This is a genomic window from Streptomyces sp. NPDC008086 (assembly GCF_042957325.1).
Taxonomy (GTDB): domain Bacteria; phylum Actinomycetota; class Actinomycetes; order Streptomycetales; family Streptomycetaceae; genus Streptomyces.
Window position 1 is genome coordinate 113,427 of the sequence record NZ_JBIBIA010000008.1, and the last position, 57,671, is coordinate 171,097.

Sequence of the window (57,671 nt, forward strand, 5' to 3'; positions counted from 1 at the left end):
CGCTTCTGACTCACTGCGATCCCCGGAACTCCGGCCCCTCCACGATCAGCCCGGCCACCAGCGCGCCCGACATACCGGCGTGCGGAAGGCCGCCACCGGGGTGGGACCAGCCGCCGACAGCGAACAGGCCGGGTATGGCTGTGCTGTTCGACGGATGCAGCAGACGTCCCTCGCCCGCGGCCAGCGTCGGCGCCGGCACCGCTCCGCCCTCCGCCCCGGTCGCTTCCGCGATGTCGGCCGGAGTGGACACCTCGTGCCACAGAAGGCGGTCGCGCAGGCCCGGCACGGCACGCTCTGCGACCGCGATCAACTGCTCGGCGTGCAGATCGAAGACCTCCCGCTGCGCCCAGTCCCCTTCGGCCTGAGCGGGCACCACCGCGCTGAGTGTGATCGCCTCATGACCGGGGTCCGGAACCAGGTCGGGGTCGTCGGGTCGCAGCACCGTGACCGTGGGGTGCGCGGCCATGCCCGGAGCGGCGCCGAACAGGGTGTCCAACTCGGTCTCGCGATCCGCCGCATGCACCACCGTGCGGTGCGCCGTGCCCTCCGGGCGGGCGCCGCGCAGCGCCAGCAGCACCGTCAGACGGCTCGCCGCCCGGCGCTGGGGCGCGACCTCGTCCGCGCCCCTGACCGACGTCTCCCGGACGAGGCGGTCCAGCACCCCGGGAGCGACCCCGGCGACCACGAAGTCCGCCTCCGCCGTCGACCCGTCGCCCAGCTCCAGCCCGGCCGCACGGCCGTCCTTCTCCAGCACCCCGACGACCTCGGCACCGAAACGGAACTCGACCTTGCGGGCCACGCACCGCTCGTACACGGCACGCGCCAACTCCCGTAGGCCGCCCCGCACATACCAGGTCCCGAACGCGTGCTCCAGGTACGGCAGCACCGCCGCGCTCGCGGGGGCCACGCGCGGGTCCAGGCCGTGGGCGAGGGCGTAGCTCTCCAGCAGGGCGACGAGCCGGGGGTCGCGCAGCTCCCAGGCGCCGACCTCGGCGAGGGTGCCGGCCCGGCGAGTGCGCAAAAGTCGCTTGTGGGGGACCGCCGGATAGGGCTCGCGGTCGGCCAGCACCTGCCAGTTCGGCCACAGGGGCTCCTCCAGCAGGGGCCTGCGCGTGCGGTCCCAGGCCTCGCGGGCGCGGACCAGGAAGTCGCCCCAGCGGCCGCCGGTTCCGGCGCCCAGCGCCTCGTCGAGGGCGGCCACGACACCCGCGCGCGAGGCGTTCGGCAGAAAGAGCCCGGTGCCGTCCGCGAAGACGTGCCGCGCGGACGGGTCGACCTGGACCAGCTCGACGCAGTCCTCCAGCGGCTCCTTGCCCGTCTTGAGGAACAGGTCGCGGTACACGGCCGGGAGCGGGAGCAGCCCGGGGCCCGTGTCGAACCCGAAGCCGTCGCGCTCGAAGCGGCGCACCGCTCCGCCGTACGTCTCCGTACGCTCGTACACCGCCACCCGGTGGCCCGCGACGGCCAGCCGGGCAGCGGCCGCCATCGCGCCCATCCCGGCGCCGATCACCGCAATCCGTGCCATGCGTGGGACTTTATCGGCCGGCACTGACAACAGCCCAATGACCTCGAAGGACGGCTCAGCCGGACCGTTGGGTCACCGTCTGCCCGAGCCGTTTCTCGGCCCGCCGCTCGGCCCTGCGGCGCAGGAAGCGACGGATCCGCGAGACCAGGAAGAGAAGCAGGAGCAGCCCGGCGAGCAGCAGGGTGCCCGCGATGACCGCGGCGGCGACGGGGTAGAAGATCGCGAGGGTGATGAGGGCGCCGACCCCGAGATCCTCGGCGATGCTCACCACGATGTTGCTGAACGGCTCCGGCGAGGTGTTGACCGCCATCCGTGTCCCGGCCTTGACCAGGTGGCTGACCAGCGCCGTCGAACCGCCGACCGCGCCCGCCGCCAGCTCCGGCAGCGACCCGTTCTGCCCGGCGAGCAGCGCCGCGACGACCGCGCCCGCCACCGGCCGGACCACGGTGTGCACCGAGTCCCACGCCGAGTCCACGTACGGGATCTTGTCGGCGACGGCCTCGCACAGGAACAGCACGCCGGCCGCGATCAGCACGTCGGGCCGCTGCAGCGCCTCGGGCACCTCGTCGCTCAGCCCGGTCGCGCCGAACACGCCCAGCAGCAGGACCACGGCGTAGGAGTTGATGCCGCTGGCCCAGGCGCTGGTGAAGATCAAGGGAAGTATGGACACGGACGCGATCGTAGCCAGTCGGCGACACAGGGGCCTGGGGATGAGCACGCAGGCCTGAGTACGCGTACCTAGCCGATGAGATGAGTACGCGCGCGGATGGGGGCCGACCTGCGTGAACGAGAGAGTGGAGGCACGGAGAAGGGGTTCGGCTCCGGCACCGGCGACACGGGGCGCCGGAACGGAGCTGCCCCGGATCCGCTCCTTCCGCCGGCCAGGCGTCGGCGGGAGCGAGACCGGGGGACCCGGGGGAACGACCGAACGGGGGTCCGGCGGGGGGACACGGGGGAGTACGGGGGAAACGGGGAACGGGGGAGCACGAGAAGGCGCCGGTTCGAGAGTGGCCCGCGGGGGACGCGGCCACTTCCGGACCGGCGCTTTCGTCTGCGCGGCGCCCTGAAGGGGCGCGAGGACGGAGCGCTCAGCGGCGCCCGCTCACCCGGCCCTGCAACAGCCGCGACAGCGCCGCGTGCACGTCGTCCAAGGAGCGCTCCGGCTGGAACGACTTCCAGTCGAGCGCGGCCACCAGGACCATGCCGACCAGCGCGGAGGCGGTGAGCGCGACGTCGATCTCCTCGCTGAACTCGCCGTTCTCCACGCCCTCGCGCAGGACACCCTCGACGACCGCCACGGCCTGCTGCCGGACCACCATCAGCGTGGACTGCCAGGTCCGGTTCGTCCGCCACAGCTCGGCGACGTAGAGCTGGGTGAAGGACGGGTAGCGGTCGATGAAGACGAGGCCCGCGCGGACCATCGCGTCCAGGGCGTCCACCTTGGTGCCGCTGTCCCGGGCGGTCTGCTCGGCCGCCTCCCTGAGGGAGGCGGTGAGGAGTTCCACTCCGTGGCGCAGCAGCTCCTCGAAGAGGACCGACTTGCTCGCGAAGTTGTAGTAGACCGTGCCCTTCGCCACCCCGGCCCGCTCGGCGATCTCGTCGACGGTGGTGGCGGAGAAGCCCTGTTCGGCGATGAGCGTGACGGCCGCCTCGTAGAGCTTCTGCCGGGTGGCCTCACGGCGCGTGCTGCCGCCCGACGCGGCGTTGCTGCTTTCCATGGCCCTGATTGTCCCGCGCGCGCTCACAGGGTCAGCTCCGGGTGCAGCCGGTCGAGCGTCCAGACCTGCCGGCGCCGGGCCGACAGCGCGGTCAGCGCGACGGCGCCCGCGGTGAAGGCGACGAGCACCACGCACGCGTGCCACACCGGTCCGAGACCGCCGCCCGTGATGAGCCTTCGGAGCGCCTCCACGACGTAGCTCATCGGCAGGAAGGGGTGCAGCGCGTTGAAGAAGCCCGGGCTGGTCTGTACGGGGTACGTGCCGCCCGCTGACGTCAACTGGAGCATCAGCAGGGCCAGGACGAGGATCCGGCCCGCCGCGCCGAAGCGCGCGTTCAGCCACTGCACGATCGCCGAGAAGCACGCCGTCACCAGGAACAGGAAGCCCACCGTGCCGGCCGCCCGCGCCATCTGAAGGCCGATCGCCCAGTGCAGCACCGACATCAGCGCCACGGTCTGGAGCACCCCGATCGCCACCACGGGCAGCCAGCCGGCCAGTGCGATCCGCCAGGCGGAGGCTCCCGCGGCGAGCGCGCGCCGGTTCATCGGCGAGATGAGCATGTACGCCACCATCGCGCCCACCCACAGGGACAGCGGGATGAAGTACGGGGCGAACCCGGTGCCGTAGTTGGCCGCCTTGTGCATGTCCCGGGAGACGAGCTGGACCGGGTCGGACATGACCTCGGTGCGCTGGTCGCGGGCTTTCTCGTCGTAGTCGGGGATCTGCTCGGCGCCGTCGTGCAGCCCGTCCGAGAGCTTCCCGGAGCCGTCGACGAGCTTGTACATGCCGCCGTTCAGGTCCACCGCGCCGGTCTTGAGCTCGCCCACGCCGGTGTCCAGGTCGGCCGCGCCGGACTTGGCGCCGCCGAGGCCGGAATGCAGCTTCTCGGCACCCGCGGCGACCTTGGCGGCGCCCTGGTTCAGCTTGTTGATCCGGGTGACGGCGTCGTCGAGGTCCTCGGAGAGGCGCGGCGCGCGGTCGGCGAGCGCCTGCGACTGCTTCTGGAGGGTGGCGAGGTTCCGGTCGAGCTTCTTCAGGTCGCCGTCGTGGTCGGCGATCAGCGTGTTGAGGTCGTCGGCGATCGTCGCCACGTCGGCGGCCGAGCTCTTGGCCTTCTTGAGGTCGGCGCAGGCCGGGTCGGGCAGGACCGCGTTCTCGCAACGCGCCTCGTAGACGCCGTCCAGCACGTCGGAGGCCGCGTGGGCGCCCTTGGCGGCGCCCGGGGCGTGCTCCACCAGGTCGTCGAGGTTGTTGCGGATCGCCCCGGAGGTGTCGGCGACCAGCTTGGCGGTGTCCCCGATGGTCTTCTCGTTGTCCTGGAAGAACGGGCCGATCTTCTTGTCGACCCCGTTGACCCGGTCGGCGAGCGTCCGGGTGCCCTCCGCGACCTGCCGGGAGCCGGTCTCCAGGTCGCCCGCGCCCTTGTTGAGCTTCTTCAGGCCCGTGGACAGCTTGCCGCTGCCCTTCTTGGCCTCCTTCAGCCCGTCGGCGAGGTCCTTGGAGCCCTTCTCCGCCTTCCCGATGCCGCCTTCGAGCCGGTCGGCGCCGGACGCGGCCTTGACCGTCGCGCCGTGGATGTCGGAGAACGAGACGAAGATCCGGTCCAGGAAGGACCGCGACGCCTTCGTGGACGCGGCCTCGCGCACCTCGCTGAAGACCGTCCGCGAGATCTGCCCGACGATGTAGTTGTTCGCGTCGTTCGTACGCACCTGAAGGGCGCCGGTCTCCGGCGAGTCGCCCGCGCTGGACGCGATCCGCTCGCTGAAGTCGGCCGGCATGGTCAGCGACAGGTAGTAGGTGCCGTCCTCGACGCCCTTCTCGGCCTCGGCGGCACTCACCTCCCGCCAGTCGAAGACGTCGCTCTCGTGCAGCCCCTTGGCGATGTCGTCGCCGGCGGCGAGCTCCTTGTCGCCGACCTTCGCCCCCTTGTCGTCGTTCACGAGGGCCACGGGGATGCGGTCGAGACGGCCGTACGGGTCCCAGAACGACCACAGGTACAGGGCGCCGTACAGCAGGGGCAGCACCAGCAGCGCGACCAGGGCGGCGCGCGGCAGCTTCCCCCGGCCGAAGCGCCTCAGCTCAAGCGCGGCCAGCCTCGGCGAGCGCATCGGCGGCCTCCTTTCCGTCGGATTGCGGGTCACCGGTCTTCGGGGCGGCGGCCTCAGGGGCGGTGGACACCCTGACGGTGCCGTCGGGGGCCTCGCTGCACACCGCCAGGACCGTCGTCCCGGCCTCGGCGATCGACTTCAACAGCGCCCAGGCCTCGGCCCGTTCGGCCTCCGAGAGCTTGAGGTCGGTGTCGTCGACGCCCAGCACGCGCGGGTCGGCGATCAGGGCCAGCGCGATCGACAGCCGCAGCGCCTCCAGCCGCTCCAGATCCCGTACGGCCGTACGGGAGCCCTTGGGCAGGGACTCCAGGTCCAGGCCCGCCGCGGTCAGCGCCGCGTCGATCCGCCGCCGCTCCTCGCCCCCGCGCTCGCCCCGCCGGCGCAGCAGCCCGCGCACCGAGTCGCCGAACCGCCGCTGAAGCAGCGCCCGTTCGCGCAGGTGCTCGGCGACGGTCAGGGCCGGGTCCAGGTCGGTCACACCCGGAACGTGGGCCAGGGCGCTGACCCGCCGCACCGCCGCCATGCGCCTGGGCAGCCCGGCGTCGCCGACGGCGGCGGAGCCCTCCGTCGGCTTCATCCGCCCCGTGAGCGCGAGCAGCAGACATGTACGGCCCGTACCGGACGGCCCCTCGATCGTGATCAGCGAACCTGCCTCCGCCTCGAAGGAGACCCCGCGGAACGCCCATCCGCGGGGCCCTTCGAGCCCGAGGCCGCGGGCCGTGACACCGGTCGCGGCCACGGTTTCCCCCATCCCTGCCCCCTTATTTAAACTGACTGGTCAGTGCAAAAACTAGCCCGAACGCTCGATCGATGCAAAGGCCCAGGTCAGAACGGATTGTCAGTGCCATACCCCACGATGGGCACATACGGCATCCCGTAGCGGGCATGCCGTCACACAGACGACAGGAGGTTCGTCATGGCCAGCTATCACGCAGCAGCCGCCCGTCGGCGCGGCGCCACCGGCCCTGCCCCCTCACTGACCGGCCCGGCGAGCGACGTGCACCCCGTGCTCCGCCGGGCCACGGCCCCGCCCGCCGCCCTCGACCTGCTCGCCCAGGCCCGTGCCGGACTGGACGAGGCCGCCGTCCTGGAGACACCGAACGAGCGCTATGCCACGGCCCACCTCTCCGCCCTGCGCACAGCCGCCGCCGTACTCGCCGCACGCGGGCGCCCCGAACCCACGCCCAGGCGCCGGGCCCGGATCCGGAGCGCGTGGGAAGTGCTCCCCGAGATCGCGCCCGAACTCGCCGAGTGGAGCGCGCTGTTCGCCTCCGGGGCCCGGCGCCGCGCCCGGGCCGAGGCGGGTATCCAGGGCGCGGCCAGCCGCCGGGACGCCGACGACCTGATACGCGACGCTGCGATGTTCCTGCGCCTCGTCGAGCGGATGCTGGTGCTCCAGCCGGTCCTGCCACAGCCGCGAACCGACGCGGACGGGGAGGAGGGCGGCGACTCGCGTCACGCGCGCGACGACATGCCGGACGCCGGCTGACGGCGAAGCGGGCGGATCGAGGCCCGTCCGTCGGAGGGTGCGGGCGGCGTCGCGCGGCACCGCGATGGCCGGTCGGGCCACCGCAGGCAATAGGGTGGAGGGCGCCTGAAGCCTTCCCACCTCCGTGACCCGGGCCGGGGAGGCAGCCCGTTCGCTCCGCCGTGCAAGTGGCGGTGCCGCGCCGAGGAGTCAACTGCCGTGTCGGACCCTATGCGGCCCCGCGCCGCCCTCCGTACCGCCGTGGTCTGGGAGGTCCTCCAGGACGCCCTGGACCGCCGTGTGAAGGCCACGGGTCGCCAGGCGCTCGACGTCCTCGACACCGGGGGCGGCAGCGGCAACTTCGCGGTGCCCCTCGCCCGCCTCGGTCACCGCGTCACCGTGGTCGACCCCAGCCCGAACGCGCTGTTCGCCCTGGAGCGGCGCGCCGCCGAGGCCGAGGTCGCCGACCGGGTGAAGGGCGTCCAGGGCGACGCCCACGGCCTCTTCGACGTGGTCGAGCGCGCCGGGTACGACGTCGTGCTCTGCCACGGCGTCCTGGAATACGTCGACGACCCCGCCGAGGGCGTACGCAACGCGGTGGCCGCACTGCGCGCAGAGGGCGTCCTCAGCCTGCTCGCCGCCGGACTCGGGGGAGCGGTGCTGGCGCGGGCCCTCGCCGGTCACTTCAAGGAGGCCAAGCAGGCCCTTCAGGACCCGGACGGCCGCTGGGGCCAGGGCGACCCGGTGCCGCGCCGTTTCACCGCCGAGCAGCTCACCGCGCTGGTAGAGGGCGCCGGCCTCGCCGTCGGCGCCGTGCACGGCGTCCGCGTCTTCGCCGACCTCGTCCCCGGGGTCCTCGTCGACACCGAGCCCGGCGCTCTGGAGGCGCTGCTGAAGCTGGAAGAGGCCGCCGCAGAGCTGCCCGCCTTCCACTCGGTCGCCACCCAGCTGCACGTGCTCGGCGAGACGGGGGAGACCACCGGGGCCTGAGCCGCCCGCCGTGCCTTCCATGGGCCGACCTCGGGAGCGCGCCGTTGATCAGGGGCTTGGCTGCACATGGAGTACGCCACAGGCCCCCCGATCGGACGCTCAGCGCCGTATGATCGAGGGAGACCGTTCCGGCATGACGGGTCGGCCGCTGGGGAATGCAGATCTCAGCGAGCCGGGACGTCCATGGCGGAGCCCGGTTGGCCAATTGGCGTAGAGGGGCGGGTTTCACGGGGGCGATTCCCTGCCTATCCTGAAGGGACCCCCCGGGTCGCCCCGGCGACTGCACGATGAGGAGGACTCCGTGCCGCTCTCGGAGCACGAGCAGCGCATGCTCGAGCAGATGGAGCGAGCGCTGTACGCCGAAGATCCCAAGTTCGCGACAGCGCTTGAGGGAAGCGGGCTGCGTACGTACACCCGGCGACGGGTCTACCAGGCGGTCGCGGGCTTCCTCGTAGGTATCGCGCTCCTCATGGCTGGAATGGTCGCCAAGCAGGTCTGGCTCAGCGTGGTGGGCTTCCTCGTCATGCTGGGCTGTGCGGTACTCGCCGTGACCGGCTGGCGCAAGGCCCCCAAGCCGGGCGAGCAGCCCGCCGGCGGTCAGCAGGCCCGCCGCCAGCCACGCCAGAAGCGCTCCATGATGGACCGCATCGAAGAGCGCTGGCAGCGCCGCCGCGATGAACAGGGCGGCCATTAGCTCGACGAGCAGCTCCCATACAGACGCAGGGGGTGACCACCGGTGGGTGGTCACCCCCTGACGTATGCCTGGACGTATGCCTGCTGCCCTGTTCGTGGGCTGACGCAGGATCGTGCCTGAGCAGTGCAGTGCAGGGCTACGGGGGAGGGCTACGGGGGCGGGAGGGGCCGAGCCCCGTCCACGCCCCCTCGGCCCGCTGTCACCCCCGCTGACCCGGAGTGGACGGCCTGCGCAGCGTCGGTCGGGCCGCGGCGGCCCGCCGCTTGACGGTGATCCACCAGTCCGACAGCGCCCACACCACCCGCACGCTGGAACGGGGGGCCAGCACAGCACGCAGCCTGGTCGTCCGGTCGGCCCTGGAGCCGAGCTCGGACACGACGCCGCGGACATCCTCCGCGAGGCCGGCCACCGGACGTGGACTGGGCGCGTACAGAACCTGTTCCACCGCGTCCGCCACCCGGTGCACCGAGGCCGCGGCCGCCGGGTCGAGGTGGCCCAGCCGCACGATACGGGCGGCCGTCTTGCGGGGTGTCTGGGAGTCGTCCGGGGGAATCCCGAAGTCCCAGGCCGTGTCCGTCAGTTCCTGCCAGACCGCCAACGCGTGCAGCGACACGTCGGCCTGGGTGCGGCCATGCGCTCCCAGCCGTCTCGCTCTGGTCCGCTGCCGCCACAGCATCGGCGCCAACGGCACCAGCAGCGCCGCTGCTCCACCGAGCGCCCACGCCAGGACGAGGTACCACTTGGGCCCGTCGTCATCCGTGACCGGGGCGGCAGCCGGGGACTCGCTCGCGCACAGCTGCGGGTTCCGTCCCGCGCAGCTCTCGCTCGCGGAGGGCGAGGCGGAGGGGCCCGTGCTGGCCGACTGGGTGGGCCGTGCCACGTCCGGCAGTGTGGAGCCGGGCGTGTCCGACTGGGTGTACGCCGGTACCGAGCCACGGGTCGGCGTCGGCTCGAAGCGGGTCCAGCCCACGCCCTCGAAGTACAGCTCCGGCCACGCGTGGGCGTCCCTCAGCCCCACCGAGACCGAGCTGGCGCTCTGCGGGGTGCCAGGTGCGAAGCCCACCGCGACCCGGGCCGGTATGCCCAGCGAGCGGGCCATCGCCGCCATCGCGAAGGAGAAGTGAACGCAGAAGCCCTGCTTGTCCTTCAGGAAGCGCGCTATCGCCTGCCGCCCACTGCCGACCTTGACGTTGGTGTCGTACTGGAAGCCGCCCGTGATCGCGAAGTACTCCTGCAGCTTGACGGCCTGCTCGTAGTGGCTGGTCGACCCCTCGGTGACCTCGCGCGCGGTCCGGGCGACCACCGCGGGCAGCGAGTCGGGGAGCTTCGTGAACTCGCGCTTCAGGGCCGTGGGCGGCTCCGGCGCGTTCGCCAGCTGCTCCGCCGTCGGCTGTACGTCGAGGCTGCGCACGGTGTACGTCGCCCCGCGCGTGGTCTGCCGGCGGTCGCCGACGACCGTCATGCCCAGCGGTTCGTACCGCCAGTTGCCCGTGATGTCCACGCCGCTCGGGGGGTACGGCATCGGCAGCCAGTTCTGGGCGTACCAGTCCGCGGCCGAGATCGTCGTCTCGATCTGGGTGCGCCGGACGTCCGGGCCGAGGCCGAAGGGCGTCGGGAACTCGTCGGGCACGGCCTGGATGTTGCGCTTGGCCGGCTGCCAGGTGGTGCCGTCGAAGTCGTCCAGGGACACGATCCGCAGATACAGGTCCGACAGGTCGGCCGTGTCGGTCCTCAGGGTCAGGACCTCGCGGTCCTCCTCCACGTTCAGACTGTCCCGCAGCGACACCAGCGGGTTCACCGCGGAGATCGTGCCGCCGCTCCCGCTGCCGGAGCCCACCCCGGCACCCGCGGCGTCCAGCAGACCGCCGTTCATCGCGGGCAGCCCGGCCGGCACCACCAGGGCGAGGCCCAGCGCGACCGCGCCGATGCGCCGTCCCGTGCGGACCGGGGCCACCGCGCCGGCCGGCTCACCGCCCGCTCCGCGCGGGGCCCCGCCGAAGACCCGGCCCCACTGCGAGAGCCGGTCGCGGCCCTCGGCCAGGAGCAGCATGAGGTAGCCGGCGGCCGCCACCAGGAACCACAGCCAGTCCCCGGCGCCGTCGGCCAGCCCCGCCGCCACCGAGTACAGCGCCAGCAGCGGCAGCCCGGCCGGCGCCGCGCTGCGGAACGTCACCGCGAGGGTGTCCACCGCCAGGCCGATGACCAGGACCCCGCCGATGAGCATGAGCCGGATGCCGTCCGAAAGGGGCGCCGGGATCGAGTACCGGCTGACGTCGTCCGTGCCCGCCTGCAACAGGTCGCCGAAGTGACGGAAGGCCTCCGGGCCGGGGATCACCCCGATGATCGCCTGCTCGTCGGCGAAGACCAGGGTCAGCAGCATCAGGGCGACGAGGGCCTGCACCGCCACCGTCAGGGGGCGGGCCAGCGGTACGCGCCGGGCCGCCATGCCCACGCCCGTCTGGATCGCCAGCAGGAAGACCGCCTGGATCAGCCAGGTGACCGGGGAGACCAGCGGCAGGAGGGCGCAGGACGCCATCAGTGTGGCCGCCGCGGCGCACAGCGCCATCCGCGTCCGCCCGCTCATGACCGTCCCCCCTCGCCCCGCGCGCCACCGGCCGTGACCGCGTCCGTACGCGCTCGGTCCGCCTGACGCCACAGTCCGTCCAGCGAGGCGCCCCGCGGCACGCTCAGGGCCGTCCAGCCCGCCTCCCGCAGCATCCGCAGCCGCTCCCCGCTCCGGTCCAACGCGCCGGACACATCGGTCGGTTCCCGCACCCACGCCGCGCTGTCCAGCACGAAGGCCACCGCGCCGCCGCTGCGCTGGCGCATCTTGGCGGCCACCGCCGCCTGCTCCTCGTCGAGATCGCCGAAGAACGCGACCAGCAGCCCCTCGTTGCCGCCGCGCAGCACGTCGTACGCCCGCGACAGACCCGTGCCGTCCGAGTGGTCGATCACCGCGAGGGTGTCCATCATCAGCCCGGCCGCGTCCGCCGACTCCTGACTCGCGCCCGCGAACCCGTCGGCGCCCTCGCCGGGCACCGAGCTGCCGGTGTCCGTCAACAGACGGACGGAGAAGCCCCGTTCGAGCATGTGGACCAGCACGGACGCCGTGCCCGACACGGCCCACTCGAAGGCGGAGTCCGGGCCCGCGCCCTGGAAGGCCGGGCCCCGGGTGTCCAGCAGCACCGTGCAGCGGGCGCGCTGCGGCTGCTCCTCGCGGCGCACCATCAGCTCGCCGTAGCGCGCGGTGGAGCGCCAGTGCACGCGGCGCAGGTCGTCGCCGTAGCGGTACCCGCGCGGGATCACGTCGTCCTCGCCGGCCAGCGCCAGCGAGCGCTGCCGCCCGTCGCCGTACCCCTTCGCCTCGCCGCTGAAGCGCACCGGCGCGAGCGGCTCCACGCGCGGGATGACCGTCAGGGTGTCGTGCGTGGAGAAGGAGCGGGTCAGCTCGCACATGCCGAACGGGTCGCTCAGGCGCAGCTGCAACGGGCCCAGCGGATAGCGGCCGCGCAGGTCGGAGCGGACCCGGTAGGACACCTCGCGGCGGCCGCCCGCCTCCACCCGGTCCAGGACGAAGCGCGGCCGCGGCCCGAGGACGTACGGCACCCGGTCCTGGAGCATCAGCAGGCCCGTGGGCAGCCGGGAGACGTTGTCCATCCGCAGGTGCACGCGGGCCTCGCTGCCGGCGGGCACGCGCGCGGGGGAGAGCCTTCGGCTGCCCGCGACCCGGTAGCGGGTGCGGTACAGCACCGTGGCGCACACCAGCGGGAGCACCGCCAGCAGCAGGCCGACGCGCAGCAGGTCGCTCTGGCCGAGGACGTAGGCGCAGACCGCGGCCGCGATGCCGGCGGCCAGGAAGGAACGGCCACGCGTGGTCAGACCGGCCAGTGCGGTGCGGATCCCGCTCTTCTCGCCGCGGTCCGCCTCCGCCTCCCCGGTCCCACCGGAGGTCATCCGAGCCTCCGTGGCGGCTGCTGGCCGTACACCGGAGTACCGCGGCCCAGGCCGCCGAAGCCGCTCTGCTGCTGGGGCGCGGCCGGCACCGGGGTGCGCTGGAGGATCTCCTGGACGACCTGCTCGGAGGTCCGGCGGTTCAGCTGGGCCTGGGCGGTCGGCAGCAGGCGGTGGGCCAGGACGGCCACGGCGAGGGCCTGCACGTCGTCCGGCAGCGCGTACTCCCGGCCGCTCAGGGCCGCGGACGCCTTCGCCGCGCGCAGCAGATGCAGCGTCGCGCGCGGGGAGGCGCCGAGTCTGAGGTCCGGGTGGGTGCGCGTGGCGGCGACCAGCTCCACCGCGTACCGCCGCACCGGCTCGGCCACGTGGACGCCGCGGACGGCGTCGATCAGCTTCACGATGTCGTGCGCGTGCGCCACCGGCTGGAGGTCCTCCAGCGGCGAGACGCCGCCGTGCACGTCCAGCATCTGCAGTTCGGCCTCCACGCTGGGGTAGCCGACGGAGACACGGGCCATGAAGCGGTCGCGCTGGGCCTCGGGCAGCGGGTAGGTGCCCTCCATCTCGACCGGGTTCTGCGTGGCCACCACCATGAAGGGGCTCGGCAGCTCGTAGGTCTGGCCGTCGATCGTGACCTGGCGCTCCTCCATGGACTCCAGCAGCGCGGACTGCGTCTTCGGCGAGGCGCGGTTGATCTCGTCGCCGATCACGATCTGGGCGAAGATCGCGCCGGGCTTGAACTCGAAGTCCTTGCGCTGCTGGTCCCAGATGGACACGCCGGTGATGTCGGACGGCAGCAGGTCCGGCGTGAACTGGATACGCCGGACGGAACAGTCGATGGACCGCGCCAGCGTCTTGGCCAGCATCGTCTTGCCCACGCCGGGGACATCCTCGATCAGAAGATGTCCCTCGGCGAGCAGTACGGTCAGCGAAAGCCGTACGACCTCGGGCTTGCCCTCGATCACACCCTCCACCGAACTGCGGACACGCTCCACAGTGGCGGTCAGATCAGTGAGGCTCGCTCGATCGTCATAGGTCGTCACCCGGCCCTCCTCGGCCCGTTCTTTCCGGGCCGACGCGATGCGGACCGGCCCACCCCTTGAACACGGACACCACGCGGGGAATGTTCCGCGTGCTGCCACACTCGCATTCTTGCTGCCGTTACCGATTCGTGTCACTCGACTGTGGACAACTGTCCGCGTTATGTCAGGGCTTAGGGCCTTTTGTGCCCCCCGAAGCTGGAATTGACAGCGAAACGACAGGTGAGGCGGGGGGTTACGCGGGGTCGATCTCGCGCAGCAGGCCCGTCGTCACGTCGAAGACGAAGCCGCGGACGTCGTCGGTGTGCTCCAGGAACGGCGAGGTGCGCACGCGCTGCATCGACTGCCGTACGTCCTGGTCGACGTCCCGGAAGGACTCCACCGCCCAGGCGGGCCGCTGGCCGACCTCCAGCTCCAGCTCGGTGCGGAAGTCCTCGGTGAGGGACTCCAGGCCGCAGCCGGTGTGGTGGATCAGCACGATGCTGCGGGTGCCGAGCTTGCGCTGGCTGATAGTGAGCGAGCGAATCACGTCGTCGGTGACGACCCCGCCCGCGTTGCGGATGGTGTGACAGTCGCCGAGTTCCAGGCCGAGCGCGGCGTGCAGGTCGAGCCGGGCGTCCATGCAGGCGACGACGGCGACCTGGAGCACGGGGCGGGCGTCCATGCCCGGGTCGGTGAACGCGGAGGCGTAGCGCTCGTTGGCCTCGACCAGGCGGTCGGTGACCGTGCCGCGGACTATCGCACTCTCGGGACCAGTGGGAACCGATGCAGAAGTCGTCATACCCATGACGTTACTGGTCACGTCTGAAATGGTCCTGCTGTGAGAGGGGACAAAGAACGCCATTGAGCCTTGTTGTGAGCTAACCCACAGAGGTGGCGTGAGTGCCCCCATACGAGCGATTTCACGCATGGGGCGGCTGGGGCGGAACCCGAAGCGGCGACGCGCAGGCCGGTTGATTGACCGCGAGACAGCGTGGACTAAAGTGACGCGAAGCGGGAGGCGAGACTCCCTGCTGGACTGAATTCCCCGGAGACCCCGGCGATTTTCCGGAGATCTCCCCGCGTGCGCGGCGCGTACGCACGGCTCGGCCTCCTCCCGCTCCCGGTCGGCTGACGCTTCCGGCGCCGGCAGGCCTCCCCGTCACTGGGGTTCCCCAGTCTGCCGGGGCGGGCGGGGACCCGGCGGTGTGTGCGGGCCCGCCGGATCTGAGAGGGCCCCTTGAGCCAGAGTCGACATGTCCCGGTGATGCTCCAGCGGTGCCTGGACCTGTTGGCCCCCGCCCTCCAGCGGCCCGGAGCGGTGGTCGTCGACTGCACTCTCGGGCTCGGCGGCCACAGCGAGGCCCTGCTCCGGCAGTTCCCCGAGGCCCGGCTCGTCGCCCTGGACCGCGACAAGGAGGCCCTGCGTCTGTCCGGCGAGCGCCTCGCCCCGTACGGCGACCGCGCGACCCTGGTGCACGCCGTCTACGACGAGCTCCCGGACGTCCTGGAAAGGCTCGGCATCGCGCGCGTGCAGGGCGTCCTGTTCGACCTCGGCGTCTCCTCCATGCAGCTCGACGAGGCCGACCGCGGCTTCGCCTACGCCCAGGACGCCCCCCTCGACATGCGCATGGACCAGACGACCGGCGTCAGCGCCGCCGAGGTCCTCAACACCTACCCGGCCGGTGAACTCGTCCGGATCCTGCGGGCGTACGGCGAGGAGAAGCAGGCCAAGCGGATCGTGTCCGCGATCGTGCGGGAGCGCGACAAAGAGCCGTTCAGCAACAGCGCGCGGCTCGTGGAGCTCATCCGGGACGCGCTGCCGCAGGCCGCCAAGCGCACCGGCGGGAACCCGGCCAAGCGCACCTTCCAGGCGCTGCGCATCGAGGTCAACGGCGAGCTCTCGGTCCTGGAGCGGGCGATCCCGGCCGCGGTGGAGGCCCTCGCCGTGGGCGGCCGGATCGCGGTGCTGTCGTACCACTCGCTGGAGGACCGGCTGGTCAAGCAGGTGTTCGCGGCCGGCGCCGCCAACACCGCGCCGCCCGGGCTGCCGGTCGTCCCCGAGCAGTACCAGCCGCGGCTCAAGCTGCTGACGCGCGGTGCCGAACTTCCCACCGAGGAAGAGGTCGCCGAGAACCGCCGCGCCGCCCCGGCGCGTCTGCGGGGCGCCGAACGCATCAGGGAGTCCATCGAATGACGGCCGGGAGGCAGGGGCGGGTGTCCGGGTCCAGTACTCAAACCCACGAGTTGGAAAACCGGACCCGGGGGAGGGCAAGTGAGTAGGAAACCCGAACTGAGGGGGCGGGCCGCCCGGCTCGCGCGGCTCTTCCCCTCCGGGGCCCGGCAGGCCGCCCGTGCCCCCTTCGTCCTCCTCGTCGTCCTCCTCCTCGGCGGTGGCCTCATCGGGCTTCTCGTGCTGAACTCCGCCCTCAGTGAAGGCGCGTTCAGGCTCGACGACCTCCAGAAGGAGACGAAGTCCCTCACGGACGAGGAGCAATCCCTCCAGCGGGACATCGACGCCTACTCCGCCCCCGACGCCCTCCAGCGCCGCGCCCTCGAACTCGGCATGGTCCCCGGCGGCGACCCCGCCTTCCTCAACCCCGACGGCTCGGTCAGGGGCGCCCCGAGCCCCGCACCCGGGGGCCAGGGCGCCGCGTACAACCCGCTCGCCCTCGCCCCCGAGGCCCTGTTCACCGAGCCAGGACCGCCCCCGGCGACCGAGGCGACAACCACCGCGCCGGCCCCGGAGGCGACGCCCACCACGCCGACCTCCGTGGCCACCCCCACCGAGCCGCAGCCCGCGGCCACCTACGAGGTGCCCCAGTACGCGCCCTCCGTCCAGCAGTCCTCCGCTGACCCGACCCCCGGCAGGTGACGGAAGTGTCCGACAGGGAACCGCCCCGCCGCCGCGTGCCCGGCCCCGCGAAGCCCGCCCGCTCCGCCGGCGCCCAGCGACGCCCGGGCCCCGGCGCCCGCCCGGCCCGCCGGCCCAGCCGGCCCCGCCCCATGCCCACCGGCAGGATCCGGCTCGGCAGCCCCCGCCCCCGGCTGCGCATGGTCGGCCTGGCCCTGACCCTCGTCCTGGCCGTCTTCGTCGTACGACTGCTCCAGGTGCAGGGCGTCGACGCGAGCACGTACGCCGCCAAGGCCGAGAAGAACCGGTACGTGGGCTACACCCTCGCCGCCGAGCGCGGCGGCATCACCGACCGCAACGGCGTGGCGCTCGCGGCCAGCGTGGACGCGTACGACATCACCGCCGACCCCACCCTGTTCTCCCGGGAGCAGCTGAAGATCGACGACGGCCCCGAGCAGGCGGCCGCCCTTCTCGCGCCGATCCTCGGCCAGGAGCCGGAGAAGATCGTCAGGAAGCTCCGGCCGGCGAACAGGAACCTGCGCTACACCCTGCTGGCCAGCCGCCAGACCCCGCAGGTCTGGAAGCAGATCAAGGACCTCAAGAGCGCGCTCGCCACCAAGGCCGAGAGCGACAAGAGCACCGTCAACGTCCTCGCGGGCGTCCTGTCGGTCGCCAGCAGCAAGCGCGTGTACCCGAACGGCGACCTCGCCGCCGGGATACTGGGCTGGGTCAACGCCGACGGCAAGGGCGGCGGCGGTATCGAGCAGCAGCTGAACAAGCAGCTGTCCGGCAAGGACGGCGAGATCCGCTACGCCCAGTCGGGCGGGCGCCAGGTGCCCACCGTGGGCTCCACCGAGACGCCCGCCGTGCCCGGCAGCGACGTCGAGCTCACCATCGACCGCGACATCCAGTGGGCCGCGCAGAACGCCATCACCGAGCAGGTCCAGGAGTCCAGGGCGGACCGCGGCTATGTGATCGTCCAGGACACCCGCACCGGCGAGATCCTCGCCATGGCCAACTCACCCGGCTTCGACCCGAACGACCTCTCCGCGGCCAGCAGCGCCAACATGGGCAACGCGGCCGTCCAGGACGCCTTCGAGCCCGGCTCCACCGCCAAGGTCATGTCGATGGCGGCCGTACTGGAGGAGGGCGTGGCCACGCCCGGCACGCATGTCATCGTGCCCAACCGGCTGCACCGCGGCGACCGGCTGTTCAAGGACGACATCGACCACGACACCTGGTTCCTCACGCTCAACGGCGTGCTCGCCAAGTCCAGCAACATCGGCACCATCCTGGCCACCGGCCAGCTCGGCAAGACCCAGCGGGAGGCCAACAAGGTCCTCTACCGATACCTGCGCAAGTTCGGCCTCGGCAGCTACACCGGCCTCGGCTTCCCCGGCGAGACCCCGGGCATCCTCGCGACACCGGACAAGTGGTCGACGTCGCAGCAGTACACGATTCCTTTCGGCCAGGGTCTGTCCCTCAACGCGATGCAGGCGGCCTCGATCTACTCGACGATCGCCAACGGCGGCGTCCGCGTCGCACCCACGCTCGTCCGTGGCACCGAGGGACCCGACGGAAAGTTCACCGAGGCCCCGAAGCCGAAGAAGACCCGGGTCATCAGCGCCAAGACGGCGAAGTCCCTCGCCCAGATGCTGGAGTCGGTCGTGGACGACAGGGAGGGCACCGGCACCAAGGCGCGTATCCCCGGCTACCGCGTCGCGGGCAAGACGGGTACGGCGAACCGAGTGGATCCGGCCACCGGCAAGTACCGCGGCTACACGTCGTCGTTCGCCGGCTTCGCACCCGCGGACAAGCCCCGTGTCACGGTCTACTGCGCCATCCAGAACGCCACCCAGGGCAACTACTTCGGCGGCCAGATCTGCGGACCCATCTACAAGAAGGTGATGGAGTTCGCCCTGAAGACCCTCCAGGTCCCGCCGACCGGGGCCAAGGCCGCCAAGCTCCCGGTCGCCTTCAACTGACCACCGACCACTGACCGCCCTGATCAGCACCGAGCAGCCAGGAACCACCTCGTGACAACGATCACTCCCGACTCCGGGAACCAGGACGCCCCCCGCCCCTCACTTCGCTCCCGGGCGGGTGCGCCCGGTACGCTCACCGCCGTGCCACACGCTGATCAGTCCCAAACCACCCAGAAGGGGCATCCCGTGACGTATCCCGGGCCGCCCAGGCCGGTGCAGGTCTCCGCCACACCCCTCGCGGAACTCGCCGATCAGCTGGGTGCCGCCGCGCCGGACCGCGCGGACGCCGCCGTAGCTGTCACGGGCATCACCCATGACTCGCGCGCCGTCCGCCCCGGCGATCTGTACGCCGCTCTCCCGGGCGCCCGCCTGCACGGCGCCGACTTCGTCACGCAGGCCGCGGGCCTCGGCGCGGTCGCCGTGCTGACCGACCCGACCGGCGCCGACCGCGCCGCAGCGACCGGCCTGCCGGTCCTGGTCGTCGAGGACCCGCGCGGGCAGATGGGTGAACTGGCGGCCACGATCTACGGCCACCCCGGACGCGATCTCCTCCAGATCGGCATCACCGGCACCTCCGGCAAGACCACCACCGCGTATCTCGTCGAGGGTGCTCTCAAGACGGCCCGCTCGACCGGGCTGATCGGCACGGTCGAGATGCGCATCGGCGACGAGCGCATCAAGTCCGAGCGCACCACGCCCGAAGCCACCGACCTCCAGGCCCTGTTCGCCGTCATGCGCGAACGCGGAGTGGAGGCCGTCGCCATGGAGGTCTCCAGCCACGCGCTGGTCCTCGGCCGGGTCGACGCCTGCGTCTTCGACATCGCCGTGTTCACCAACCTCAGCCCGGAACACATGGAGTTCCACTCCGACATGGAGGACTACTTCCGGGCCAAGGCACAGCTGTTCACCCCGAAACGCAGCAAACTCGGCGTCGTCAACCTCGACGACGAGTACGGCCGCAGGCTGGTCAAGGAGGCCGGCGTCCCGGTCGTCACCTACTCCGCCGAGGGCCACCCCGACGCGGACTGGCGCGCCGAGGACGTGACCATCGGCCCGATGGACTCGACGTTCACCGTGATCGGACCCAAGGGCGAGCGGATCGCCGCCAGGTCGCCGATCGCCGGCCCCTTCAACGTGGCGAACACCCTCGCCGCCATCACCGCCCTGGCCGCCGCCGGCCTCGACGTACAGGCCGCCGCCGACGGCATCGCCGCCGTGCCGGGCGTGCCGGGCCGCCTTGAACGGGTGGACGCCGGGCAGCCGTATCTCGCGGTCGTGGACTACGCCCACAAGACCGACGCCGTCGAATCGGTGCTCAAGGCGCTCCGCAAGGTCACCGAGGGCAGCCTGCACGTCGTCCTCGGCTGCGGCGGCGACCGGGACGTGACCAAGCGCGAGCCGATGGGCGCGGCGGCGGCCCGGCTCGCCGACACCGCCGTACTGACCTCCGACAACCCCCGCTCCGAGGACCCCCTCGCGATCCTCGCGACCATGCTCCAGGGCGCGGCGTCCGTACCGGCACACGAGCGTGGCGAGGTCCAGGTCTTCGAGGACCGGGCCGCCGCCATCGCCGCGGCCGTCGCCCGCGCCCGGCCCGGTGACACCGTGCTGGTCGCCGGCAAGGGCCATGAGCAGGGCCAGGACATCGCCGGAGTGGTCCGTCCCTTCGACGACCGCCAGGTCCTGCGCGAAGCTATCCAGAAGACCCAGGGATGAACTTGTGATCGCCCTCTCTCTCGCCGAGATCGCAGAAGTCGTCGGCGGGCAGACGCACGACATACCGGATCCGTCCGTCCAGGTCACCGGTCCGGTCGTCCGGGACTCCCGCGAGGTGGAGCCCGGCACCCTCTTCGCCGCCTTCGTCGGCGAGCGCGTGGACGGCCACGACTTCGCCGGGAAGGTCGTCGAAGCGGGCGCCGTCGCCGTACTGGCGTCGCGTCCCGTCGGCGTTCCCGCGATCGTCGTGGCCGACGTCCAGACGGCCCTCGGCGCCCTCGCCCGGCACGTCGTACGCCGGCTCGGCGCGACCCTCGTGGCCCTGACCGGCTCGGCGGGCAAGACCAGCACCAAGGACCTGATCGCCCAGGTGCTCCGGAACAAGGCGCCGACCGTGTTCACGCCGGGCTCGCTCAACAACGAGATCGGGCTGCCGCTCACCGCCCTCAGCGCCACCGAGGAGACGAAGTTCCTCGTGCTGGAGATGGGGGCCCGCGGCATCGGCCACATCCGCTACCTCGCCGGTCTGACGCCGCCGAAGGTGGGCCTGGTGCTCAACGTCGGCACCGCCCACATCGGCGAGTTCGGCGGCCGCGAGCAGATCGCGCAGGCCAAGGGCGAACTGGTGGAGAGCCTTCCGGAGGACGGCGCGGCGATCCTGAACGCCGACGATCCCCTCGTACGGGCCATGGCGTCCCGTACGAAGGCGAAGGTGATCCTTTTCGGAGAGTCCGACGAAGCGGACGTACGCGCCGAGAACGTGCGACTCACGGACAGCGGACAGCCTTCCTTCATGCTTCACACACCCTCCGGGTGCAGCGATGTGACCATGCGCCTGTACGGTGAGCACCACGTGTCGAACGCGCTCGCCGCGGCCGCCGTCGCCCATGAGCTGGGCATGTCCGCGGAAGAGATCGCCACCGCGCTCTCCGAGGCGGGCTCCCTCTCCCGCTGGCGGATGGAGGTCACTGAGCGCCCGGACGGCGTGACGGTCGTCAACGACGCCTACAACGCGAACCCCGAGTCCATGCGAGCCGCTCTGCGTGCGCTCGTGGCGATGGGCAAGGGGCGCCGTACGTGGGCGGTGCTCGGCAAGATGGCCGAGCTCGGGGACGAGGCGCTCGCCGAGCACGACGCGGTCGGACGGCTCGCCGTCCGGCTCAACGTCAGCAAGCTCGTCGCGGTCGGGGGCAGGGAAGCGTCCTGGCTGCAACTGGGCGCATATAACGAGGGTTCGTGGGGTGAGGAGTCGGTGCACGTGTCCGACGCACAGGCGGCGGTCGACCTGTTGCGCAGCGAGTTGCGCCCGGGGGACGTCGTGCTCGTGAAGGCGTCCCGTTCGGTCGGTCTGGAGAGCGTCGCCGAGGCGCTGCTCGCGGGCGGCACCGAGGGTGAGGTCGCCGCCCGATGATGAATCAGATCCTGTTCTCAGGAGTCATTGGCCTCTTCCTGACGCTGGTCGGCACCCCGCTGCTGATCAAGCTGCTGGCCCGCAAGGGCTACGGCCAGTACATCCGGGACGACGGCCCGCGCGAGCACCACAGCAAGCGCGGTACGCCGACGATGGGTGGTATCGCCTTCATCCTGGCGACGATCGCCGCGTACTTCCTGTCCAAGCTGATCACCGGCAAGCCGCCGACGTTCTCCGGCATCCTGGTGATCGGTCTGATGGCCGGCATGGGTCTGGTCGGCTTCCTGGACGACTACATCAAGATCGTCAAGCGCCGCTCGCTGGGTCTGCGGGCCAAGGCGAAGATGGCAGGACAGCTGCTCGGCGGTATCGCCTTCGCGGTGCTCTCGCTCCAGTTCGCGGACAACCGCGGCAACACCCCGGCCTCCACCAAGCTCTCCTTCGTGCAGGACTTCGGCTGGTCCATCGGCCCGGTGCTGTTCGTCGTCTGGGCGCTGTTCATGATCCTCGCCATGTCGAACGGCGTGAACCTGACGGACGGTCTGGACGGCCTCGCCACCGGCGCCTCCGTGCTCGTCTTCGGCGCCTACACCTTCATCGGTGTCTGGCAGTTCCAGGAGTCCTGCGCCAACGCGCAGACCCTCACCAACCCGGGCGCCTGTTACGAGGTTCGCGATCCACTCGACCTCGCCGTCGTCTCCTCGGCGCTGATGGGCGCCTGCCTCGGCTTCCTGTGGTGGAACACGTCACCGGCCAAGATCTTCATGGGTGACACCGGTTCGCTGGCCCTCGGCGGCGCGCTCGCCGGTCTCGCCATCTGCTCGCGCACCGAACTGCTGCTCGCCATCCTCGGCGGTCTGTTCGTGCTGATCACCATGTCGGTGGTCATCCAGGTCGGCTCCTTCCGCCTGACCGGCAAGCGTGTCTTCCGGATGGCGCCACTCCAGCACCACTTCGAACTCAAGGGCTGGTCCGAAGTCCTTGTGGTGGTCCGCTTCTGGATCATCCAGGGCATCTGTGTGATTGTCGGACTCGGCCTCTTCTACGCGGGATGGGCAGCGGACAAGTGACCGACTGGCAGGGGAAGAACGTCACCGTCGCGGGACTCGGCGTCTCCGGGATCCCGGCGGCCAAGGTGCTGCACGCGCGCGGGGCGCACGTCACGGTCGTCAACGACGGCGACGACGCACGCGCGCGTACCCAGGCCGCCGAACTGGAGGCGCTGGGCATCACCGTCCGCCTCGGCGACGGGGCGACCCTGCCCGAAGGCACCGAACTCATCGTCACCGCACCCGGCTGGAAGCCCGACAAGCCGCTGTTCACGGCGGCCCGGGAGGCGGGCGTCCCGGTCTGGGGCGACGTGGAGCTCGCCTGGCGGCTGCGCGGCCCGGACGCCGCGCCCTGGCTCGCCGTCACCGGCACCAACGGCAAGACCACGACCGTCCAGATGCTCGCCTCCATCCTCAAGGCGGCGGGCCTGCGTACGGCCGCCGTCGGCAACATCGGCGTCTCCCTCCTCGACGCGGTGCTCGGCGACGAGCAGTACGACGTCCTCGCGGTGGAGTTGTCCAGCTACCAGCTGCACTGGGCGCCCTCGCTGCGGGCGCACTCCGCGGCCGTGCTGAACCTCGCCCCGGACCACCTCGACTGGCACGGCTCCATGGAGGCGTACGCCGCCGACAAGGGCCGTATCTACGAGGGCAATCGCGTCGCCTGCGTCTACAACGTCGCCGACAAGGCCACGGAGGACCTGGTGCGGGCCGCCGACGTCGAGGAGGGCTGCCGGGCCATCGGCTTCACCCTCGGCACCCCGGGCCCGTCCCAACTCGGCGTCGTCGAGGGCATCCTGGTCGACCGCGCCTTCGTCGAGAACCGGCAGCAGAACGCCCAGGAGCTCGCCGAGGTCGCCGACGTCAACCCGCCGGCCCCGCACAACATCGCCAACGCCCTTGCGGCGGCGGCCCTCGCCCGGGCCTACGGGGTACCCGCCAAGGCCGTACGGGACGGCTTGCGGGCCTTCACCCCGGACGCCCACCGCATCGCGCATGTGGCGGACCTGGACGGCGTCGCGTACGTCGACGACTCCAAGGCCACCAACACCCACGCGGCGGAGGCGTCGTTGGCGGCGTACGAGTCCATCGTGTGGATCGCCGGCGGGCTCGCCAAGGGCGCCGTCTTCGAGGAACTGGTCGCCAAGTCGGCCGGACGGCTGCGCGCGGCCGTGCTGATCGGCGCCGATCGCGGCCTGATCCGTGAAGCCCTCGCGCGACACGCGCCGGAAGTACCCGTCGTCGACCTCGACCGGACCGACACTGGGGCGATGCTCGCGGCGGTCCAGGAAGCGAAGCGGCTCGCCCAGCCCGGTGACACGGTGCTGCTCGCCCCGGCCTGCGCCTCGATGGACATGTTCGTCAACTACAACCAGCGCGGTGACGTGTTCGCGGAGGCGGTTCGCGAACTCGGCGCGGGCGCCTGACGCCGGGTCTCGGCCACTGCGGGTGCTTCGGGACCCTTGGAGGGACGCGTGACTCGGATGTGGCCGGACGGTACGTACTCCCACGGCGGGGCGGTGGACGCCGATGCCCGGTAGCCGTACGGGACGACCCCCCGTCCAGCGCGCCGTTCGGCGCCCCGTCGCCCCCCGGCCGTCGTCGCACGACAACGCCGTACGGCGGCTCTACCTCCGGCTGAACCGGGCGTGGGACCGGCCGCTGACCGCGTACTACCTGATCCTCGGCGGCAGCCTGCTGATCACCGTGCTGGGTCTGGTGATGGTCTACTCGGCCTCCCAGATCACCGCCCTGCAGATGTCGCTGCCGGGCTCGTACTTCTTCCGCAAGCAGCTGCTGGCCGCGGTGATCGGCGCCGGTCTGCTGTTCGCGGCCTCGCGGATGCCGGTGAAGCTGCACCGCGCGCTGGCCTACCCGATCCTGGCGGGCGCCGTCTTCCTGATGGCGCTGGTGCAGGTCCCCGGGATAGGAGTCGCGGTCAACGGCAACCAGAACTGGATCGCCCTCGGCGGCTCCTTCCAGATCCAGCCCAGCGAGTTCGGCAAGCTCGCGCTGGTGCTGTGGGGCGCGGACCTGATCGCCCGCAAAGAGGACAAGAAGCTGCTGACCCAGTGGAAGCACATGCTGGTGCCGCTCGTGCCGGTCGCCTTCATGCTGCTCGGACTGATCATGCTCGGCGGCGACATGGGTACGGCGATCATCCTGTCGGCGATCCTGTTCGGCCTGCTGTGGCTGGCCGGGGCCCCGACCCGGCTGTTCGTGGGGGTCCTGTCGATCGCGGGTCTGATCGGCCTGCTCCTGATCAAGACCAGCCAGAACCGCATGGCCCGCCTGCAGTGCCTGGGCGCCACCGAACCGCGCAGCGGCGCGGTCGACTGCTGGCAGGCCGTGCACGGCATCTACGCGCTCGCCTCGGGCGGAATCTTCGGCTCCGGGCTCGGAGCGAGCGTGGAGAAATGGGGCCAACTACCCGAAGCCCACACCGACTTCATCTTCGCCGTCACCGGTGAGGAACTGGGCCTGGCGGGGACGCTGTCGGTGCTCGCCCTGTTCGCGGCTCTAGGCTATGCGGGTATCCGCGTGGCCGGACGCACGGAGGACCGCTTCGTCAGGTATGCCGCGGGAGGTGTGACCACCTGGATCACCGCGCAAGCCGTGATCAACATCGGTGCGGTGCTCGGCCTGCTGCCGATCGCCGGAGTCCCCCTCCCGCTGTTCTCCTACGGAGGATCCGCCCTGCTGCCGACCATGTTCGCCATCGGGCTGCTGATCGCGTTCGCGCGCGACGAGCCCGCTGCGCGGGCAGCGCTTTCCGTGCGGCAACCCCGCTTTGGTAGAAAGCGTGCGGGAGGCGCCGGCTCCGGCCGGGCGCCTCGGAGATGGAACACGATGCGACGGCGTGCCTCGGCGGCGCGCTCGTCCGGAGAGCGGTGAATTTCGGTGCATGTCGTACTCGCCGGTGGGGGGACCGCCGGCCACATCGAGCCCGCGCTCGCCCTCGCGGACGCCCTGCGCAGGCAGGACCCGACCGTGGGTATCACGGCCCTGGGCACGGAGCGCGGCCTGGAGACCAAGCTCGTCCCGCAGCGGGGCTATGAGCTCGCGCTGATCCCCGCCGTGCCGCTGCCCCGCAAGCCCACGCCCGAACTGATCACCGTCCCGGGCCGGCTGCGCGGCACGATCAAGGCGACCGAGCAGATCCTGGAGCGCACCAAGGCGGACGCCGTCGTCGGCTTCGGCGGCTATGTCGCCCTGCCCGGCTACCTCGCCGCCAAGCGCCTCGGGGTGCCGATCATCATCCACGAGGCCAACGCCCGCCCCGGCCTCGCCAACAAGATCGGTTCGCGCTACGCCGCCCAGGTCGCCGTCTCCACCCCGGACAGCAAGCTCCGCAACTCGCGCTACATCGGCATCCCGCTGCGCCGGACCATCGCCACCCTCGACCGGGCCGCCGTCCGCCCCGAGGCCCGCGCCGCGTTCGGCCTCGACCCGAACCTGCCCACACTGCTGGTGTCCGGCGGCTCGCAGGGCGCCCGCCGCCTCAACGAGGTCGTCCAGCAGGTCGCGCCCTGGCTCCAGCAGGCCGGAATCCAGATCCTGCACGCGGTCGGTCCGAAGAACGAACTGCCGCAGGTGCACCAGATGCCGGGAATGCCCCCGTACATCCCGGTACCGTACGTGGACCGGATGGACCTCGCGTACGCCGCGGCCGACATGATGCTCTGCCGCGCGGGCGCGATGACCGTCGCCGAACTCTCCGCCGTCGGACTCCCGGCCGCCTACGTCCCGCTGCCCATCGGCAACGGCGAACAGCGGCTCAACGCCCAGCCGGTGGTCAAGGCCGGCGGCGGACTGCTGGTCGACGACGCGGAGCTCACGCCCGAGTGGGTGCAGCAGAACGTCCTGCCCGTGCTCGCCGACCCGCACCGGCTGTACGAGATGTCCCGCGCCGCAAGCGAGTTCGGCCGCCGGGACGCCGACGACCTGCTCGTCGGCATGGTGTACGAGGCGATCGCCTCGCACCGACGCCAGTAACGCATCGGCGAGTGAGCCGAAGGGGCGCGTCGGTGTCGAGAGGTCGAGCGCGCGGAGGCCCGAAGGGCTGAGCACGGTCGGGCTCTCGACACCGACACGTGGCGCCCCGGAGGTGAACGAGCCACGAAAGGAGTGCGCGTGGCCGGACCGACGACCGCGGAGCGCGGTGAACGCCAGCAGGAGTCGTCCGACCCGCCCCTCGCCCGGCGATTGAGGCCGACTCCGAGACTTCGTACGATCATCATTCTTCTTGTGGTGCTCGTCCTCCTCGGTGCGGGCTCCGTGTGGCTGCTGTACGGCTCCAAATGGCTGCGCGTCGAGCGCGTATCGGTCTCCGGGACCCGGGTTCTGACGCCCGAACAGGTCCAGGAGGTGGCCGACGTCCCCGTGGGCGCGCCGCTGATTTCCGTCGACACCGACGCGATTGGGGCGCGACTGCGCCAGGAATTGCCCCGAATTGACGTGGTTGACGTGGTTCGCTCCTGGCCGCATGGAATCAGCCTTAAAGTGGCGGAGCGTACTCCGGTTCTGATTGTCCAAAAGGACGGAAAGTTCGTCGAAGTGGACAAGGAAGGCGTCCGTTTCGCCACGGTTTCTCAGCCTCCGAAAGGCGTTCCCGCGCTCGAATTGACGGTGTCCCGGTCGAGCTCCGCCGCCGCGAGCCTGCGCCGCTTCGGGGAGAGCCGTCTGGTGCGGGAGGCGGTGCGCGTCGCCCGGGCCCTTCCCGACGCCGTCGCACGCGACACTCAGGTCGTCAAGGTCCGTTCCTACGACGACATCTCACTGGTCCTGACCGGCGGGACGACCGTCGCCTGGGGGAGTGGCGAGAAGGGGGCCGCGAAGGCCCGCACACTCACCGCTCTCATGAAAGCCTCGCCGGATGCGCGGTACTTCGACGTCAGCGTTCCCACCGCGCCTGCGTCAGCCGGGAGTTGACGCACATCCGCGCAGGCCAGCACCCTGGTTGGGCAGCGACACGGCTGATCACATAGGGTGAAAAGAAAAACGGGAGGTTCGGCGTGTTCGTTGAACGTGCGCCACTTGTCGACTTAGTGTCCTGTTCAGAAGACTTCAAGGAACAGACACACTGGTAACCCTAAACTTCAGGGTTAGGGTTCGGGTCGGCGCTACGGACCGTCCCATTCGGCATCAGTCGCGGTTCACGAAGCACAGCCTCTCGTGATCCGACGACCCGTAACTCGAGGCGAGAGGCCTTCGACGTGGCAGCACCGCAGAACTACCTCGCAGTCATCAAAGTCATCGGTGTCGGCGGCGGTGGTGTCAATGCCATCAACCGGATGATCGAGGTCGGTCTCAAGGGCGTCGAGTTCATCGCCATCAACACCGACGCGCAAGCTCTGTTGATGAGCGACGCCGACGTCAAGCTCGACGTCGGCCGTGAACTCACCCGCGGACTCGGCGCCGGAGCCAACCCGGCCGTCGGCCGCAAGGCCGCCGAGGACCACCGCGAGGAGATCGAGGAGGTCCTCAAGGGGGCCGACATGGTCTTCGTGACGGCCGGTGAAGGCGGCGGCACCGGCACCGGCGGCGCGCCCGTCGTGGCCAACATCGCCCGCTCCCTGGGTGCCCTCACCATCGGTGTGGTCACCCGCCCGTTCACCTTCGAGGGACGGCGCCGCGCCAACCAGGCCGAGGACGGCATCGCCGAACTCCGCGAAGAGGTCGACACCCTCATCGTCATCCCGAACGACCGGCTGCTGTCCATCTCGGACCGCCAGGTCTCGGTCCTCGACGCCTTCAAGTCGGCCGACCAGGTCCTGCTCTCCGGTGTCCAGGGCATCACCGACCTCATCACCACCCCCGGCCTCATCAACCTCGACTTCGCGGACGTCAAGTCGGTCATGTCCGAGGCCGGTTCGGCCCTCATGGGCATCGGCTCGGCCCGCGGCGACGACCGCGCGGTGGCCGCGGCCGAGATGGCGATCTCCTCGCCGCTGCTGGAAGCCTCCATCGACGGCGCCCGCGGCGTGTTGCTCTCCATCTCCGGTGGCTCCGACCTCGGTCTGTTCGAGATCAACGAGGCCGCCCAGCTGGTCAGCGAGGCCGCCCACCCCGAGGCCAACATCATCTTCGGCGCGGTCATCGACGACGCCCTCGGCGACGAGGTCCGGGTCACCGTGATCGCGGCCGGCTTCGACGGGGGCCAGCCGCCGGCCCGCCGGGACAACGTCCTCGGGTCGACCTCGTCGTCGTCCTCCTCCTCTTCTTCCTCGGCCCCGGCCCGCCGTGAGGAGCCCGCTCCGGCACGGCCGGCCGAGAGCCGCCCGTCCTTCGGCTCGCTCGGCAGCGTCACGCCGAAGGAGGAGCCCGAGACCGCGCCCGAGCCGGTGAACGACATCCCGGTCGCCCCGCCGGTCCCGCCGTCGCGGACCTACGCCGACAGTGCGGCGGAGGAGCTGGACGTTCCGGACTTCCTTAAGTGATCCTGCAGACGTGATAGGACAGCGCGACACCGTGAGCGGCGCGCACTTCGCCTTCACCGACCGGTGGGGCGGGGTGAGCGCCGCTCCGTATGAGGAGCTCAACCTCGGCGGAGCGGTCGGCGACGACCCCGAAGCCGTACGGACCAACCGCGAACTCGCCGCCAAGTCCCTGGGGCTCGGCCCGGACGAGGTCGTCTGGATGAACCAGGTGCACGGGGCGGACGTCGTCGTGGTCGACGGACCATGGTGTGATCGCCCGGTGCCGGAGGTCGACGCGATCGTCACGGTGCGGCGGGGGCTGGTCCTCGCCGTGCTCACCGCCGACTGTGTGCCGGTCCTGCTGGCGGACCCCGTCGCCGGGGTCGTCGGCGCGGCCCACGCGGGGCGGCCCGGCATGATCGCCGGGGTCGTCCCGGCCACGCTACGCGCGATGACGGAACTGGGCGCCGACCCCGCCCGGATCGTCGCCCGCACCGGCCCCGCCGTCTGCGGACGGTGTTACGAGGTGCCCGAGGCGATGCGCGCCGAAGTGACCGCCGTGGAGCCGGCGGCGTACGCCGAGACGAGTTGGCACACGCCCGCGGTCGACGTGGCCGCCGGAGTGCACGCCCAGCTCGGGCGCCTCGGGGTGCGCGACCGGGAGCAGTCGCCGGTCTGCACGCTGGAGTCGCGCGACCACTTCTCGTACCGCCGCGACCGCACCACCGGTCGGCTCGCGGGTTATGTATGGCTGGACTGAATGGACATGACGGACCGTAAGGACGAACTCGCCGCGAACCTGGCGAAGGTGGAGGACCGCATCGCCGCGGCGTGTGCGGCGGCCGGGCGCGCCCGCGAGGAGGTGACCCTGATCGTGGTCACCAAGACCTATCCCGCGAGCGATGTACGGATGCTGTCGGAACTCGGTGTGCGCCATGTCGCCGAGAACCGCGACCAGGACGCGGCACCGAAGGCCGCCGAATGCTCGGATCTGCCCCTTGCGTGGCATTTTGTCGGCCAGCTGCAGACCAACAAAGTGCGATCTGTGGTCGGTTACGCGGATCTCGTGCAGTCCGTCGATCGTTCCAAGCTGGTGACGGCCCTGTCGAAGGAAGCCGTACGGCAGGAGCGCGAGGTCGGCTGTCTGGTCCAGGTGGCGCTGGACGCGGGCGACAGCGAGAGGGGTGAGAGGGGTGGTGTGGCGCCCGGCGGGATCGAGGAGTTGGCCGACCTGGTCGCGCATGCCCCCGGGCTCCGGCTCGACGGACTCATGACCGTCGCCCCGCTCGGCGGGGAGTACGCGGGGCGCCAACGGGCGGCTTTCGAGCGGTTGATGGATTTGTCGACGGACCTGCGCCGAGCTCATCCGGCTGCGAACATGGTCTCGGCAGGGATGAGTGCAGACCTCGAAGAGGCCGTGGCGGCCGGTGCGACACATGTGCGCGTCGGCACTGCGGTACTCGGAGTCCGCCCCAGGCTCGGGTAACGTCGCCAGGAAGTCGGACCACAGTAGAAAATATGGTCAATATCGCCGAAAGGCGGGCGTAACGACCGCGTGGATCGCGGGCACTTGGCAGTCGATCCACCACAGAGCGGAGGACTCAGAGCATGGCCGGCGCGATGCGCAAGATGGCGGTCTACCTCGGCCTCGTGGAGGACGATGGGTACGACGGCCGGGGGTTCGACCCCGATGACGACTTCGAGCCCGAGCTGGACCCGGAGCCCGAGCGGGACCATCGACGGCATGAGCCGTCCCACCAGTCGCACAGTGCACACCAGTCCCAAAGGGACGAAGAGGTGCGAATCGTACAGCCGCCCGCGCCGCGTGAACCCGTGGCCCGATCGACTTCGCTACCCGCGGAATCCGGCCGCCCGGCGCGCATCGCGCCCGTGGCGTCCATCACACAAGAACGCGCAAGCCTGGAGAAGAACGCACCGGTGATCATGCCCAAGGTCGTGTCGGAACGAGAGCCGTACCGGATCACCACACTTCACCCGCGGACCTACAACGAGGCCCGTACCATCGGGGAACACTTCCGTGAAGGCACCCCGGTGATCATGAATCTGACTGAGATGGATGACACAGACGCGAAGCGACTTGTCGACTTTGCGGCTGGTTTGGTGTTTGGTCTTCACGGCAGCATCGAGCGGGTGACGCAGAAGGTGTTCCTGTTGTCGCCTGCTAACGTCGATGTCACGGCGGAGGACAAGGCCCGTATCGCAGAGGGCGGGTTCTTCAACCAGAGCTGAGACGCACCACCGGAAACAAACGCACGAATCAGGGAACAGGGGAGAGGGAAGCACCAGTCATGAGCGTGGTCTTGCAGGTTCTCTACATCGCGCTGATGGTCTTCCTCATCGTGCTCATCTTCCGGTTGGTCATGGACTACGTCTTCCAGTTCGCCCGCTCGTGGCAACCCGGCAAGGCGATGGTGGTCGTTCTGGAGGCCACCTACACTGTCACTGATCCACCGCTCAAGCTTCTGCGGCGGGTCATCCCGCCGCTGCGTCTCGGGGGCGTGGCGCTCGACCTGTCCTTCTTCGTACTGATGATCATCGTCTACATCCTGATCACGCTCGTGCGGAGCGCGATGTGAGCGATGTGACAGATACGGTCTTGCCGACTGCCGACGACAACGTTGAGGTGAAGAGATGCCGTTGACCCCCGAGGACGTGCGGAACAAGCAGTTCACGACCGTCCGCCTCCGAGAAGGCTATGACGAGGACGAGGTCGATGCCTTCCTCGATGAGGTCGAAGCCGAACTGACGCGACTGCTCCGCGAGAACGAGGACCTGCGCGCCAAACTGGCCGCGGCCACGCGTGCCGCCGCGCAGAACCAGCAGAACATGCGCAAGCCTCCGGAGGGTCCCGGCGGTCCGCAGGACCAGCAGCAGGGCGGCATGCCTCAGCAGGGCATGCGCGGTCCCGGCGCTCCTGTACCCGCCGGCATATCGGGCCCGCCGCAGCAGCAGATGGGCGGCCCCATGGGAGGCCCGCCCCAGCTGCCCAGCGGTGCTCCGCAGCTGCCCGCCGGTCCCGGCGGTCAGGGTGGCCCGCAGGGTCCCGGTCCAATGGGCCAGGGTCCGGGGCCGATGGGCCAGCCCCCGATGCAGCAGCAGATGGGTGGCCCGATGGGCGGTCCGATGGGTGGCCCCGGCCCCATGGGCGGCCCGGGTCAGGGTGGTCCCGGTGGCGACAGTGCCGCCCGTGTCCTCTCGCTGGCCCAGCAGACCGCCGACCAGGCGATCGCCGAGGCTCGTTCCGAGGCCAACAAGATCGTCGGCGAGGCGCGTTCGCGTGCCGAGGGTCTTGAGCGTGACGCTCGTGCCAAGGCTGACGCCCTGGAGCGGGACGCGCAGGAGAAGCACCGTGTCGCGATGGGCTCCCTGGAGTCCGCCCGCGCCACGCTGGAGCGCAAGGTCGAGGACCTGCGCGGCTTCGAGCGCGAGTACCGCACGCGGCTGAAGTCCTACCTCGAGTCGCAGCTGCGCCAGCTGGAGACCCAGGCGGACGACTCGCTCGCCCCGCCGCGGACCCCGGCCACGGCGTCCCTCCCGCCGTCCCCGGCGCCCTCCATGGCACCGGCCGGCGCGAGCGCCCCGTCGTACGGAGGCAACCAGACGATGGGCGGCGCCCCGTCTCCGGCTGCTCCGTCCTACGGCGGTCAGCAGCAGATGTCCCCGGCAATGACCCAGCCCATGGCGCCGGTCCGGCCGCAGGGCCCGGGCCCGATGGGCCAGGCCCCGTCGCCGATGCGCGGGTTCCTCATCGACGAGGACGACAACTGACGGTTGGTAGTACGCCGTAGGCGTCGGCAGCGTTCAGGGCGGGGCCCCGGATTTCGATCCGGGGCCCCGCCCTTGTGCTACGCGTGTTTCACGGAGTTTGCGGTGTTTGTTCGGGCATCGGATGCGGTGTCCGACGTACACAACGCCGAAGGCCCGGGCCGGCCAAGATTTTTGGCGGCCCGGGCCTTCGACGCGCGCGGGGAGTGTGACTACGCCTTGCGCAGGCGGAACGTCAGGGTCAGGCCCTCGTCCTCGAACGGGGAGCCGTAGCTGTCGTCCGCCTCGCCCTGGGCGAAGTCCGTGGCGAGGACCTCGTCGGCGATGAGCTCGGCGTGCTCAACCAGCGCCGCGACGGTCGCCGGGTCGGTCGCCGTCCAGCGCAGGGCGATCCGGTCGGCCACGTCGAGGCCGCTGTTCTTGCGGGCCTCCTGGATCAGACGGATCGCGTCACGGGCCAGGCCCGCGCGGCGCAGCTCCTCCGTGATCTCCAGGTCCAGGGCGACCGTCGCGCCCGAGTCGGACGCCACCGACCAGCCCTCGCGGGGGGTCTCCGTGATGATCACCTCGTCCGGAGCGAGGGTGATCGTCTCACCGCCGACCTCCACCGACGCCGTGCCCTCGCGCAGGGCCAGGGACAGCGCCGCGGCGTCCGCGTCGGCCACGGCCTTGGCCACGTCCTGGACGCGCTTGCCGAATCGCTTGCCCAGGGCGCGGAAGTTGGCCTTGGCGGTGGTGTCCACCAGGCTGCCGCCGACCTCGGACAGCGACGCCAGAGAGGAGACGTTCAGCTCTTCCGTGATCTGCGCGTGCAGTTCGCGGTCGAGAGAATCGAAGCCCGTCGCCGCCACCAGCGCACGGGACAGCGGCTGACGCGTCTTCACGCCCGACTCCGCGCGCGTGGCACGGCCCAGCTCGACCAGTCGGCGGACCAGGACCATCTGCCTGGACAGCTCCGGGTCGATCGCGGACAGGTCCGCCTCCGGCCAGGACGCCAGGTGCACCGACTCCGGCGCGTCCGGGGACACCGGGACGATCAGGTCCTGCCAGACCCGCTCGGTGATGAACGGGGTCAGCGGGGCCATCAGCTTGGTGACCGTCTCGACGACCTCGTGCAGGGTGCGCAGCGCCGCCTTGTCGCCCTGCCAGAAGCGGCGCCGCGAGCGGCGGACGTACCAGTTCGACAGGTCGTCGACGAACGCCGAGAGCAGCTTGCCGGCGCGCTGGGTGTCGTACGCCTCCAGGGACTGGGTCACCTGGTCGGTCAGCGCGTGCAGCTCGGACAGCAGCCAGCGGTCCAGGACCGGGCGGTCGGCCGGGGCCGGGTCGGCGGCGGACGGCGCCCAGTTCGACGTACGGGCGTACAGGGCCTGGAAGGCGACCGTGTTCCAGTACGTGAGGAGGGTCTTGCGGACGACCTCCTGGATCGTGCCGTGGCCCACGCGGCGTGCCGCCCATGGGGAGCCGCCGGCCGCCATGAACCAGCGCACCGCGTCTGCGCCGTGCCGGTCCATCAGCGGGATCGGGTCCAGGGTGTTGCCCAGGTGCTTGGACATCTTGCGGCCGTCCTCGGCCAGGATGTGGCCGAGGCAGACGACGTTCTCGTACGACGACTGGTCGAAGACGAGCGTGCCGACCGCCATCAGCGTGTAGAACCAGCCGCGCGTCTGGTCGATGGCCTCGCTGATGAACTGCGCCGGGTAGCGGCTCTCGAAGAGCTCCTTGTTCTTGTGCGGGTAGCCCCACTGCGCGAACGGCATCGAGCCCGAGTCGTACCAGGCGTCGATGACCTCGGGCACGCGCGTGGCCGTCTTGCCGCAGCCGTCCTTCGGGCAGGCGAAGGTGACGTCGTCGATGTACGGGCGGTGCGGGTCCAGCCCGGACTGGTCGGTGCCCGTCAGCTCGGACAGCTCCGCGCGGGAGCCGACGCAGGTGAGGTGGTCGTCCTCGCAGCGCCAGATCGGCAGCGGGGTGCCCCAGTAGCGGTTGCGGGACAGCGCCCAGTCGATGTTGTTCTGCAGCCAGTCGCCGAAGCGGCCGTGCTTCACCGTCTCCGGGAACCAGTTGGTCTTCTCGTTCTCCTGGAGGAGGCGGTCCTTGACGGCGGTGGTGCGGATGTACCAGGACGGCTGCGCGTAGTAGAGCAGCGCGGTGTGGCAGCGCCAGCAGTGCGGGTAGCTGTGCTCGTACGCGATGTGCTTGAAGAGGCGGCCGCGCTGCTGGAGGTCCTCGGTGAGCTTTTCGTCGGCCTTCTTGAAGAAGACGCCGCCGACCAGCGGGACGTCCTCCTCGAAGGTGCCGTCCGGGCGGACCGGGTTCACGACGGGCAGGTCGTAGGCGCGGCAGACCTTGAGGTCGTCCTCACCGAAGGCGGGGGACTGGTGGACCAGACCCGTGCCGTCCTCGGTGGTGACGTACTCGGCGTTGACCACGTAGTGGGCGGGCGCCGGGAACTCGACCAGCTCGAACGGGCGCTCGTACGTCCAGCGCTCCATCTCGGCGCCGGTGAAGGACTGGCCGGTGGTCTCCCAGCCCTCGCCGAGGGCCTTGGCGATGAGCGGCTCGGCGACGACGAGCTTCTCTTCGCCGTTGGTCGCGACGACGTAGGTGACGTCGGGGTGGGCGGCCACGGCCGTGTTGGACACGAGGGTCCAGGGAGTGGTCGTCCACACCAGGAGCGCGGCCTCGCCGGCGAGCGGGCCGGACGTGAGCGGGAAGCGGACGTACACGGACGGGTCCACGACCGTCTCGTAGCCCTGGGCCAGCTCGTGGTCGGACAGACCGGTGCCGCAGCGGGGACACCAGGGGGCGACGCGGTGGTCCTGGACCAGCAGGCCCTTGTTGAAGATCTCCTTGAGCGACCACCAGACGGACTCGATGTACTCGGGCTCCATCGTGACGTAGGCGTCGTTCAGGTCGACCCAGTAGCCCATACGGTTCGTGAGGGCCTCGAAGGCGTCGGTGTGGCGCAGCACGGACTCGCGGCACTTGGCGTTGAAGTCGGCGATGCCGAACGCCTCGATGTCCTTCTTGCCGCTGAAGCCGAGCTCCTTCTCGACGGTCAGCTCGACCGGGAGGCCGTGACAGTCCCAGCCGGCCTTGCGGGCCACGTGGTAGCCGCGCATGGTGCGAAAGCGGGGGAAGACGTCCTTGAAGACGCGGGCCTCGATGTGGTGGGCGCCGGGCATGCCGTTGGCGGTGGGCGGGCCCTCGTAGAAGACCCACTCGGGGCGGCCCTCGGACTGCTCCAGGCTCTTGGCGAAGATCTTCTGCTCGCGCCAGAAGTCGAGCACGGCGTGCTCGAGGGCGGGCAGGTCGACCTGGGCGGGTACCTGGCGGTACATCGGCGTTGTCATCAGCGGGCTTCCTCCGGCGGACTTGCTGCCTTCCGTCCGGAGGGACGAGAGCCGTGTGTTTCCGTACGCCGGTTTCGGCGCGCTCCCGCGGTACCACCCTCCTTGGCCCTCCGACGCGGGGTGTGCGTCGACGAGCCCCCTCATTGGGGTCGCGAGCCGGTTCTACTGGCCGCTGCCGTTCGGCTGCGGCTTTCTTCCGGCGGCTCCGGGGTGATCTTCACGTCGCGCTCACCCCCGGGCTTCCACCGTCCCCGGGTCGCTCTGGGCTGCGTACGCCGCTACTCGTCCCCATCCACGCTTTTCGCTCCGCCCAGTGTACGGCGCCCCGGGGACAGCGGCCGACCGGTTTTCGGTGGCCGAGGGTCGCGGTGTCGGCTCGGCCGGGGTGACCCGAATGGCGCGGTACGCCTGTTCGGATTCTGGGACGTCCGGCTCGATTGCATACACGGCGGGGAGCTGGGCACAACGGTTGCAGGTCTCCCGCGTGGCATGCGCGAGGCGGGCGAATCGGGCGGTGTGCCCCGTTGCCGCGGGACTCAAGTCGATTTATCGTCCCAGCACGATTCGCGAGCAAGATCACAATATGTGAAGGGGCCGCGGCATGGTGGCGAAGAAGACCGCCGTACAGCAGTCGGCGTCGGGTAGATCCATCCATGCGAGGGCCTCCGGCGGAGTGGGGGCGGACGCCTCCGGAGGGGTGGGTGTGGGGGCCTCTGGTGGTGCGCGTGGTTTCCGGGGTGGGGGTGTGTCGGCGGGGGCCAGGGTTTCAGGTGGGGCCGGTGTGTCGGTGGGCCCAGGGGGCTCTGGTGGTGGGGGTGTCGGCGTCTCCGGTGGTGCGGCTGCGGCGGGTGGTGCGGGGGCTTCCGGTGGTGCGGCCAAGGACGCGGGTGGGAAGAAGAAGAGTGCGCAGGGGAGTGCGGCGGGGGCGCGGGATGGGAAGCCGGTGAAGGCGGTGCGAAGGGCTGACAAGGCGGCGGGCGGCAAGACCGGGGCTTCTGCGGCGGGCGGGAAGGCTGCCGCTCACAAGGCGGGCGTGGGGAGCGCGGCCGTATCGAAGACCGCGGCCAAGAAGGGCGACGACCGGAATTCCCCGGCGAGGAAGGCGGCGGCCAAGGGGAGCGCGGCGAAGGCTGCCGCTAGGAAGGGCGCCGACGGGAAGGGCGTGGAGGCCGCGGCCAAGAAGGGCACGGCAAAGGAAGCGGCGGCGGCAAGGACGGCGGTGGCTGAGGAAGGTGCCGCCAAGGAGGGCACAGCCAAGGAGGGTGCTGCCAAGAAGGTGGCTGCGAAGGTGGCCGTAGGGAAGGAAGCTGCTGGTCGGAAGGCCTCTGGGAAGAAGGCGGCCGGTGGTCAGGGGGCGGCGGCCGAGGTGAGGGCAGTCGAGGAGGGGGCGGTTCAGAAGGGGGCGGCAGGCAAGGGCACCGCCAGGGTGAGCGCCCCGGGGAAGAGCGGGGCCGCACTGAGCGGTACGGGGAAGGGTTCGGCGAAGAAGAGCGCGGCCAAAGTGAGCGCTGCGGGGAAAGGCTCGGCGGCCAGGAGCGTGACCGAGGTGTGCGGTGTGGAGAAGGGCTCGGCTGGGAAGAGCGGGGCCGGACTGAGTGGTGCGGGGAAGGGCTCGGCTGGGAAGAGTGGGGCCGGACTGAGTGGTGCGGGGAGGGGCTCGGCGACGAAGGGGGAAGTGGGGAAGGAGGCGGCTGCGGAGGGATCCGTCGCGAAAGGGGCGGCTAAGAAGGGCTCCGCTGCCGGAGAGGTAGTCAAGGGCAGGGCGGGGCGTGGGGGGCGGGCGGCTGGGGTCGCCGAGGGTAGGGCCAAGAAGGCGGGCGCGGCGCGGGCCGCGGAGCAGACGGGAGCCACGACGGTGGTTGCGAAGAAGACTCCTGGCACGGCCACGGCGGCCAAGACCGCCGTTCCCAAGGCACGCCTCGCCGCGGTGGAGCCCGGCGAACTCCCGGTGCGCCCCGGTGAGGACCCCTGGACCCCGGAGGAGGTCGAGGAGGCGCGGGCCGAGCTGCAGGCCGAGGAGACGCGGCTGCGCGAGGAGATCACCTCCTCCGAGCAGTCCCTCGTCGGCCTGATGCGGGACTCCGGGGACGGCGCCGGCGACGACCAGGCCGACACCGGCGCCAAGAACATCACGCGCGAGCACGAGCTGGCGCTCGCCGCCAACGCGCGCGAGATGCTCACCCAGACCGAACGCGCCCTGGAGCGGCTCGACGCGGGCACCTACGGCCTCTGCGAGAACTGCGGCAACCCGATCGGCAAGGCACGGATGCAGGCCTTCCCCCGCGCGACCCTGTGCGTCGAGTGCAAACAGAAGCAAGAACGCCGGTACTGACCGGTAGGCGGGTGCCCCCGGACGTGTCGTACTCTCGTCCTCAGTCAGGTACCTAGGTTGAGGGACTCACGTGGCAGAGGCGGAGCGCATCATCGGTACGCCGGATACCCCAGAGGCGGCGGGAGCCGAGCCGGAGCAGGCCGCCGGGCACGCGAACGACCCCGCGGCCGAGCGGCCCCGGGGCAGGCGCAGGATCGCTGTGCTGTTCGGCGTCGCCGTGTTCGCGTACGCCCTCGACCTGATCAGCAAGATGCTCGTGGTCGCCAAGCTGGAGCACCACCCGCCGATCGAGATCATCGGTGACTGGCTGAAGTTCGAGGCGATCCGCAACGCGGGCGCGGCCTTCGGCTTCGGCGAGGCCTTCACCGTGATCTTCACGGTGATCGCGGCGGCCGTGATCGTGGTGATCGCCCGGCTCGCCCGCAAGCTCTACAGCCTGCCGTGGGCCATCGCGCTCGGCCTGCTGCTCGGCGGCGCCCTCGGCAACCTCACCGACCGGATCTTCCGTTCGCCGGGCGTCTTCGAGGGTGCGGTCGTGGACTTCATCGCGCCCAAGCACTTCGCCGTGTTCAACCTGGCCGACTCGGCGATCGTGTGCGGCGGCATCCTGATCGTGCTGCTGTCGTTCAAGGGGCTGGACCCCGACGGGACCGTCCACAAGGACTGAGCCCGCGAGGGGCCGGGAGGAGTTGTCCACAGGCTCCGTACGGGGGTGTCCCGCCCGTCCGGCATACTCGACGGGTGAGCACGATTCCCGAGATCCGTACCCTGCCCGTGCCCGACGGCCTGGAGGGCGAGCGCGTCGACGCCGCCATCTCCCGCATGTTCGGCTTCTCCAGGACCAAGGCGGCCGAGCTGGCCGGGGCGGGCAAGGTCCAGGTCGACGGCACCGTGGTCGGCAAGTCCGAGCGGGTCCATGGCGGGGCCTGGCTGGAGGTCGAGATGCCGGGCGCGCCAGCGCCGGTGCAGATCGTCGCCGAGCCGGTCGAGGGCATGGAGATCGTGCACGACGACGATGACGTGGTCGTGATCGTCAAGCCCGTCGGGGTCGCCGCCCATCCGTCGCCGGGCTGGTCCGGGCCGACCGTCATCGGCGGGCTGGCCGCCGCCGGGTACCGGATCTCGACGTCCGGTGCGGCCGAGCGCCAGGGCATCGTGCACCGGCTCGACGTCGGCACCTCCGGGCTGATGGTCGTCGCCAAGTCCGAGTACGCGTACACGTCGCTCAAGCGCCAGTTCAAGGAGCGCACGGTCGACAAGCGGTACCACACCCTCGTCCAGGGCCACCCCGACCCGACCAGCGGCACCATCGACGCCCCCATCGGCCGCCACCCGAACCACGACTACAAGTGGGCGGTCACCGCCGAGGGCAAGCCGTCGATCACGCACTACGACCTGATCGAGGCGTTCCGCGCGGCCTCGCTGCTCGATGTGAAGCTGGAGACCGGCCGCACCCACCAGATCCGCGTCCACATGGCCGCCCACCGCCACCCCTGCGTCGGCGACCTGACCTACGGCGCCGACCCGACGCTCGCCAAGCGGCTCCGCCTCACCCGCCAGTGGCTGCACGCCGTGCGGCTCGGCTTCGAGCACCCGGGGGACGGGCAGTGGGTCGAGTTCGAGAGCGACTATCCGGCCGACCTCCAGAAGGCCCTGGACCAGGTCCGCGAGGAGACGTACGCGTGACGTCGCCGTCGCCGTCCACGTCGTACGCGCTGCGCGTCGCCGAGGACCCCGCCGACCGCGAGGCCTGCTTCGCGGTGCGCAAGGAGGTCTTCGTCGTCGAGCAGGGCGTCCCGCAGGAGATCGAGTACGACGCCTACGACGCCGGGGCCGTGCATGTGCTGGCCGTCCGGGAGGACGGACTGCCGCTCGGGACCGGGCGGCTGCTGTACGGCGAGGCGGCCGCGGCGAAGGTCGACGGCGAGGCGCCGGTGGGCTCGCTGGGGCGGCTCGCGGTGACGCGGGCGGCGCGCGGCCTCGGGGTCGGCGCGGCCCTGGTGCGGGCCATAGAGGACGCGGCACGCGCGCGTGGGCTCGAGGCCGTGGACCTGCACGCGCAGACCCACGCCCTCGGGTTCTACGAGCGGCTGGGATACGTGGCGTACGGTCCGGAGTTCCCCGACGCGGGGATACCGCACCGGGCGATGCGGCGCGCTCTGTAGCCGAGGGCCCGTAAGCGCTGGTGGGAAAGCCGGCGTGACAGGCTGGAGACCTGTTGTGTGGACGTCGACCCTCCCGGAGCGCTGACCGTGGATCAGTTGGCCCTGTTGTTCGTGTTGTTGCTCGGGGCCGTGGTGAGCGTCCCGGTGGGGGACCGGCTGGGGCTGCCGGCGCCGGTGCTGATGACGCTGCTCGGGATCGTGCTCGCACTGCTCGAGTTCGTGCCGAACGTCGAGGTGCCGCCGGACCTGATCCTGCCGCTGCTGCTGCCGCCCCTGCTCTACGCCGCCGTACGACGGACCTCCTGGCGGCAGTTCGCGGCGAATGTGCGCCCCATCTTCCTGCTGGCCGTGGCGCTGGTGTTCGTCACGACGCTCTGCGTGGCCGCGACCGCCCACGCGATCGTGCCGGGGCTGCCGATCGCGGCCGCCGTGGCCCTCGGCGCGCTCGTCGCGCCGCCCGATCCGGTCGCGGCGACCGCCGTGGCCGGCCAACTCGGGCTGCCGCGGCGGCTGGTGTCCATCCTGGAGGGCGAGGGGCTCTTCAACGACGTGACGGCCATCGTGCTCTACCACGTGGCCATCGCCGCCGCCGTGAGCGGCACCTTCTCGCCCTGGCAGGCCGGACTCGACCTGGTGCTCTCCGCCGTCGTGGCGCTGGCAGCAGGGCTCGCGCTCGGCTGGGGCGCCAACAAGCTCATGGATCTGCTCGGGGACCCGACCCTGCAGATCGGGCTCTCGCTGCTGGTGCCGTACGCCTCGTACGTGCTGGCCGAGGAGCTCCACGGCTCCGGCGTGCTCGCCGTGCTCATCACCGCCCTGTTCCTCGCCGAGTACGCCACCGACGCCGACGACGTGATGACGCGGCTCGCCGGGCACACCTTCTGGGACATCGTCGACACGCTGGTCACCGGTGTCGCCTTCGGCCTGATCGGGCTCGAACTGCACAACGCGGTGCGCACGGCGTCCGGGCGGTGGGGCGAGATGCTCACCTGGGCGGCCGCGGTGGTCGGTGTCGTCGTACTCGTGCGACTGCTGTATCTGCTCCCGGCGACCTGGCTCACCAAACGGATGCACGCCAAGCGGGATGTCGACGAGGAGATCCCGATGAGCTGGCGCGAGACGGTCGTGATGTGGTGGTCCGGGATGCGCGGCGTGGCGTCCGTGGCACTGGCGCTCGCCGTTCCGCTGGAGACCGACTCGGGCGCGCCCTTCCCCGACCGGGACGAGATCGTCTTCATCGCGTTCGGCGTGATCATGGCGACGCTCGTGCTGCAAGGACTGACCCTGCCGTGGCTGGTGAAGCGGCTCGGTGTGGAGGCCGACAGCGAGCGGGAGAAGGAGTTCGAGAAGCAGCTGGCGGTGCGGGCGGCGCGGGCGGCGAAGCGGAGGCTGAAGGAGATCGAGGCCGTCGAGGAGCTGCCCGAGGAGCTGTCCGAGCAGATGCTGCGGCGGGCGTTCGAGATCGGGGTGCGGATCAGCCCGGAGATGGGCGAGGAGGAGCGCAGGGAGGCGCATCAGCAGCGGGTGCGTCGGCTGAAGCGGGTGCGGCGGATCCAGGGCGAGCTGCTGAGTGCGGCGCGGCACGAGGTGCTGGCGGCCCGCAGCGAGCCGGGGGCCAATCCTGAGGTGGTGGACCGGGTGCTGCGGCATTTGGACGTGCGCAGTCTCAGGTGATTTGACCGTCGACGGTGGCCCCTTCGTATGATCTGATCATGGCTCGCAACGTTGTCATCAGTGGAGGCGGTACGGGAATCGGGCTCGCGGCGGCACAGCTGTTCGCGGCGGACGGGGACCGGGTGCTGCTGCTCGGCAGACGCCCCGAGGTGCTGGAGCAGGCGGGTGTGCCCGGCGCCCTCACCTACGCGGCCGACCTGAGCAGGCCGAGCGGCGTGCGCGGCGTGGAGCAGTTCGTGGCACGGGAGTTCGGCACCGTGGACGTGCTGATCCACGGTGCCGGCGGCTCCGGGTACCTGGAGCCCAAGGTGGAGAGCGACGAGCCGCTCGACGTGGTTCTGCACAACTGGACCCTCAACTTCGGCCTCAACACCCTGACCGCGGCCCTGCTCACCGAGGCCCTGAAGGACCGGCTCGCCGACCCCGGCGGGCGGGTGCTGTTCATCGGCTCCATCGCCGGTTTCCGGGGCTCGGGCAGCGGGGCGTATGCCGCCTCCAAGGCTGCGCTGCATCCGTACGCCCATGATCTGGCCCGGCAGTTGGGGCCGCGCGGGATCACTGTGAACGTGGTCGCGCCCGGGTACATCGAGGACACCGAGTTCTTCGGCGACGGGATGGACGAGGAGCGGCGCGCCCGGCTGGTGGCGGAGACCTCGACCGGCCGGGCCGGTACGCCCGGGGACGTGGCCGCCACCCTGCACTGGCTGGCGTCCCACGCCGCCGGGCACATCACCTCGCAGATCATCCAGGTCAACGGCGGGGCGGAGCGCGGCCACTGAGCGCTCCGCGGTTGTGCCGGGGGGTTGTGCCGCGGGTTGTTGTCGTTCGTCTGCTGCGCCGTTGTGGCTGGGCGCGCAGTTCCCCGCGCCCCTAGGGGTGCTGCCGCGGCCCTGGTCAGAGGCGGTCGGGGCGCTGTGGTGGTAGGTGGTCGTGCTGGTGGGCGCGTCGGGCCGGGACGCGGCCGGGCAAGCCACCGGGCACGGGGTAGCCGGGTGGCAGGGCCGCGTCCGCGGCGTTGACGCGCGGGAGTGCGTACGGGTGCTCCTCGGCCAGCCAGCCGATGAGCTGCTCGCGTACCGCGACCCGGACCGTCCACAGGTCGTCCGCGTCCTTCGCCGTCACCAGGGCCCGCACCTCCATGGTGCTCGGCGTCGAGTCCGTGACGACCAGGCCGTAGTCGCGGCCGTCCCACGCCGGGCACGCGCGCAGGACGTCACGCAGCTTCTCGCGCATCTTCTCCATCGGCGCCGAGTGGTCGACGTGGAGGAAGACGGTGCCGGTCATCTGGGCGCCGCCGCGCGACCAGTTCTCGAAGGCCTTCGAGGTGAAGTACGACACCGGCATCGTGATCCGCCGCTCGTCCCAGGTCCGCACCGTCAGGAACGTCAGCGTGATCTCCTCGACGGTGCCCCACTCGCCGTCCACGACCACCGTGTCCCCGAGGCGCACCATGTCGCCGAAGGCGATCTGGAACCCGGCGAACATATTGCTCAGCGTGGACTGGGCGGCCACACCGGCGACGATGCCGAGGATGCCGGCCGAGGCCAGCAGCGAGGCGCCGGCCGCGCGGAACGCCGGGAACGTCAGCAGCATCGCGGCGACGGCCACCACGCCGACGACCGCCGACACCACGCGCATGATCAGCGTCACCTGGGTGCGCACCCGTCGGACCCGGGCCGCGTCTCGGTGGACGCGGGCGTAGCGGCTGTACGAGGTCTCCACGATCGCCGCCGCGATCCGGATCGCCAGCCAGGCCGTCGCCCCGATCAGCACCAGCGTCAGCACCCGGCCGACAGCGCCCCGGTGCTCGGGCAGCAGATCGGCCTCGTGGTACGACGCTCTGAGCAGGGCCGTGCACAGGACGAGCTGATAGGGGATGCGGCTGCGGCGCAGCAGCCCCCACAGCGGGGTCTCACTGTGCCGGTCGTCGGCCTTGCGCATCAGACGGTCGGTGGCCCACCCGATGATCAGGGTGAGCAGCACCGAGCCGCCGATCACGATCAGCGGTCGGAGTATGTTCTCCATCCCCCGAACGTAACCAGCCGAGGGGGGTCATGAACATGTGCGTGGGTGAGGCGGTGGTCACGGCGTTGTCGTACCCGGCTGGCACCATGGCCTCATGAACATCGTGCTCTTTCACTCGACCTATGGCCTCAGGCCCGCGGTGCGCCGGGCCGCGGACCGGCTGCGCGCCGCCGGACACGAGGTGTGGACGCCGGACCTCTTCGAGGGACGTACGTTCGAGACGGTCGAGGAGGGCATGGAGTTCAACGACTCGATCGGCAAGGACGAGCTGCTGAAGCGGGCCGTGCTCGCCGCCGCGCCCTACTCGGAGCGAGGCCTCGTGTACGCCGGGTTCTCGCTCGGCGCCTCCGTCGCCCAGACTCTCGCGCTCGGCGACGAGAAGGCCCGCGGCCTGCTGCTTCTGCACGGCACCTCGGACATCGCGGCGACCGCCTCGGTGGACGAGCTGCCGGTGCAGCTGCATGTCGCCGAGCCGGACCCGTTCGAGACGGACGACTGGCTGAGCGCCTGGTATCTCCAGATGGGCAGAGCGGGCGCCGACGTGGAGGTGTACAGATACGCCGGAGCTGGCCACCTCTACACCGACCCCGACCTCCCGGACTACGACGAGGAGGCCGCCGAGGCCACCTGGCGGGTGGCGCTCGGCTTCCTCGAGACCCTCTAGGAGCCGTCAGACCGGGTCGTACGTCCGCTCGACCTTCTGCGTGCCACTGCGGGTGCGGTACGAACGGGCCCAGGAGGCGGTCGCGTTCTGCCTCGCCTTGTCGGACAGGACGTAGTAGTCCATCTGCGCGCGCTCGGCCGTGATGTCGAGGACGCCGTAGCCATGGCGGTCGGTGTCGACCCAGTGGACGTGGCGGTTGGCGGCCTTGATGATCGGCGCGGCGATGGCGGAGACCGTGCCCTCGGGGACCTTCACGATGTCGTCGAGGTTGTCGGAGGTCACCGAGGTGACGACGAACTCCGTGGCGGCGGAGGCCGACAGCGGGTAGGTGCCGGCGTCCACGGGCACGTCGTTGGCCCACGCCATGTGGATGTCGCCGGTCAGGAACACCGTGTTGCGGATCGCGTTCGAACGCAGGTGGGCGAGGAGTTCGCGGCGGTCGTCCGTGTAGCCGTCCCACTGGTCGGGGTTGAGGGCGAGGCCCTCCTGCGGCAGGCCCATCAGCTTGGCGAGGGGCTTCAGCAGGTCCGCGGTGAGGGAACCGATCGCGAACGGGGAGATCATCACCGAGTTGCCGACCAGCCGCCAGGTGGTGTCGGAGGACTTCAGCCCCGCCTTCAGCCAGTCCAGTTGGGCCCGCCCGGTGAGCGTACGGTCCGGGTCGTCGACCTCGCCGTTGCCGACCTTGACCTGCTGCGAGCGGAAGGAGCGCAGGTCCAGCAGCGAGAGGTCGGCGAGCTTGCCGAAGCGCAGCCGGCGGTAGGTGGTGCCGGCGACGGCCGGGCGCACCGGCATCCACTCGAAGTAGGCCTGCTTGGCGGCGTCCCGGCGTGCGGCCCAGCTGCCCTCGGCGCCCTCGGCGTGGTTCTCGGCGCCGCCCGACCAGGCGTCGTTGGCGATCTCGTGGTCGTCCCAGATCGCGATGACGGGAGCCTTGGTGTGCAGGGCCTGAAGGTCCGGGTCCGTCTTGTACTTGCCGTGCCGGATTCGGTAGTCGGCGAGGGTGAGGATCTCGTGGGTGGGCGCGGTCTGCCGTACGACGGTGCCGCGGGTGCCGTACTCGCCGGTGCCGTACTCGTAGATGTAGTCACCGAGATGCAGCCAGGCGTCCAGGTCGCCGCGGGCCGCGAGATGGCGGTACGCGGAGAAGTAGCCGCCCTCCCAGTTGGCGCACGAGACGACACCGAAGCGCAGGCCCGTGACGGACGCGGTCGCCGCCGGCGCGGTGCGGGTACGCGCCGCCGGGGAGTCCACGGCGCCGGCCGAGAAGCGGAACCAGTAGTCGGTGGCCGGCTCCAGGCCGCGTATGTCCGCCTTGACGGTGTGGTCGGAGGCGGCGGTCGCGGTGGTCGAGCCTTTGGCGACGATGTTCGTCAGCGCCTTGTCCTTGGCGACGATCCAGCTGACCTCGGTGTCCGGACCGAGTCCGGAGCCGGGAGTCGCCTCGGGCGTCGGCGTCACCCGGGTCCACAGCAGGATGCCGTCGGGCAGCGGGTCGCCGGAGGCGACGCCGTGCAGGAAGGCGGGGGCCGCGTCGGCGGCGCCGGCGGGCAGCGCGGCCGCGAGCGGGCCGGCCAGGACAGCCGTCGCCGCCGCGGCCTTGACGACCGTACGGCGGCGCGGGGCAAGGGAGTTGAGTCGCTCGTCGAGTCGCTCGGAAGATCTGTGTCGATTGGTCACGAGCGATCAGGTTACTGATCGGTATGAACGAGAGCGGGCGAACCGGTGAAAGTTCGCCCGCTCTTTGTGCGAAGGCCGCCTTCGGGACCCTCTGGTCGCCTTACGGCCGACGTCAGCCCTTGAGGGCCGCGTCCACCGCCTTGGTGAACTCCTCCGCCGTCCACCCCGTGTTGGGGTTGGAGGTCTTGAGCTGCTTGCCGTCCATGACGAAGCTCGGGGTGCCCGTCACGCCGTCCTTGTTGGTGTCGAAGGTCTTCGACATGGCCAGCGCCCAGGCGTCGTACGTGCCCTTCTTCACCGCGTTCTGGAACTTGGTGTTGTTCTTCAGGGCGGGGACGGAGTCGGCGATCTCGATCAGGTAGTCGTCGTCCTTGAACTTGTCGTCGGACTCCTCCGGGTGGTACTTCGCCGAGTACAGCGCGGTCTTGTACTCGAGGAACGCCTCCGGGCTCACGTTCAGCGCGGCGCCCATGGCGCTCATCGCGTTCTTGGAGCCCTCGCCGCGGGCTCCGATCTCGTTGTCCTTCATCTGGTCGCCGTCGAGGAAGGTACCGCCGACGAACTGGATCTTGTACTTGCCGGCCTCGACGTCCTTGTCGACGACAGAGCCGGCGGCCTGCTCGAACGAGGCGCAGATGGGACAGCGCGGGTCCTCGTAGATCTTGAGGGTCTTCTTGGCGCTGTCCTTGCCGATGACGACGGTTGTGCCGTTGGTGCCGGAGGTGTTGGCCGGCGCGACGACCTTGGCGTCCGTCATCGACTCCCAGTGGCTGGGCTTGTTGGCCTGGACGATCGCGTAGCCGATGCCGCCGGCCGCCGCCAGGACGCCGACGACCGAGCAGGCGACGATGATCTGCCGCCTGACCTTGGCCCGCTTGGCCTCGCGCTCACGCTCGGCGCGCAGCCGCTCCCGGGCCGCCGACTTCGCCGCCTGGCTGTTCCGCTTGCTCATCTTGGTGATCTCCATGGGGACACGCACACCTGTGTGTGCGGGATACGTATCGGGAGGTGGTGGTGCTCGAAATGCCGGGCGCGTGTGATCGGTGACGGCGCCGTCGGTTCAACGGTGCGGTCGGTTCACACGAGGGCGGGTGAGCACGGGGGGCCACGCCGTCCCAGGGAGTGCGCGAGGAGCAGGTTGCGGGCGCCGGCCGTACGGCGGGCGGGGCGCGGCAGCCGACGGACCGGTGCGGTCCGGCGGACCGTCACCGCGGCGACCGCCAGCAGCAGCGGGCGGAACGTCGTCGCGGCCACGGCCCGCACCAGCTGCTCCAGCGCCCGCTCGCCGCGCCGCAGCCAGGCGGCGGCGACGAGGCCGACGCCGATGTGCGCGCCGAGCAGCAGCCAGGCGGTGGCCGGGTCGGCGTGCGCGAGAAGACCGCCGAGCTTGTCGGGGTCGGTGCCGGTGACCTGGGCCAGCGGGGCGCCGACCCGGGTGCCGTCGCCGCACAGCACGTCCCAGCCGACCGAGGCCAGCGGGCCGGCGACCGGTCCGCCCGCCCTGCCGTAACAGACGTGCTGGCCGGTGGTCAGGATCGTGTCGGCGGCCAGTTCCAGCGGGATCAGCAGGGCGGCGATCCGCCCGAAGCTCCGTTCGCGGCCGGCCAGGGCGTACGCCAGGACGAACACGGCGGCCGCGAGCAGCGCCACCGTGTTCAACGGCAGGGGTGCCCGCGACAGCAGCACGTGCGACGCGGTGCTGAGCGTCACGACGAGTGACGTGAACAGCGCCGCGCGTACGGCTCGTAGCTGGGTCCCGGATATGTCCATAGCGGAGGAGAGTGTGTCACGTGGTCCTGTAAGAGACCCCTAAAGGGTGCCTGTGAGCGGCCGGGGAACGCCGGTGAGCGACCTTTCCGTCACAGACCCGGAATCCGGCCGTTGCGGAACAGGTCCACGAAGATCTGGTGGTCCATACGCGCGCGTGCGCCGTAGTCGTGGGCGAAGGACACCAGGAGCTCCGCGAAGCCGTCCTCGTCGGCCGCGATGGCCGCGTCGATGGCCCGCTCCGTGGAGAACGGCACCAGGGACTCGCCGGAGGTGTCGTCCGCCGCCGCGTGCATGGTGGCCGTGGCCCGGCCGAGGTCGGCGACGACCGCCGCGATCTCCTCCGGGTCGTCGATGTCGCCCCAGTCCAGATCCACCGCGTACGGCGAGACCTCGGCGACCAGCTGGCCCGAGCCGTCGAGCTCGGTCCAGCCCAGCCACGGGTCGGCGTTGGCCTGCAGGGCGCGCTGGGAGATCACCGTGCGGTGGCCCTCGTGCTGGAAGTAGTCGTGCAGCGCCTGGTCCGTGATGTGCCGGGAGACGGCCGGGGTCTGGGCCTGCTTGATGTAGATCACCACGTCGTTCTCGAGGGCGTCGGTGTGACCCTCCAGCAGGATGTTGTACGACGGCAGCCCGGCCGAGCCGATGCCGATGCCGCGGCGGCCGACCACGTCCTTCACCCGGTACGAGTCCGGGCGGGCCAGCGAGGCGTCCGGCAGGGTCTCCAGGTAGCCGTCGAAGGCGGCGAGCACCTTGTAGCGCGTGGCCGCGTCCAGCTCGATGGAGCCGCCGCCCCCGGCGAAGCGGCGCTCGAAGTCGCGGATCTCGGTCATCGACTCCAGCAGCCCGAAGCGGGTCAGCGCGCGGGCGTCGCGCAGCGCGTCCAGCAGCGGGCCCTGCGCGGTGTCCAGGGTGAACGGCGGCACCTCGTCGCTCTTGGCGCCGGTCGCCAGGGCGTGCACGCGCTCGCGGTAGGCGGCCGCGTAGATCCGCACCAGCTCGGTGATCTGCTCGTCGCCGAGGGCCTTCGCGTACCCGATGAGGGCGATCGAGGCGGCGAAGCGCTTGAGGTCCCAGGTGAAGGGGCCGACGTAGGCCTCGTCGAAGTCGTTGACGTTGAAGATCAGCCGGCCGTTGGCGTCCATGTACGTGCCGAAGTTCTCCGCGTGCAGGTCGCCGTGGATCCACACGCGCGAGGTGCGCTCGTCGAGGAACGGGCCGCCCCGCTTCTCGGCGTCGAGGTCGTGGTAGAAGAGGCACGCCGTGCCGCGGTAGAACGCGAAGGCCGAGGCCGCCATCTTCCGGAACTTCACGCGGAACGCGGCCGGGTCGGCGGCCAGGAGCTCGCCGAAGGCGGTCTCGAAGACGGCGAGGATCTCGTCGCCGCGCTGCTCGTCGTTGAGCTGGGGGACCGACATCGCTGGGTGCCTCCTGGTGCATGTGTACGACAGCGTTTCTGTCGTCTCCAACGGATGGGCCGCCGGGAAAGTGCCCGCGGTCCCTCGCTGTGAAGGTACGCGGGGGAGACCCGCGAGTGTCAGTCCCGAGGCATAGACTTCGACGCTGTCCCCGGAAGTGTCCGCCCGCCTGTCACCGAGTGTTTTCCATGGAGGCCAAGCCGTGTCAAAGCCGCCGTTCACGCACCTGCACGTCCACACCCAGTACTCGCTGCTGGACGGTGCCGCGCGGCTGAAGGACATGTTCAACGCCTGCAACGAGATGGGCATGACGCACATCGCCATGTCCGACCACGGCAACCTCCACGGGGCGTACGACTTCTTCCACTCCGCGAAGAAGGCCGGAGTCACTCCGATCATCGGGATCGAGGCGTACGTCGCCCCCGAGTCCCGACGTAACAAGCGCAAGATCCAGTGGGGCCAGCCGCACCAGAAGCGGGATGACGTCTCCGGTTCGGGTGGTTACACCCACAAGACGATGTGGGCCGTGAACAAGACGGGCCTGCACAACCTCTTCCGGCTCTCCTCCGACGCCTACGCCGAGGGCTGGCTCCAGAAGTGGCCCCGGATGGACAAGGAGACGATCTCCCAGTGGTCCGAGGGGATCGTGGCCTCCACCGGCTGCCCCTCCGGCGAGGTCCAGACCCGGCTGCGCCTGGGCCAGGAGGAGGAGGCCCTGAAGGCCGCCGCCGACTACCAGGACATCTTCGGCAAGGACCGCTACTTCCTGGAGCTGATGGACCACGGCATCGACATCGAGCACCGGGTCCGCGACGGCCTCCTGGAGATCGGCAAGAAGCTCGGCATCCCGCCCCTGGTCACCAACGACTCGCACTACACGTACGCGCACGAGGCGACCGCCCACGACGCCCTGCTCTGCATCCAGACCGGCAAGAACCTCTCCGACCCCGACCGCTTCAAGTTCGACGGCACCGGCTACTACCTGAAGTCCACGGACGAGATGTACGCCATCGACTCCTCGGACGCCTGGCAGCAGGGTTGCGCCAACACGCTCCTGGTCGCCGAGATGGTCGACACCACCGGCATGTTCGAGGCCAAGAACCTCATGCCGAAGTTCGACATCCCCGACGGCTACACCGAGGTCACCTGGTTCAAGGAGGAGGTCCGCCGCGGCATGGAGCGCCGCTTCCCGGGCGGCATCCCCGAGGACCGCCAGAAGCAGGCCGAGTACGAGATGGACGTCATCATCTCGATGGGCTTCCCCGGCTACTTCCTCGTCGTCGCCGACTTCATCATGTGGGCCAAGAACAACGGCATCGCGGTCGGCCCCGGCCGAGGCTCCGCGGCCGGCTCGATCGTCGCCTACGCGATGGGCATCACCGACCTCGACCCGATCCCGCACGGCCTGATCTTCGAGCGGTTCCTCAACCCCGAGCGCATCTCCATGCCCGATGTCGACATCGACTTCGACGAGCGCCGGCGCGTCGAGGTGATCAGGTACGTGACCGAGAAGTACGGCGCCGACAAGGTCGCCATGATCGGCACCTACGGCAAGATCAAGGCGAAGAACGCCATCAAGGACTCCGCGCGCGTGCTGGGCTACCCGTACGCCATGGGCGACCGCCTCACCAAGGCCATGCCCGCCGACGTCCTCGGCAAGGGCATCGACCTCAACGGCATCACCGACCCCTCGCACCCCCGCTACAGCGAGGCGGGCGAGATCCGGGCGATGTACGAGAACGAACCCGACGTGAAGAAGGTCATCGACACCGCGAAGGGCGTCGAGGGCCTGGTCCGGCAGATGGGCGTGCACGCCGCCGGCGTGATCATGTCCAGCGAGACCATCACCGAGCACGTGCCGGTCTGGGTCAGGCACACCGACGGCGTGACCATCACACAGTGGGACTACCCGAGCTGTGAGTCGCTCGGCCTGCTGAAGATGGACTTCCTCGGCCTGCGCAACCTGACGATCATGGACGACGCCGTCAAGATGGTGAAGTCCAACAAGGGCATCGACATCGATCTGCTGAGCCTCCCGCTCGACGATCCGACGACCTTCGAACTGCTCCAGCGCGGCGACACCCTCGGCGTCTTCCAGTTCGACGGCGGCCCCATGCGCTCGCTCCTGCGCCTGATGAAGCCCGACAACTTCGAAGACATCTCCGCCGTGTCGGCCCTGTACCGTCCGGGGCCGATGGGCATGGACTCGCACACCAACTACGCGCTGCGCAAGAACAAGCTCCAGGAGATCACCCCGATCCACAAGGAGCTGGAGGAGCCCCTCGAAGAGGTCCTGGCCGTCACCTACGGCCTGATCGTCTACCAGGAGCAGGTGCAGAAGGCCGCCCAGATCATCGCCGGCTACTCGCTCGGCGAGGCCGACATCCTCCGCCGCGTGATGGGCAAGAAGAAGCCCGAGGAACTGGCGAAGAACTTCGTCCTCTTCCAGGACGGTGCCCGCAAGAAGGGCTACAGCGACGAGGCCATCCAGGCCCTGTGGGACGTGCTGGTCCCGTTCGCCGGCTACGCGTTCAACAAGGCGCACTCCGCGGCGTACGGCCTGGTCTCGTACTGGACCGCCTACCTCAAGGCGAACCACCCCGCCGAGTACATGGCGGCGCTGCTGACCTCCGTCAAGGACGACAAGGACAAGTCCGCGGTCTACCTCAACGAGTGCCGCCGCATGGGCATCAAGGTGCTCCCGCCGAACGTCAACGAGTCGGTGCACAACTTCGCCGCCCAGGGCGACGACGTGATCCTCTTCGGCCTCGAGGCCGTGCGCAACGTCGGCACCAACGTGGTCGAGTCGATCATCAAGAGCCGCAAGGCCAAGGGCAAGTACGCCTCCTTCCCCGACTACCTCGACAAGGTCGACGCGACCGCGTGTAACAAGCGCACCACGGAGTCGCTGATCAAGGCGGGCGCGTTCGACACCCTGGGGCACACCCGCAAGGGCCTCACCGCGCACTTCGAGCCGATGATCGACAACGTGGTCGCGGTCAAGCGCAAGGAGGCCGAGGGCCAGTTCGACCTCTTCGGCGGCATGGGCGAGGAGCAGAGCGACGAGCCCGGCTTCGGACTCGACGTCGTCTTCACCGACGAGGAGTGGGACAAGACCTATCTGCTCGCCCAGGAGCGGGAGATGCTCGGTCTGTACGTCTCCGACCACCCGCTCTTCGGCCTGGAGCACGTGCTGTCCGACAAGGCCGACGCGGGCATCGCCCAGCTGACGGGCGGCGAGCACGCCGACGGGGCCGTGGTGACCATCGGCGGCATCATCTCGGGCCTCCAGCGCAAGATGACCAAGCAGGGCAACGCCTGGGCGATCGCCACCGTCGAGGACCTCGCCGGTTCCATCGAGTGCATGTTCTTCCCGGCGACGTACCAGCTCGTCTCGACCCAACTCGTCGAGGACGCGGTCGTGTTCGTCAAGGGCCGGCTCGACAAGCGCGAGGACGTGCCGCGGCTGGTCGCGATGGAACTCCAGGTCCCCGACCTGTCCAACGCGGGCACCAACGCGCCCGTGATCCTCACCATCCCGGCCACCAGGGTCACCCCGCCGATGATCAACCGCCTCGGTGAGATCCTCACCCACCACAAGGGCGACAGCGAGGTCCGCATCAAGCTCCAGGGGCCGACCAAGACGACGGTCCTCCGGCTGGACCGGCACCGGGTGAAGCCCGACCCGGCGCTGTTCGGCGACCTGAAGGTGCTGCTCGGGCCGTCCTGCCTCGCGGGCTGACCGCGCCTTACGCGTGAGAGGGGCGCACCCCGTGGGGGGTGCGCCCCTCTTCGTGTGCCTGGGTCTCAACAACCCGTTACGCAGACGTCAGTTGTGACCGAAGCGCTTCTGCCGCCCCTTGCGGGCCATGTCGCCGGGCGTCACCTGCGCGATGCGCTGCTCGGTCTGCGTCTCCATCGACGGCTGCTGAGCCTGCTGCTGAGCGCGCTCGGACTGCGGCTGCTTACGGTCCTGCTTCTTGTTCTTGGCCATGGTGATGCCTCCTGTGGGGATCTAGGGGCCAGGGCCGGGACCAGATTCACATAGGCTTATAAAGAACGCATTTCGGATAATTACCGTGTGTGACAGCGGTTGTCGGGGCGTGAGGCATGGCGCATCGAGCAGACGATGCCCCGAAACGCCACGCCGAAGATCGAGTTCGCCCCGTTAACCCCCGCGTGGTCGGGCAGACTCGAAGGAAGCCCGAAGCAAACCTCCCGGGAAGAGGGTGAGACGCGTGGACCGCTGCATCGTCCTGGTGGACGCCGGGTATCTGCTGGGGGCCGCCGCGAGCCTCCTCGCCGGGGAACCCTCCCGGTCCCGGATCACCGTCGACCACGCCGCCCTCATCCAGGGGTTGCGCGAACGCGCGGAGTCCGACACCCAACAGCCCCTGCTGCGCATCTACTGGTTCGACGGCGCCCCCGACCGCGTCCCCCAACCCGAGCACCGCAGGCTGCGCGTGATGCCCCGGGTCACCGTCCGGCTCGGTGCCCTGACCCGCAGCGACGGCCGCTGGGCGCAGAAGGGCGTCGACGCCGCGATGCACGCCGAACTGACCGAGCTGGCCCGCAATCGCGCCTGCTCCGACGTCGTGCTGGTGACCGGCGACGGCGATCTGCTGCCGGGCATGATGGCCGCCAAGGAGCACGGGGTCGCCGTACACCTCTGGGCCGTCCAGGCCGCCGACGGCGACTACAACCAGTCCGAGGACCTGGTCGCCGAGGCCGACGAGCGGCGCGTCCTCGACCGTACGTGGATCACCAAGGCGGTACGCGCCAAGGAGCTCAGCGGGGTGTGCGCGCCGCCGCCCGCGCCCCGGCCCGAGATCGCCGCGATCCTGTCCGCGCCGCTGCCCGACTCCGCACTCGGCGCGCGGGCCGAGCGGACCGTCGAGGAGAGCGAGCACGCCCCGGCCGCCGCCTCGGAGAACGGCACGCAGGAGCGGGTGCCGGCCCCCAAGGGTGTGCCCACCCCGAAGGACCTCGCCGCCCTGCGCGCCCCCGGCGTGCCGCCCGCCCAGCCCCCGGCGAACGCGACCCTGCGCTGGTCCTCCGACAAGGGCTGGGTCGACCGGCCCGGCGTCGCGGCCGAGTCGCCCGACGTCGCCTCGATGCCGACCCTCGCGCAGCTGACCACGGCGGAGCAGCGCTGGGCCGACCGCGAGGAGGACATCACCACGGTCGGCGGCGACCCGTACGAGGTGGGGCAGGTCTTCGCCCGGCGCTGGATGGCCCGGCTCGGGGAGCAGGGGCATCTGCAGAAGCTGTCCGGGATGTATCCGCGGATCCCGCACCGCATCGACGGGGAGCTGCTCAGGTACGCGGCCCGCTTCGGGCTGCTCGCCCACAAGGACGACCAGATCGACGAGCACGACCGGTACGCGATCCGGGCCGGGTTCTGGCGCGAGATCGACGTACGGACGGCGGCGGAGCACGCGCCCGCCGGGGAGTGAGCCGGACGGGTGACGGCGGGGCCCGCGCCACCGGGTCCCGCACCCGCCGTGGGCGTCGGGCGTCGTTGCGGCTGATTTGTGGGGCCCGGTGGATTTCAGGCGACGAGCTGGCGGTTTGTGACGACTGGCCGACCCGAGGGCGGACCAGGGGCGCGGACCCCTTAGGCTCGTCCCTTGTGAGTACGCGCGCGGCACAGGGACTTCGGCACGGCGGCGATGTCGTGTGCGCGGTGCGCGGGCTGACCAAGACCTACCCGGCCGTCCGCGGCCGGCGCGGCACGCCCGGCACCCCCGAGGTGCGGGCCACCGACGACGTACGGCTGGACATCCGGCGCGGCGAGATCTTCGGGCTGCTCGGTCCGAACGGCGCCGGCAAGACCACCCTCGTACGACAGCTCACCGGGCTGATGCGGCCCGACCGCGGCAGCGTGGAGATCCTCGGGCACGACATCGTCCGCCACCCCGAACGGGCCGCGCGGATCCTCGCCTATCTCGGCCAGGAATCCACCGCCCTCGACGAACTGACCGTCTCGCTGGCCGCCGAGACCACCGGGCGGCTGCGCGGCCTGGACGTACGGCGGGCCCGGGCCGAACGGGACGCCGTACTCGACGAGCTGGGCCTCGGGCCGCTCGCCGGGCGGCCGATCAAGAAGCTGTCCGGCGGTCAGCGCCGGCTGGCCTGCTTCGCCGCCGCGCTGGTCGGCGAGCGGCCGCTGCTCGTGCTCGACGAGCCGACCACCGCGATGGACCCGGTGGCCCGGCGCGCCGTGTGGTCGGCCGTGGACCGCCGACGGGCCGAGCGCGCGACGACCGTGCTGCTCGTCACCCACAACGTGATCGAGGCCGAGACCGTGCTCGACCGGGTCGCGGTGCTCGACCGGGGCCGCGTCATCGCCTGCGACACCCCGTCCGGGCTCAAGGAACGGGTCGCGGGCGAGGTCCGCGTCGAACTGCTGTGGCGGGACCGGGCGCCCCTGGAGGTGCCCGAGGTCGCCGCGCTGCAGGACCGGGTCGTGGAGTCCGGGCGGCGCTGGACGCTGCGGCTCGCGCCCGAGGAGGCCCGCGCGGTCGTCGCCACCGTCACCGGCGGGGCCGCCTTCGCCGCGCTGGACGACTTCACGCTGGCCACGCCGAGCCTGGAGGACGTCTATCTGGCGCTGGGCGGGGACGCGCAGCAGGGGCTGGTGAAGGCTTGAGCACGCAGACCGTCGTTTCCGTATCCGTCGTCGTACCCGTGCGGAACAGGGCCACCGGACGGAACAGGGGCACCTCCCCGGTGGACCCCCGTGTGAAAGGGAGCAGCGCCACGTGAGTGTCGTACCCGCCGAGGTTCTGCCGGGCAACGCCCTGGCCGTGGACGAGACGGCCCGACCGGCCGCGGCCGAGCTCGGGCCGCGGGCGCGGCTGTGGCCGTCGCTGTGCGCCGTGTACCGGGCGCAGCTCTCCCGTGCCCGGGTCGCGCGCATCCCGCTGCTGTTCGTGGCGACCTTCCAGTCGATCGGGATCATGATCCTGATGCGCGGGGTCGTGGACGGCGGCGCCGAGGCGCAGGCCGTGGTCGCCGGGTCGGCCGTGCTCGTCGTGGCCTTCGTCGCGCTGAACCTGCTCGCCCAGTACTTCGGGCAGCTGCGGGCCAGCGGCGGGCTCGACCACTACGCCACGCTGCCGGTGCCGCCCGCCGCGGTGGTGCTGGGGGCGGCCGGGGCGTACGCCTCCTTCACCGTGCCGGGGACCGTGGTCACGGCCGTCTTCGGGTGTGTGCTGTTCGGGCTGCCGGTGGCGCATCTGTGGGTGCTCGTCGCCGTGATCCCGCTGGCCGGCGCCGCGCTCGCCGGGCTCGGGGCCGCGCTGGGGTTGCTCGCGCCGCGGCCCGAACTGGCGACGCTGCTCGGGCAGTTGGGGATGTCGGCGGCTCTGCTGCTGGGCGTGCTGCCGGCCGACCGGATGCCCGAGGTGGTGCGGCTCGCCCGGGATCTGCTGCCCTCGACGTACGGCGTGGAGGCCTTCGCGCGGACCTTCGGGCCGCACCCCGACTGGGCGTTCGTGCTCGGGGACCTGGCCGTGTGCGGGGCGGTCGGCGTCATCTCGCTGGCCGTCGCCACCTGGGCGTACCGCCGGGCGGCCGTCCGGTGACGCGCCGCACAGGGCGGCCTGGCACGATGGCAGGGTGACCGCTCCGCTGACTCCTCCGCCGCATCCGCGTGACCAGTCCCCGCAGCAGGGGTGGCAGCCGCCCGCTGCCGCCGCCGGGCAGGCTCACGGACCTCATGGGCCGCATGGGCCTCATGGCTCTCCTGGGTCTCATGGCTCCTACGGGGATCATGACGCGTACGGCATATCCGGCTCGTACGGACAGGACGGTCCTGGGATGAAGACCGAGGTGCGAGAGGCCGCCGTGGTCACGGTGGTCGTGGGGGTCTTCGGGGCGTTGCTCGGGGTGC

Annotated in this window: 48 protein-coding genes (2 of these 48 cut by a window edge); 32 read left to right on the plus strand and 16 right to left on the minus strand. The window is 70.9% G+C overall.

Translation table 11 applies throughout. The features are described 5' to 3' along the window. On the plus strand, window positions 1-9 hold the final stretch of the coding sequence (locus tag ACFZBP_RS27965; protein WP_383444536.1) for a hypothetical protein. Its footprint begins 978 nt before the window's first position; only the last 9 of its 987 coding nucleotides appear in the window; its start codon lies off the left edge, out of view; it ends in the stop codon at window positions 7-9. Between the two features lies 1 nt (window position 10). On the opposite strand, the gene ACFZBP_RS27970 is transcribed toward ACFZBP_RS27965, so the two are convergent. The 5 genes from ACFZBP_RS27970 to ACFZBP_RS27990 all read right to left on the minus strand — a co-directional run bounded on the left by ACFZBP_RS27970 (window position 11) and on the right by ACFZBP_RS27990 (window position 6,102). Further along, complete coding sequence (locus ACFZBP_RS27970; RefSeq protein ID WP_391417075.1) at window positions 11-1,525, minus strand: FAD-dependent oxidoreductase; 1,515 nt, start codon at window positions 1,523-1,525, stop codon at window positions 11-13. Window positions 1,526-1,580: 55 nt separating this feature from the next. Further along, window positions 1,581-2,195 (minus strand): DUF4126 family protein, encoded by a 615-nt coding sequence (locus ACFZBP_RS27975; RefSeq protein WP_391417078.1) that lies wholly within the window; start codon window positions 2,193-2,195, stop codon window positions 1,581-1,583. A 418-nt stretch (window positions 2,196-2,613) separates the two neighbouring features. Beyond that, window positions 2,614-3,243 carry a TetR family transcriptional regulator gene (locus ACFZBP_RS27980; RefSeq protein ID WP_391417081.1) on the minus strand — a complete coding sequence of 210 codons (630 nt, stop codon included), beginning with the start codon at window positions 3,241-3,243 and terminating at the stop codon, window positions 2,614-2,616. A gap of 23 nt (window positions 3,244-3,266) precedes the next feature. Further along, window positions 3,267-5,351: a YhgE/Pip family protein gene (locus ACFZBP_RS27985; RefSeq protein WP_391417083.1), complete on the minus strand. Its 2,085-nt coding sequence runs from the start codon at window positions 5,349-5,351 to the stop codon at window positions 3,267-3,269. Then, window positions 5,323-6,102, minus strand: coding sequence for an ATP-binding cassette domain-containing protein (locus ACFZBP_RS27990; RefSeq protein ID WP_391417086.1), 780 nt, complete (start codon window positions 6,100-6,102; stop codon window positions 5,323-5,325). Before ACFZBP_RS27990 ends, ACFZBP_RS27985 begins: the two co-directional genes overlap by 29 nt. Before the next feature lie 165 nt (window positions 6,103-6,267). On the opposite strand from ACFZBP_RS27990, the gene ACFZBP_RS27995 reads away from it, so the two are divergent. The 3 genes from ACFZBP_RS27995 to ACFZBP_RS28005 all read left to right on the plus strand — a co-directional run bounded on the left by ACFZBP_RS27995 (window position 6,268) and on the right by ACFZBP_RS28005 (window position 8,503). Next, window positions 6,268-6,840, plus strand: coding sequence for an SAV_6107 family HEPN domain-containing protein (locus ACFZBP_RS27995; RefSeq protein ID WP_383444553.1), 573 nt, complete (start codon window positions 6,268-6,270; stop codon window positions 6,838-6,840). A gap of 198 nt (window positions 6,841-7,038) precedes the next feature. Then, the gene (locus ACFZBP_RS28000) at window positions 7,039-7,809 is read left to right on the plus strand and encodes a class I SAM-dependent methyltransferase (RefSeq protein WP_383444556.1); all 771 of its coding nucleotides are present in this window, start codon (window positions 7,039-7,041) and stop codon (window positions 7,807-7,809) included. Between the two features lie 301 nt (window positions 7,810-8,110). Then, window positions 8,111-8,503 (plus strand): DUF3040 domain-containing protein, encoded by a 393-nt coding sequence (locus ACFZBP_RS28005; protein WP_062718999.1) that lies wholly within the window; start codon window positions 8,111-8,113, stop codon window positions 8,501-8,503. Between the two features lie 199 nt (window positions 8,504-8,702). On the opposite strand, the gene ACFZBP_RS28010 is transcribed toward ACFZBP_RS28005, so the two are convergent. From ACFZBP_RS28010 to ACFZBP_RS28025, 4 genes are all read right to left on the minus strand, one after another. Continuing rightward, the gene (locus tag ACFZBP_RS28010; protein ID WP_391417091.1) at window positions 8,703-11,087 is read right to left on the minus strand and encodes a transglutaminaseTgpA domain-containing protein; all 2,385 of its coding nucleotides are present in this window, start codon (window positions 11,085-11,087) and stop codon (window positions 8,703-8,705) included. Continuing rightward, the gene (locus ACFZBP_RS28015; RefSeq protein ID WP_383444563.1) at window positions 11,084-12,457 is read right to left on the minus strand and encodes a DUF58 domain-containing protein; all 1,374 of its coding nucleotides are present in this window, start codon (window positions 12,455-12,457) and stop codon (window positions 11,084-11,086) included. Before ACFZBP_RS28015 ends, ACFZBP_RS28010 begins: the two co-directional genes overlap by 4 nt. Further along, window positions 12,454-13,497 carry a MoxR family ATPase gene (locus ACFZBP_RS28020; RefSeq protein ID WP_217210087.1) on the minus strand — a complete coding sequence of 348 codons (1,044 nt, stop codon included), beginning with the start codon at window positions 13,495-13,497 and terminating at the stop codon, window positions 12,454-12,456. Before ACFZBP_RS28020 ends, ACFZBP_RS28015 begins: the two co-directional genes overlap by 4 nt. Window positions 13,498-13,729: 232 nt before the next feature. Further along, window positions 13,730-14,338 (minus strand): carbonic anhydrase, encoded by a 609-nt coding sequence (locus tag ACFZBP_RS28025; protein ID WP_391417095.1) that lies wholly within the window; start codon window positions 14,336-14,338, stop codon window positions 13,730-13,732. A 375-nt stretch (window positions 14,339-14,713) separates the two neighbouring features. On the opposite strand from ACFZBP_RS28025, the gene rsmH reads away from it, so the two are divergent. From rsmH to ACFZBP_RS28105, 16 genes are all read left to right on the plus strand, one after another. Then, complete coding sequence (gene rsmH / locus ACFZBP_RS28030; protein WP_391417097.1) at window positions 14,714-15,670, plus strand: 16S rRNA (cytosine(1402)-N(4))-methyltransferase RsmH; 957 nt, start codon at window positions 14,714-14,716, stop codon at window positions 15,668-15,670. A gap of 78 nt (window positions 15,671-15,748) precedes the next feature. Beyond that, window positions 15,749-16,348, plus strand: a complete 600-nt coding sequence (locus tag ACFZBP_RS28035; protein WP_391417100.1) for a septum formation initiator family protein — start codon at window positions 15,749-15,751, stop codon at window positions 16,346-16,348. Between the two features lie 5 nt (window positions 16,349-16,353). After that, the gene (locus ACFZBP_RS28040) at window positions 16,354-18,312 is read left to right on the plus strand and encodes a peptidoglycan D,D-transpeptidase FtsI family protein (RefSeq protein ID WP_383444576.1); all 1,959 of its coding nucleotides are present in this window, start codon (window positions 16,354-16,356) and stop codon (window positions 18,310-18,312) included. A gap of 186 nt (window positions 18,313-18,498) precedes the next feature. Next, window positions 18,499-20,028 (plus strand): UDP-N-acetylmuramoyl-L-alanyl-D-glutamate--2,6-diaminopimelate ligase, encoded by a 1,530-nt coding sequence (locus tag ACFZBP_RS28045; protein ID WP_391417103.1) that lies wholly within the window; start codon window positions 18,499-18,501, stop codon window positions 20,026-20,028. Between the two features lie 4 nt (window positions 20,029-20,032). Then, window positions 20,033-21,439 (plus strand): UDP-N-acetylmuramoyl-tripeptide--D-alanyl-D-alanine ligase, encoded by a 1,407-nt coding sequence (murF, locus tag ACFZBP_RS28050; protein ID WP_391417106.1) that lies wholly within the window; start codon window positions 20,033-20,035, stop codon window positions 21,437-21,439. Then, window positions 21,436-22,509, plus strand: a complete 1,074-nt coding sequence (mraY, locus tag ACFZBP_RS28055; protein WP_055621619.1) for a phospho-N-acetylmuramoyl-pentapeptide-transferase — start codon at window positions 21,436-21,438, stop codon at window positions 22,507-22,509. Before murF ends, mraY begins: the two co-directional genes overlap by 4 nt. Continuing rightward, window positions 22,491-23,915 carry a UDP-N-acetylmuramoyl-L-alanine--D-glutamate ligase gene (murD, locus tag ACFZBP_RS28060; protein WP_391417109.1) on the plus strand — a complete coding sequence of 475 codons (1,425 nt, stop codon included), beginning with the start codon at window positions 22,491-22,493 and terminating at the stop codon, window positions 23,913-23,915. Before mraY ends, murD begins: the two co-directional genes overlap by 19 nt. Before the next feature lie 103 nt (window positions 23,916-24,018). Continuing rightward, a complete protein-coding gene (gene ftsW, locus ACFZBP_RS28065; RefSeq protein WP_383444588.1) occupies window positions 24,019-25,383 on the plus strand; it encodes a putative lipid II flippase FtsW in 1,365 nt (454 codons plus the stop codon). Window positions 25,384-25,389: 6 nt separating this feature from the next. Next, window positions 25,390-26,484, plus strand: coding sequence for an undecaprenyldiphospho-muramoylpentapeptide beta-N-acetylglucosaminyltransferase (murG, locus tag ACFZBP_RS28070; RefSeq protein ID WP_359053239.1), 1,095 nt, complete (start codon window positions 25,390-25,392; stop codon window positions 26,482-26,484). 138 nt (window positions 26,485-26,622) lie between these two features. Beyond that, window positions 26,623-27,420 (plus strand): FtsQ-type POTRA domain-containing protein, encoded by a 798-nt coding sequence (locus ACFZBP_RS28075; RefSeq protein ID WP_391417113.1) that lies wholly within the window; start codon window positions 26,623-26,625, stop codon window positions 27,418-27,420. A 284-nt stretch (window positions 27,421-27,704) separates the two neighbouring features. Beyond that, window positions 27,705-28,928 (plus strand): cell division protein FtsZ, encoded by a 1,224-nt coding sequence (gene ftsZ / locus ACFZBP_RS28080; RefSeq protein ID WP_383444594.1) that lies wholly within the window; start codon window positions 27,705-27,707, stop codon window positions 28,926-28,928. Window positions 28,929-28,938: 10 nt separating this feature from the next. Continuing rightward, complete coding sequence (pgeF, locus tag ACFZBP_RS28085) at window positions 28,939-29,667, plus strand: peptidoglycan editing factor PgeF (protein WP_391417116.1); 729 nt, start codon at window positions 28,939-28,941, stop codon at window positions 29,665-29,667. A 6-nt stretch (window positions 29,668-29,673) separates the two neighbouring features. Continuing rightward, complete coding sequence (locus ACFZBP_RS28090; protein ID WP_391417118.1) at window positions 29,674-30,393, plus strand: YggS family pyridoxal phosphate-dependent enzyme; 720 nt, start codon at window positions 29,674-29,676, stop codon at window positions 30,391-30,393. A 122-nt stretch (window positions 30,394-30,515) separates the two neighbouring features. Further along, window positions 30,516-31,157, plus strand: coding sequence for a cell division protein SepF (locus ACFZBP_RS28095; RefSeq protein ID WP_030049252.1), 642 nt, complete (start codon window positions 30,516-30,518; stop codon window positions 31,155-31,157). Window positions 31,158-31,216: 59 nt separating this feature from the next. Beyond that, window positions 31,217-31,504, plus strand: coding sequence for a YggT family protein (locus tag ACFZBP_RS28100; RefSeq protein WP_004001943.1), 288 nt, complete (start codon window positions 31,217-31,219; stop codon window positions 31,502-31,504). Between the two features lie 55 nt (window positions 31,505-31,559). Next, window positions 31,560-32,696, plus strand: coding sequence for a DivIVA domain-containing protein (locus tag ACFZBP_RS28105; RefSeq protein WP_383444606.1), 1,137 nt, complete (start codon window positions 31,560-31,562; stop codon window positions 32,694-32,696). Between the two features lie 209 nt (window positions 32,697-32,905). Here the strand turns inward: ACFZBP_RS28105 and ileS are convergent, their stop codons facing one another. Then, a complete protein-coding gene (ileS, locus tag ACFZBP_RS28110) occupies window positions 32,906-36,049 on the minus strand; it encodes an isoleucine--tRNA ligase (RefSeq protein ID WP_391417122.1) in 3,144 nt (1,047 codons plus the stop codon). 601 nt (window positions 36,050-36,650) lie between these two features. Between ileS and ACFZBP_RS28115 the strand changes: the two genes are divergently transcribed. The 6 genes from ACFZBP_RS28115 to ACFZBP_RS28140 all read left to right on the plus strand — a co-directional run bounded on the left by ACFZBP_RS28115 (window position 36,651) and on the right by ACFZBP_RS28140 (window position 42,999). Then, window positions 36,651-38,381 carry a TraR/DksA C4-type zinc finger protein gene (locus ACFZBP_RS28115; protein WP_391417124.1) on the plus strand — a complete coding sequence of 577 codons (1,731 nt, stop codon included), beginning with the start codon at window positions 36,651-36,653 and terminating at the stop codon, window positions 38,379-38,381. Window positions 38,382-38,451: 70 nt separating this feature from the next. Further along, window positions 38,452-39,048 carry a signal peptidase II gene (gene lspA, locus ACFZBP_RS28120; protein ID WP_391417126.1) on the plus strand — a complete coding sequence of 199 codons (597 nt, stop codon included), beginning with the start codon at window positions 38,452-38,454 and terminating at the stop codon, window positions 39,046-39,048. A 74-nt stretch (window positions 39,049-39,122) separates the two neighbouring features. Beyond that, window positions 39,123-40,067: an RluA family pseudouridine synthase gene (locus tag ACFZBP_RS28125; RefSeq protein ID WP_391417128.1), complete on the plus strand. Its 945-nt coding sequence runs from the start codon at window positions 39,123-39,125 to the stop codon at window positions 40,065-40,067. Continuing rightward, window positions 40,064-40,546: a GNAT family N-acetyltransferase gene (locus tag ACFZBP_RS28130; RefSeq protein WP_391417130.1), complete on the plus strand. Its 483-nt coding sequence runs from the start codon at window positions 40,064-40,066 to the stop codon at window positions 40,544-40,546. Before ACFZBP_RS28125 ends, ACFZBP_RS28130 begins: the two co-directional genes overlap by 4 nt. Before the next feature lie 87 nt (window positions 40,547-40,633). Next, window positions 40,634-42,220: a Na+/H+ antiporter gene (locus tag ACFZBP_RS28135; RefSeq protein ID WP_383445682.1), complete on the plus strand. Its 1,587-nt coding sequence runs from the start codon at window positions 40,634-40,636 to the stop codon at window positions 42,218-42,220. A gap of 38 nt (window positions 42,221-42,258) precedes the next feature. Continuing rightward, on the plus strand, window positions 42,259-42,999 hold the full coding sequence (locus ACFZBP_RS28140; RefSeq protein WP_391417132.1) for an SDR family oxidoreductase: 741 nt from the start codon (window positions 42,259-42,261) through the stop codon (window positions 42,997-42,999). A 115-nt stretch (window positions 43,000-43,114) separates the two neighbouring features. Here ACFZBP_RS28140 and ACFZBP_RS28145 read toward each other — a convergent pair whose 3' ends face one another. After that, window positions 43,115-44,245 carry a mechanosensitive ion channel domain-containing protein gene (locus ACFZBP_RS28145; RefSeq protein WP_391417134.1) on the minus strand — a complete coding sequence of 377 codons (1,131 nt, stop codon included), beginning with the start codon at window positions 44,243-44,245 and terminating at the stop codon, window positions 43,115-43,117. 94 nt (window positions 44,246-44,339) lie between these two features. Between ACFZBP_RS28145 and ACFZBP_RS28150 the strand changes: the two genes are divergently transcribed. Next, window positions 44,340-44,909 (plus strand): dienelactone hydrolase family protein, encoded by a 570-nt coding sequence (locus tag ACFZBP_RS28150; RefSeq protein WP_383444633.1) that lies wholly within the window; start codon window positions 44,340-44,342, stop codon window positions 44,907-44,909. 6 nt (window positions 44,910-44,915) lie between these two features. Here ACFZBP_RS28150 and ACFZBP_RS28155 read toward each other — a convergent pair whose 3' ends face one another. The 4 genes from ACFZBP_RS28155 to ACFZBP_RS28170 form a co-directional block, all read right to left on the minus strand. Beyond that, window positions 44,916-46,589, minus strand: a complete 1,674-nt coding sequence (locus ACFZBP_RS28155; protein ID WP_391417136.1) for an alkaline phosphatase D family protein — start codon at window positions 46,587-46,589, stop codon at window positions 44,916-44,918. A 112-nt stretch (window positions 46,590-46,701) separates the two neighbouring features. Then, complete coding sequence (locus ACFZBP_RS28160) at window positions 46,702-47,541, minus strand: thioredoxin domain-containing protein (RefSeq protein WP_383445685.1); 840 nt, start codon at window positions 47,539-47,541, stop codon at window positions 46,702-46,704. 125 nt (window positions 47,542-47,666) lie between these two features. Further along, complete coding sequence (locus ACFZBP_RS28165; protein WP_391417138.1) at window positions 47,667-48,359, minus strand: hypothetical protein; 693 nt, start codon at window positions 48,357-48,359, stop codon at window positions 47,667-47,669. 89 nt (window positions 48,360-48,448) lie between these two features. Next, a complete protein-coding gene (locus ACFZBP_RS28170; RefSeq protein ID WP_383444642.1) occupies window positions 48,449-49,774 on the minus strand; it encodes a DUF2252 domain-containing protein in 1,326 nt (441 codons plus the stop codon). A 202-nt stretch (window positions 49,775-49,976) separates the two neighbouring features. On the opposite strand from ACFZBP_RS28170, the gene dnaE reads away from it, so the two are divergent. Next, window positions 49,977-53,516, plus strand: a complete 3,540-nt coding sequence (gene dnaE, locus ACFZBP_RS28175; protein ID WP_383444645.1) for a DNA polymerase III subunit alpha — start codon at window positions 49,977-49,979, stop codon at window positions 53,514-53,516. 87 nt (window positions 53,517-53,603) lie between these two features. Here dnaE and ACFZBP_RS28180 read toward each other — a convergent pair whose 3' ends face one another. After that, window positions 53,604-53,768 carry a hypothetical protein gene (locus tag ACFZBP_RS28180; protein ID WP_383444648.1) on the minus strand — a complete coding sequence of 55 codons (165 nt, stop codon included), beginning with the start codon at window positions 53,766-53,768 and terminating at the stop codon, window positions 53,604-53,606. Window positions 53,769-54,012: 244 nt separating this feature from the next. On the opposite strand from ACFZBP_RS28180, the gene ACFZBP_RS28185 reads away from it, so the two are divergent. From ACFZBP_RS28185 to ACFZBP_RS28200, 4 genes are all read left to right on the plus strand, one after another. Continuing rightward, window positions 54,013-55,230 (plus strand): NYN domain-containing protein, encoded by a 1,218-nt coding sequence (locus ACFZBP_RS28185; protein WP_383444651.1) that lies wholly within the window; start codon window positions 54,013-54,015, stop codon window positions 55,228-55,230. A 221-nt stretch (window positions 55,231-55,451) separates the two neighbouring features. Further along, on the plus strand, window positions 55,452-56,426 hold the full coding sequence (locus ACFZBP_RS28190; protein WP_391417599.1) for an ATP-binding cassette domain-containing protein: 975 nt from the start codon (window positions 55,452-55,454) through the stop codon (window positions 56,424-56,426). Between the two features lie 112 nt (window positions 56,427-56,538). Further along, entirely contained in the window at window positions 56,539-57,363 is an 825-nt protein-coding gene (locus tag ACFZBP_RS28195) for an ABC transporter permease (protein WP_391417142.1), read from the plus strand. A gap of 34 nt (window positions 57,364-57,397) precedes the next feature. Further along, window positions 57,398-57,671 carry the beginning of an AAA family ATPase gene (locus ACFZBP_RS28200; protein ID WP_391417144.1) on the plus strand. The gene runs 476 nt beyond the window's last position, so 274 of the gene's 750 nt are visible here — the first part of the coding sequence; its start codon is at window positions 57,398-57,400; its stop codon lies off the right edge, out of view.

Coding starts and splice junctions, on each gene's coding strand:
- ACFZBP_RS27990 (WP_391417086.1), bottom strand. CDS start 6,102: ATGGGGGAAACCGTGGCCGCGACCGGTGTCACGGCCCGCGGCCTCGGG.
- ACFZBP_RS27995 (WP_383444553.1), top strand. CDS start 6,268: ATGGCCAGCTATCACGCAGCAGCCGCCCGTCGGCGCGGCGCCACCGGC.
- ACFZBP_RS28145 (WP_391417134.1), bottom strand. CDS start 44,245: ATGGAGAACATACTCCGACCGCTGATCGTGATCGGCGGCTCGGTGCTG.
- ACFZBP_RS28105 (WP_383444606.1), top strand. CDS start 31,560: ATGCCGTTGACCCCCGAGGACGTGCGGAACAAGCAGTTCACGACCGTC.
- ACFZBP_RS28150 (WP_383444633.1), top strand. CDS start 44,340: ATGAACATCGTGCTCTTTCACTCGACCTATGGCCTCAGGCCCGCGGTG.
- ACFZBP_RS28170 (WP_383444642.1), bottom strand. CDS start 49,774: ATGTCGGTCCCCCAGCTCAACGACGAGCAGCGCGGCGACGAGATCCTC.
- ileS (WP_391417122.1), bottom strand. CDS start 36,049: ATGACAACGCCGATGTACCGCCAGGTACCCGCCCAGGTCGACCTGCCC.
- murD (WP_391417109.1), top strand. CDS start 22,491: ATGGGCAGCGGACAAGTGACCGACTGGCAGGGGAAGAACGTCACCGTC.
- ACFZBP_RS28015 (WP_383444563.1), bottom strand. CDS start 12,457: ATGACCTCCGGTGGGACCGGGGAGGCGGAGGCGGACCGCGGCGAGAAG.
- ACFZBP_RS28180 (WP_383444648.1), bottom strand. CDS start 53,768: ATGGCCAAGAACAAGAAGCAGGACCGTAAGCAGCCGCAGTCCGAGCGC.
- ACFZBP_RS28010 (WP_391417091.1), bottom strand. CDS start 11,087: ATGAGCGGGCGGACGCGGATGGCGCTGTGCGCCGCGGCGGCCACACTG.
- ACFZBP_RS28160 (WP_383445685.1), bottom strand. CDS start 47,541: ATGAGCAAGCGGAACAGCCAGGCGGCGAAGTCGGCGGCCCGGGAGCGG.
- ACFZBP_RS28115 (WP_391417124.1), top strand. CDS start 36,651: ATGGTGGCGAAGAAGACCGCCGTACAGCAGTCGGCGTCGGGTAGATCC.
- ACFZBP_RS28165 (WP_391417138.1), bottom strand. CDS start 48,359: ATGGACATATCCGGGACCCAGCTACGAGCCGTACGCGCGGCGCTGTTC.
- ACFZBP_RS28095 (WP_030049252.1), top strand. CDS start 30,516: ATGGCCGGCGCGATGCGCAAGATGGCGGTCTACCTCGGCCTCGTGGAG.
- ACFZBP_RS27970 (WP_391417075.1), bottom strand. CDS start 1,525: ATGGCACGGATTGCGGTGATCGGCGCCGGGATGGGCGCGATGGCGGCC.
- mraY (WP_055621619.1), top strand. CDS start 21,436: ATGATGAATCAGATCCTGTTCTCAGGAGTCATTGGCCTCTTCCTGACG.
- ACFZBP_RS28025 (WP_391417095.1), bottom strand. CDS start 14,338: ATGGCGTTCTTTGTCCCCTCTCACAGCAGGACCATTTCAGACGTGACC.
- ACFZBP_RS27980 (WP_391417081.1), bottom strand. CDS start 3,243: ATGGAAAGCAGCAACGCCGCGTCGGGCGGCAGCACGCGCCGTGAGGCC.
- ACFZBP_RS28140 (WP_391417132.1), top strand. CDS start 42,259: ATGGCTCGCAACGTTGTCATCAGTGGAGGCGGTACGGGAATCGGGCTC.
- ACFZBP_RS28090 (WP_391417118.1), top strand. CDS start 29,674: ATGACGGACCGTAAGGACGAACTCGCCGCGAACCTGGCGAAGGTGGAG.
- ACFZBP_RS27985 (WP_391417083.1), bottom strand. CDS start 5,351: ATGCGCTCGCCGAGGCTGGCCGCGCTTGAGCTGAGGCGCTTCGGCCGG.
- ftsW (WP_383444588.1), top strand. CDS start 24,019: ATGCCCGGTAGCCGTACGGGACGACCCCCCGTCCAGCGCGCCGTTCGG.
- ACFZBP_RS28100 (WP_004001943.1), top strand. CDS start 31,217: ATGAGCGTGGTCTTGCAGGTTCTCTACATCGCGCTGATGGTCTTCCTC.